Origin of the sequence: Zobellia galactanivorans (genome assembly GCF_000973105.1) — a bacterium.
GTDB lineage: Bacteria > Bacteroidota > Bacteroidia > Flavobacteriales > Flavobacteriaceae > Zobellia > Zobellia galactanivorans.
Genome location: NC_015844.1, coordinates 3130265 through 3187935, shown reverse-complemented (window position 1 = coordinate 3187935; position 57671 = coordinate 3130265). Strand labels below are relative to the sequence as shown.

Sequence of the window (57671 nt, the reverse complement as noted above, 5' to 3'; positions counted from 1 at the left end):
CGCCGCTATTTTGAGCGTGCAAAGATACTGCTATTTTTCTGCGGATAACACAAACTTATGTTATTTTTATCTTGTTGATTTCTAGCAAGTTCACCCCAAATAGGCTCAGAAGCTTTAGGCACTGCCCTTTTCAAGGTAAAAAGGGGGTGTAAAAAAGTGGAATGCCGATCAACGCCGTTTTCCAAACGCCCAACCCACACGTGCCGCCAAAAGCAATGCAAAACCACCGTCATCTTGAGTTTGTGAATAGCCCACACCACCTTCCAAACGGTAGAAGAAACCACGTCTATAGGTGCGTTGCAAACCATAGACCGGACCAACGCCCAAAACACTTTCCGACAACATCAAATTGCCGATCAGGGGATTTTTATCTTGATAGGCCAACAGTATGGCGATATAGTTTCCCGAATTGCCCGAGATATTTTTACCCTTATCCAACCGCCGGTCCATATTGTAATAATAGCGGAGCTGCCCCCTAAGAACCGGATAAATACCAAAGTCGGTATCACAACCACTACAGCCCCTCAGACCAAAGCCCGTAACAAACTCCATGGTAGCGGTTGTATTCCGGCCCAGTGCCTTTTCGTATAGAATGGCAGGCATAGGCAAACCCAATTGTACTTGATGGTCTTCAACATTATTTTGGTTCTGCGCATTCGTAAAAATTGTAAACGTAAAAAGAACGAGTAGGATTCCAGTGTTTTTCATAAGTTGACTCAGGTGTTAAGTACTCCTGAACAATCATCAAATATCAAGCCTAAAATTCATTTTTTTCTAAACAATTTGTAAGAAAAAAACAACTCGACTTATTCGCAATAAAAAACACATACTAACGCCCTACACACCATCGTTTTTCGCTAAGTATCCAACCGATACTCAAATTAGCCACCGGATAAATTCCATCTTCAAACTGCCCCGTGTAATAAGCCGCACCAACATCCACAGAAAAATTGAATCCTGAATTATAGCTGCGCTGTAAACCTGTTACCAAACCCGCATAACCGAAAGCGCCTTTTACCTCTTCACCACCAATTGTTCTAGAACCCGGAAAAAAAGCCGCAACGGCTGGAGCCACATAATTTGCTGAGTTACCATAAATCTGCCTTCTATTTTGTTGCCTTTTTTCAAAGTTATAGTAATACCGATACTGACCGGCAACGGCAGGAAAAAAACCTAATTCCTCGTAAACATTAGCTTTTAAAGGATCTAAACCTACTTGCATACCTACTTTTAAATCAAAAGTAGTATTGGTTCCTAGTGCCATTTCATACTCAAAACCAGGGTTTAATAGATTGACTTTCATTTGTCTCAATTCACAATTTTTGCCGAATTGGGCATTGGCTTGGCAAATGAGTAACAGCAGTAAAAACAAGGATAGGCATTGTTTAAGATACATGTAGATTTGGTTTTTATACAATCTTATGTAAAGACAACAGTTAGCCCCATAAAATAGTATCTTTGCTCAAAAATTTTCGACGAATGGACTTATCCTTAATTCCTCAAATAAAACATACTGATAGCAATAACTTTTTTTTACTTGCTGGCCCTTGTGCCATAGAAGGTGAAGATATGGCGCTGCGCATTGCAGAACATGTCGTAACAATTACCAGCGATTTAAAAATTCCATATGTATTTAAAGGCAGTTTCAAAAAAGCAAATAGAAGTAGGCTTGACTCTTTTACAGGTATTGGGGATGAAAAAGCTTTAAGGATATTAAGGAAAGTTTCTGAAACTTTTCAAGTACCTACGGTTACCGATATTCATACGGAACAAGATGCTGTTATGGCTGCTGAATACGTAGATGTATTACAAATTCCTGCTTTTTTAGCCCGACAAACGGATTTAGTAGTTGCTGCTGCGAATACAGGAAAAACCGTGAACATCAAAAAAGGACAATTCATGAGTCCGGAAAGCATGAAACACGCGGTTAATAAAGTTACCGAAACAGGTAACCAACAAGCTATTATTACCGATCGTGGCACCATGTTCGGCTATCAAGATATGATCGTTGATTTTAGAGGAGTACCCACCATGAAACAATTTGCTCCTGTTGTGCTGGATGTAACCCATTCGTTACAACAACCAAACCAATCTTCAGGAGTAACGGGCGGTAGACCTTCATTAATAGGTACCATGGCAAGAGCAGGAATTGCAGCTGGGGTAGATGGTCTTTTTATAGAAACACATTTTGATTGCGCTAATGCAAAAAGTGATGGTGCCAATATGCTAGATTTAGGGCTAATGAAAAAATTGTTGACCGATTTGACAGCTATTAGAAAAACGATAAACGGCTTGCAGTAGATCCAGTTGATCTAAACTACATTCTTGTATTGCTTGGGAGTCTTTCCGAAATGACGTTTAAAGGCCGCACTGAAATGGGTTGCGTTTTTATACCCTACCTCTTCGGCTACCTCATAGACCATAAGTTCGGTATTATCTAAAAGCATCTGTGCCTTTTCCATTTTTTTGGCCTGAACATAGACCGTGACCGAGGCTCCGAAAATCCGTTTAAAATCGGCTTTCAAGCTTTGCCCGTTCAACCCGAAGATCTTGCACAGTTCCTGTACCGAAAAGTTTTTGTGAAGGTTGTTTTCCAAATGTTGCTTCACCGCATATACTTTTTTAAGGGACTCCCCCACCCTTGGGGTTTCAGGAAGGGAGCGGAAGCGTGTGTAATTGTTGAACTGTTCGGCCAATAGTTCCAAAACCTTGGCTTTTAGAAAAAGCCTATCGGCTGGCCCCTTTATTTGATGTGACTCCAACACCTTTAAAGTCGCCTGTATACTGGGTGTAATGGGCACCATACGCACCTTGTCCCGAAACACCGTAAAGGCCTCATCCTTTAAAAACTCGTTATCCTCTAAAAACGATCGAGACAATAAAACCACTATTTCTTTATAATTCTTGTTTCCGGCAATACGCACAAAACCTTCAAAATTCTGAAAGCAGGTCATATAGCAATCATGACCTTCTTGGTAGAAATCTTCATGCCATGTGGGTTCCGAAAAGATCTTTTGTCCTTTTAACAAAAACGAAAGACGTATACCTTTCCCATTTTGCTTCGGGTAGCAGATCACATCTTTCATGAATTTACAACGCGCAATGACCACCGAAAAGTCCGGAAAGGTTTTACAACTTATCCGCCCCACACCAAATTCAGCCTTGATATAAGCCTTCCAAAGCCGAACACCACACAGCGTACAACCCTCTTTATCCCCCGTCAGATAAGCCGCCATCTTAGCCTCCGAATCGAGGTTTTTCGGCAAAATTTCACAGTTGGCAAATCGCGTCTTTTTTTCTCCATTTGGCGTCATTCCTTATACAATTTCACAACTTACATTTGCATCAAATTTATTTAGACTAAATTTAAATAGCAATATTTTATGAAAAAGATTTACATGCTCCAATTATTCCTCACCTTAACCTTTGGAGCATTTGCCCAAACCGGTTCCCTAGAAGGAACCCTTAGCGTGAGCGACGGAACCCCCTTGCCTTATGCCCATGTGACACTCGTGAAAACAAACTACGGCACTACATCTGACATCAACGGTCATTTTGTTCTAAAAGACATCCCTTCAGGAGGCTATACTTTAAAGATATCGGAACTAGGCTACCAAACCTTCAAAAAGAACATCACTATACAAGCGAACACGACGACCTCCTTGCCAAAAATCGTTTTGGAAGAATTGGTAGAGTCATTGGACGAGGTAGTTGTCAACGGTAATGGCAATAACAAATACATTAACCGCGAACCTTCCACTTCATTGCGATTGAAAACCGAACTCGCCAAACTACCTCAAAACATACAGGTCATTAACTCCGAGTTACTAAAAGATCAACAGGCCACCAATATTATGGAAGGCGTGATCAGAAATGTCAGCGGTGTGACCATGATCGAACACTGGGGGCATTTTGCCCGTGTCAATATGAGGGGGTTTCGTTTGCCCGCATTCAGGAACGGTATTAACGTCCAAGACACTTGGGGACCTTTATCGGAAGACATGAATACGGTAGACCGTATAGAATTTGTAAAAGGCCCTGCCGGTTTTATGATGTCGGCGGGCGAGCCTGGTGGATTTTACAATGTAGTCACCAAAAAGCCCACCGCCAGTAAAATTGCCGAGTTGTCATTTACTGCCGGAAGCTTCGACAACTATCGCGGAACGATAGACCTAGGAGGCAAACTGACCGACGACGAAAAATTATTGTTCCGTTTGAACGGCATGTACCAAACCTCCGATTCGCACCGAGGTAACGAAGATGCATCACGCTATGGTATTGCGCCCTCGTTAAGCTATCGCTTTTCCGACAAAACCATTATTACCACCGAATTGAACTTACAACAGGCGGAAAGCTTTATCGGCTCGTCTTACGTCTTTGCCCCTACCCCAGATGGTTATGCAAGCCTTGACCGTAACTTTAAATTTACCGACAACAATTATCCGGTAACCGATATTCAAGAAGTAACCTTCTTCACCAACCTCAGTCACAACCTATCGGACCATTGGACCATAGAAAGTCAATTTGCCTATTTGCGTTATGACCAGGAAGGCAATTCCTTTTGGCTAAGGGATATAGCGGAAAATGGTGACACCCACCGATATATTAGCCTTTGGGACGCCCTCTCTACCGGCAAATACTTTCAGGCCTACCTTTATGGCGATTTTAAAACAGGGGCCATAAACCACTCGGTTCTAGGGGGCTTCGATTACACCCAAAAACATTACCTAGCCGATTTTTACCAAGCTTTCGATATCGACACGGCTACACCTTTCAATATCTACAATCCGGTTTATGACAATACCCCATCGCCCAGTTTTGACCGCTCATTGGCCTTACAAAACAGAAATGGCGGGCAACCCTATATGTATGGGGCGATTACAAAGGCCTATTACGTCCAAGATGAAATCGGGTTTCTCGATAACCGAATTCGCCTGACCCTTGCCGGAAGATATACCCAACTGGCCACCGAAGGCAAAGACGAACAAGACCAAAAATTCACCCCTCGGGCCGGAATAAGCATCGACATTCTACCAACACTTGCCGCATACGGCCTTTACGACCAATCTTTTATCGGCCAAAGCGGCGTAAGCTTTTCAGGTGAAACCTTTGACCCCGTAGATGCCATTGATATTGAAGGGGGACTTAAAAAGTCGTTTTTTGACGGAAGGCTAAAAACTTCGCTAGGGGCCTACCAAATAACCAAACAAAATGTATTGGTCGGCGACCCGGAAAATCCCAATTTCTCCATTCAACTGGGCGAGATACAATCCAAGGGAATCGAATTTGACCTCCAAGGCCAAGTAAGCCCTGAACTGAACGTGGTGCTCAATTACGCCAATACCCATGTTGAGATAACGGAAGACACCAACGCCGAAAACATCGGTAAGAGAATGGCCGGCTATGCCAAGCATGTAACCAATGGCTGGTTGAACTACCAGTTCAATACCTCTTCTTCCTTAAAGGGTTTCGGTATTTCACTGGGTTACCAATACCAAGTTGACCGTTCGTCATGGTCATGGGGTGCGGACAACCAAACCGACTTGCCCGATTACTTCAGATTGGACGGGGCACTATCGTGGAAAAACAACAAATTGAAGGTTCAACTGAACATCAACAACCTATTGGATGAATATCTGTATTCCGGTTCTAACTATGGCACCTATCTATACTGGCAATCAGAACCCGGTATCAATGGACGCCTTACGGTAAGCTACAAGCTTTTTTGAGTTGAGTTAGTTTGTTTGCAGTGCCCTTGAACGTGATTTTCGTCAAGGGCACTTTATCCCTTTTTCTTGTAATCTTTAATCCCTATAAAAATGAAAAAAATCATCACCTTACTCGTATTGCTTTTATCGACCTCCCCTATCTTTTCGCACTATTTATGGATCGAAGCCGCACCACAGGGGCAATTGAACCAAGAGCACCAGATAAAAGTGCGCTTCGGGGAATACACCTATGGTGTTATTGAAAAAGTTCAGGGAGACGCTTTTAAGGGCGTAAGCAACTTTAGCTTATGGCTGATCGCTCCCGACGGTACCAAAACCACCCTGCCGATTTCCGCCAAAGACGACTTTTACGCGGCCAGTTTTACCCCTAACCAAAAAGGCACCTACACCTTGGCATTGGACAATAAGGATATGAAGGTATTGGACTTTACCCAGTACGATTTTGGCATATTCAAGCCACAATACCACGCCAAGGCCAAAGTTGTTGTGGACAAAAAACCCGCTGCAATTGCCAAAACCAATGTAGACGGTATTGAAATTATAGATGTCAGTCCTGATCCATATGGGGTTTCGAAGGAAGTCAGCCTTCAATTACTTTTCAAGGGCAAGCCTTTGGCCGAAAACGAAGTAAGCATCTTTGTCTCCGATCTATGGTCAAAAAAACTGAGCACGGACCAAGACGGAAAGATCTCATTTCAACTGCCATGGCCCACAAAATATACGGTCGAGGCCACCTATAACGAAACCGTACCCGGAACGTACAAGGGCCTTGATTACGAATTCATTTGGCATTGTGCCACCTATTGTATTCCCCTAAAAAAACAATAGCCAAAAACTATGATTACTTTATTGAGTCTACTCTTTTTCCTAGGTTTTTTTCAATTGTACGCCTCTTCCGAAAGGATGCCCCACAACCAACAAATGTTGGGAATCACATGGGTACAACAACACAAGTTGACCGCTAAGGCCGCAGGAAGTTCCCTTGTGGTTCTTTCCCTTCTTAGTACGGGTATCCAATACGGTTGGGGAGCAGGACTTTTACTTGGATCGATCATGTTGATGACCATTGGAAGCCTTACCATATGCATCACCCCCTTACGGGTCATCGGAAGATGGGGCCTGCTGGCCTTGTTTTCAATTTCATTCTGTCTAGAATTACTAATCTTTTAACCCGATGCCGGCAAACCCCAAATACCTCACTACATCCAAATGGCAGCGATTCGCCAAGATAAGCGCTGCCATTCTCGGGGGCTATCTTGTTTCCGTTCTATTCCATTTGGCCTTGGCCGCATGGCTAGACCGGGCCACCGTGCTTATTACCGCTAGCTATACCTTATTCCTGTTGTGGGCGGCCTTGATGATCTTGGGTTTTTTGGCCAAGAACGGCTGGAAGCTATGGGGATTATACCTCATCATTATTCTTATTTGCGGTGTTGCCATCTACATAGGGCAGTCGCTTTACCCCCTAACTACATAAAATTTATGGGCCAAAGAACTTACAACATTTTACTTCACACCCATACGGTGAGCGGCATAGTTATCAGTGTAGCGCTTTACGTCATTTTTTTTGCGGGGTCCTTTTCATTTTTCAGGGACGAGATTGCCAATTGGCAACGCGGCCATAAAGTAAGCATCAAAGACAAAATATCGGTACCGATCAGCCCCGTTCTCGACAGTCTGGCCTCCGAAAAACCTCTACAAGGCAGGGACATTGAATTTCGGCACTATTACAACGAACGCAAAATAAGTGTAAACCTAGGGGCTTCAAAAGACACCCTGTTGTCTGAGACCGAAAGGGCCAGGGCATTTTTTTATTTAGACACCCATGATCTGGGTACAACCGATTATATCGGTAACTATTCATTAGGTGAATTCTTGTACCGCCTGCATTTCTTTGCGCAAATCCCCTATCCTTTCGGGTATTACCTTTCAGGTTTTGTGGCTTTCTTTTTTCTCTTTGCTATCGTTACGGGCATAATCGTTCACTGGAAAAAAATCATTCCGAACTTTTATCTTTTCAGGCCATGGGCCAAGATGAAAACACTGTGGACCGACGCCCATACGGCCCTTGGTGTCATTGGCCTGCCCTTTCAACTGGTCTATGCGGTAACCGGGGCTTTTTTTATGTTGAAGCTCATAGTAGTGGCCCCCAGTGTACTCACCCTCTATAAGGGAGACCAAACAAAAATGTATGAGGAACTAGAATACGGCCATCCCGTATTTGAAGCCGACCATAAGCCCTTACGGCACATTCCGAATATTGACGGGCTCATAGCCGAAACCCAAGAGAAATGGAAGGATTTCATGGTCACCGAAGTACATATTTTCAACTATGGCGACACCAACATGCAGGTTTCGGTAAACGGGCAAATGGACTATAAGAGCAAACTAAACGGCGTCGGCCACATTATTTACAAAGCCCTCGACGGAAGTAGTACGGTAGTCAAAGATCCCACGGGCACCAGCTCGTATCTAGACGGGGTAAAGAACATGCTCTTCAGGCTTCATTTTGGCGACTATGCCGGCTATGGCCTAAGGGTGATTTCATTTATTTTAGGACTGGTTTCCTGTTTTGTGATCATCTCGGGAGTTTTAATATGGCTTACGGCCCGCGACAAAAAGAACCTTCCGGAAAAGAAAAGACATTTTAACGAAGGCGTGGTACGCTACTATTTGGCCATTTGCCTAAGTATGTATCCTATAACCGCCTTCACTTTTATTATGGTAAAGGCCTTTGATGCCGAAGGAAAAACAATGATCTATTACTGCTATTTCTTAGGATGGTTGCTTTTATCGGTTTATTTTATCTTAAGGAAAAACAACGGCCTCACCCATAGGTATTGTTTGTTATGGGGAAGCATTTTAGGATTCTTTGTTCCCATAACCAACGGTATGGTTTCGGGCAATTGGCCCTGGGTCGCCATGGCCGAGGGAAAACATGATATTCTACTGGTCGATTTACTATGGATTTTCCTATCGACTGCAGGGCTATGGGTCTATATGAAATCAAGACAAAAACCAAAAAAAGCCCATCTCAAAAAAGCGAAAACCAAAACCATTTCGGTAGGCTGATCACCTATAAAATTTAGCGTTGCGTACGGCGTATGCTTCCTTTAGGACTTCCGTAAGCACGGAATCGTTAACACTTTCCAATGAAGTATAGCGCAAGGACTTCATGACTTTGCGCCCCTCGGTAATCATAAGTTCTTGGTGAACGGTCAGGTGGGCCGCCTTCCAAAACCCCAGATCAATATAATTTTTGCTTTGGTTCAAATAACAAAAGGGACTTCCATTGATATAATAGAAGGGAATTTTATATTTGAACTTTAAATCGACATCGGGAACGGTTCGCTCAATGACCGATTGCAAATGCAACAAAATACCCCTAAAGGGTTCCGGCTGATCGAGGATGTAGTTTTCTGCAGGGTTCATGGGCTAAAATTCGTAGTATCAACAACAAATATAGTTCCCTCCCGTTCTATAACATAGACTAAATCCCTTTTTTATTCCATGATTCCCAGCGCTTTAAAAAACAATCTGTTCCACAAAAAACTCCTCTTACTGACGGCATTGGGTACGGCACTTTTAGCCCTAAGGGTATATTGGACCCAATCTATCGACTTTACCTTTTTGTTGTGGAACCTTTTTTTGGCCCTCGTTCCCCTTTTTTTATCGAAGCAATTCCTTTTCAATGTACAGGTACAAAAATCAAGGGCCTTACGTATTGTTATCTTGTTCCTATGGGTACTTTTTTTGCCCAACAGCCCCTATATCATTACCGACTTTGTGCATTTAGACTCTGCTAGGCCTACCTTTTGGCTCGACCTTTTGTTGTTTTTTGTTTTTTCGCTAAACGGATTGATATTAGGCGTGCTCTCTATGATGGATGTTTTCAGCTATCTAAGAAAAAGAAACCACCCCGTTCTGGCCAACGCCATCCTACTTTTTGTGAGCTTGCTGAGCGGGTATGGCATTTTTCTGGGCCGCTTTCTACGTTTTAACTCGTGGGACATTGTCACCAAGCCCTTGGTCTTGGCCGAAAGCCTTTTTAACTCCTTGTTCTTAGTCGATGCCTGGTTATGGATTTTTGGTTTCGGAAGTTTTATTTGGGTCTCGTTCTGGGCGCTTAAGCCGTTTTTACGGGGCCATGGCACCTTAACCGTAAGCAACCCGAAAGTTTAAGTTTACTTAATACTAGAGGTAATAGGTTCCGATTCTTGTTGTATAATTTAGCAACATAAATCCACACCATGAAAAAACGGGCCCTTGTAATCCTTCTGATTATATTTCAACAAAGCTATTCGCAAACACATTCGCACGCCGGGGCAAAACCTATGAGCTATCCGGATATCGAGGGTTACAAAACGCTAAAGACCGATTTGCACCAGCACACCGTTTTTTCGGATGGAAAGGTGTGGCCGACCATTCGCGTACAGGAGGCCCTAAGGGAAAACCTAGATGCCATATCACTGACCGAACACCTGGAATACCAACCCCATAAAGAAGATATTCCACACCCCGACCGGAACCGTTCTTACGCCCTGGCCTTGGCCGAAGCCAAATCACACAATCTATTGATTGTACACGGTTCCGAAATCACCCGTTCGGCTCCCGTGGGCCATAACAATGCGATATTTATAAAGGATGCCAACCAATTGAATGTAGACAAGGCCGAAAAAGCCTTTTCCGAAGCCAAAAAACAAGGAGCCTTTGTCTTTTGGAACCACCCTGCGTGGTACGCCCAAAGTCCTAAAGGCACCCCAATCTTAAGCGACTTTCAGGAAAAACGCATCAAGAAGGGCGAACTACATGGTATTGAGGTCATAAATACCGTAGATTATTCAGAGGAAGCCTTGACCTTGGCCTTGGAAAACGATCTGACCATTATGGGCACCAGTGATATTCACGGACTCATTGATTGGGACTATACCGAAAAAGGAAACCATAGGCCCATTACCTTGGTCTTTGCCGAAGACAAGACCATGGAAGGCCTAAAGGAAGCCCTATTCGCGGGTAGAACCGTTGCCGTTTACAACGACCTTATGGTGGGCAAGGCCGAATACCTAAAGCCTTTACTACAGAAAAGTATAGCGATCGGTAAAGCGGAATACCGTTCAAAATCGCAAGTACTGGAACTTCAGTTAAAAAACATCAGTAGCAGCGACCTGCTTTTTGAGAACCAAATGGAATACAGCTTTTATGACAGTTCGCCAGTGTTTGAAATACCGGCCGGTGAAACCAAGCGATTGTTGGTAAAAACCTTGGATACCAAGACCGAAATCGTTTTAAAGCTGAAGGCCTTGGGTTGTTTTACCGCACCGAGACAACAACCGATCATTGAGTGGAAGATCGTCATCGATTAGTCCTTTTTTACCATGGGCGCCATGCCGATTTGTGATTTTCGTAGAGACCGCAACGACAAAGGAAGACCTTTTAATTCTTGGATCAGTGCGACACGTAATCGGACAAATAGGCGTAACGCGCGGTAAGCTTTCCGTTTTTCGTCATTCTTGCCCGTTCTAAGACGCCATCTTTATCTCCATTGAAAAAGGCGGGAATCACGTTTTTTATAAATGCCTGCCCAAAGCCTTCGCTAGCATCTTGTGGAATTTCGCAGGGCAAGTTATCAACGGCCATAACCGCTATGGCCGATTCGTTTTTAAAGTCGGTTTCAGACTCCGAAACGGGATCGTAGCCATAGATGGGGTCCGCAATGGTCGAAGGTCTGATGGTGGTAGCCACGGGCCCATCGATATCGCAGCTTATATCGGCGACTACCCTTATTTTAAAATCACCTTTCTTGGCATCTTCACGGGTAAAAAGATAGGGTGCCCCCTGACCGTAAAAGTGTCCGGCAATAAAAAAATCGGAAACCCGTGCAAACCGGTAAAAGTTACTTTTGTATTCTTCGGGATGGGCAAAAAAGTCGGCCTTATTGCCCCGTACCCCATCTTTACGTTTGTTGTAATCGGAAGCATCTATCTGGCAATACACCGGTTCTTTAAAAGTTTCTTCCAGATATTGGGTAACGTTTACTTTTCTGATATTCATGGCATCGAGCATTTCCCGTGCGCCGTTGCCGACCCTGCCCCTACCCGTCAAGATGATCTTGATGTTGGGCAGCTGTATTTTATTCAGTTCTTGGATCAGTTCTTGCTGATTGGCCAAGTTTTCGGCCTTGGGCAGTTGATACAGGTCGTATTTGAGCCCGTATGTACGGAGTCCGTTATACGCCCCGACAATACCGGCATAGCGACCGAAGGCCACTAGGCGTTGTTCTTTGGCATTGATAATGACCTCATGGTCGTAGAGTTCTATGTTCTTTTCGAGTACGGCCCGAAGCAAGTCTTTATTGTAGGGCTGTTGTTTGATGGTATGGGAAAAGAAGAAGTATTTTTTATTGGGAATCAAATGGTTGATGGGTACTTCCTTTACGCCCAGAAGCACGTCGCATTCTTCCATTTTGGAAGCTACCTCGATGCCTTGGGCCCTATAATCGTCATCGGAAAAAATGCGGATAGGTGAAGGTTCTACGACAATTTGGGCTTTGGGGTGTTGGGCCAGGACTTTTTGGCAGGCCTGGGGCGATAGTACCACACGGCGATCGGGCGGATTTTTACGCTCTCGAATGATTCCGAACTTCATGATCATGGGCTTTTATAACTTATTGGTCAACTACGGTTTCAAATGTAACTTATGATTGAAGCCTATCAAAACTTTTTTTGGAATACTTTTTGGGGTATCTTTGCCGACCGTGGTGGTTTTTTCCCTAGTGGATTTTTTGCGTTAGGGATAGTAGCGGTTACCCCACAGGCCCTATTGGCTTTTGCGAATTGGGCCGAGGAGTAAAAGCGGATAGCCCGCCCCTTTTGAGCCGAAAGCGAAAAAGGGAAACGCCAAAGTAGTTCTTTGAAAAAATAATAGTAAATAAGGTCCCGACGCTCGTAATACTAGGTCGGGACGCAATTCGACTACGCAAATCGGAGATTTGCTGTCTCATTACGGGGCCGACTGGTTTTGACAGCGAGACCAATGGCATTGTAAGCATGTCGAGCGCTGGGGTACAGCTCGTTAATATCATACTTCACACTTTTAATTGGCGAAAATAATTACGCTCTTGCCGCTTAATCTGAATTATAGTAGGATTTAGCCTCGTTCCGACCAGGTCGGAAAGCGAGATGTCTCTGAACAGCCCTTGTTGGCGGCGGTTCATCTAGAGGCACCAGAAAAGTCAACATAAGGCCACTATTGCTTCGGTAGTGGCACCAAAACCTTAAGAAGCTAAGTGTATATTAGGCCGTTTCCGGTCAGGTATACATCGAAAACCAAGCGGAAACTAAACATGTAGAAAGCTCTGTTATTGCTTGTTTGGACGAGGGTTCGAATCCCTCCGGCTCCACACTTAAACCCTGTAAACCCTTTGTTTACGGGGTTTTTTATTTTGCGTTGACAGAATCGTTGACAATGCCATTCAATTTCAATAAGTTGTTTCTATTTTCGAAATTAGTATTTTTAGGGTAATTACTACTAAATAATGCTAAGATTATGAATTACCTCATTGTACAAATTGCGTTACTTTTCACTTTATCTCTTTGTCATGCTTATATATTTTCTAAACGAATAAGCTTTAGATTAGTTCCACTTTTTGCTTTTTACAATAACAATACTCAGTATACTCAAAATGCTCCTGTCCTCCATAAGCCGACTGATAACTTGCGCATTTTATTAACAGTAGTTTTTTTTCTATGCCCGTTATTTCTTTACAAATGCTTAATTAATAGTTCGATTGAAAATGTAGTCTTTACTTATTGCTCGACCACAGTAATAGTTATAATATCTACAATTGGCTTAATTATCAGTATTCGTAAACTCAGCACTAAGAGCTTTTTCCACAAATCAGAATGTATTCCAAATAAAATTAACGAGATAAAAATACAGAACGGGAAACCACATAAAAATCACTTAACATTACCTGAAGAAAATTTAAAACAAGATTTAATCAAAACAGATATTTCGAATAAGCGATTATCTAATAAGGTAAGAAAACCCAACCTTGAACTTTTTGAGAGCTTACTAATGAAATTGCCAAATTTTGAAAACTACATTCCAGAACACAGACAGTTCAAGTATTCTTCTCTTAAAACTCCAAAAGACACTATTCCATCCGAAAAACAAACGTGGTTTATTTTTATCGTATGTTTCTTTGAGGAAATAATTAAAACATCAAAATATTCTGCCAGGTTGAATGGATATTATTATGAATCAATCAATCGTCAATTCTTTCTAGATTCAAAACCAATTAAGCGCCAAAACTGGAATGATTTTAAAAAGGAATATATTCTGGACAACGGTATTGATGATTTAAAATCAACTGACTTTTACATTGAATTAAAGCAGTTTATGAAAAAAAACATTTAATTGTAAGCCATGTCAGGCATGTAAATATTACTTATTTGCAGTTTTGGGATATCGAATTCTAAAACATGTAAATATGAGCACCTACACAGATCCCTTTCTAAGTATTCACAATAAACTAGCTAAACTTACAGAACTAGTTTTGGAGATTAAAAATGCTCCTAAAGAAGATTATTCTACAAAGTACTACACCAGACAAGAAGCAGCGGACATATGTCGAAGCTCTGTTCAATCTATTGATAACTATATAAAGTATGGATGGATTGAAGCTGAAGATTTCGGACCTGCAAAAAAGTTGATTCATCACTTCCAGATTTTCAACGAGGACAACTCCATCAAACAATTTAAGTACAAAAGAAGAGCATAAATCAGTTGTTTTATGCTCAATTGAATATCAACTAAAGCATAGAAAACTGATTCTTAGCCAATAAAATATTTCATTTTAAGAGCATGGAATTACGAAATAAGCAGCTTAATCAAGCAAACTTTTTTACTAGAAGTCTTTTCAAGTTAGATAAAGAAATACATAAGGACATTGTTTATCTAATTCAAAGTAAAATAGATTTTTTTGGCAAACCCAAAAGTGTTATTAAAATTTCACTCAACGATTATATTGATGCAAAAAGCACTTCAAAAAACGACACATATTCATTTTCTGAATTTTACAAATTTACTAATGAAGTTAAAAATGTGGGAGGAGCTTTTTACAATAAGATTGAGAGGTCTTTTATCGCATTTAATATCGTGGACAATGTTCAAGTAGATCCTGACAGTCCTGATACGTTAAAGATAGAATTAGCTCGTTTTGGAAAAATCTTCTTCTATAAAGAAAAACTTATTCAGTACATCAATGAAATAACACCCGTAGGAAAAGTTCAAAAACAAAATGGATTTACGCAAATTGAAAACTCTGTATTCAAAATTCGGGGAGCAAGACGAAAAAAATTTTACGAAATACTATCACAATTTAAGAATACCGGATTTTGCATAATAGCCGTAATAGAGCTTAAAATGATTTTAGGATATATAGAAATCATAGACAAAGAATTGAAAACAACTCTAACCCCTGAAGACCAGCTCAAACTTATTTTTATCCCTGAAAAAAACTATGAGTTTAAAGACAAACAACCCAAGTTTAGCTATTTCGAAAGAGACTTCCTAAAGCCAGCAATTCAATGGATAAACTCAGAAAAATGTAAGGATATTAAAGAATTAAGAATAAATAGAAAATTTAAAAAAGGTAGAAGAATATCTCATATTGAATTTCGATTTAAACCTTTAAAGCATGAGCTCAACAAAGAAGAGCTAAGCTGCTTAGAGTTTTTCAAAGGACTTGGACTAGATGAAACTCAAGTCATTTATTTAATTAATAGAATTGGTTCAGGGGAGATGAAAAAAAGATGGATGGAAAACATCCAGAGAAGTACATTCGGCCAAAATCAAACCGCGAAATATTACGATAAAGTTAAACAGAGCGAAATAAAAAACATATCAGGTTTTTTATATAAGAATCTATTTAAGGAGCTAAATAAAATATCATGATTACAACTTTGGTAAAAACTGAAATACTTATTCATCACTCACTTATTAAGGATACAACCTCACCTATTAAGGATGTACCCTCACCTATTAAGGATATGCACTCACTTATTAAGGATGTACCCTCACCAATTAAGGATGCACCCTCACTTTTGATAAAAATCAGCAAAATTTTACCTCACTCATTAAGGATGTACCCTCACCTATTAAGGATACACCCTCCCCCTTCATTAAGGATGCACCCTCACTTTTCGTTAAGGACACACCCTCATACATTTATCTGTGAGCCCATTGACATAAAGGCTTCAGAGCATACTAAAATACTACTGTAAAAAAATGAAAATGGAAAAAAACAGAAGTTAAAACAGCAATAAATATTTGCTAGTCAAAAATAAAAGAAATGAATTGCCAAAAAGCTAAAAAAATAGACATGGTTTCATATTTAAAAAAACTTGGCTTTGAACCTCAAAAGACAAGGGGATATGACAAATGGTACATATCGCCATTTCGAGGAGAAAAAATTGCTTCGTTTAAAATTAATACTAATAAAAACTGCTGGTACGATTATGGTACAGGCTCCCGTGGCACAATAATTGATTTTTTGCAAAAATTTTACAGGTGTTCTATTTCCGAAGTTTTGCAAAAACTTTCAAGCGACACCTTCTCTTTTCACCAGCAACCAAGTTTTAAACACATATACGATACCAAAATAAATATTACTTCTGTAATTGATATTCAGCATTTAGGACTTATAGCTTATTTAAATCAAAGGAGAATACCTTTAAAAATTGCGAGAAAAATATGTAAAGAAGTACACTATTCAAATCATTCAAAAGAATATTTTTCAATAGGTGTTGAGAACATTTCCGGAGGATATGATCTGAGAAATAAATACTTCAAATCAGGTTCTTCACCTAAGGATATCTCATTGATTCAAAATGGACATAATTCTCTGGTGGTTACTGAGGGTATGTTTGATATGCTCTCTTTAATATCGCTAGATAGTTCAATATTACAAAAGGCGGACTTATTAATCCTAAATTCTTGTTCTTTCGCTAGCAAATTAAATGCTTATGCAGACAAGTACAACACCATAAATCTCTATTTAGACCAAGATGAAACAGGCCGTACAATCACTGAAAAATTCGTAACCAAAGAACTCAATTATCATGACTGTTCAAGTTTTTACCAAGGCTATAATGACTTGAACGAATGGTGGGTTGAGCAAAAATAAAAAAATGATTTTGAGTAAGAGTTCAAGATGTGTGTGCTGGGCCCACAATCTTGATTTTTCTCCCGATGGTCGCAAAATAAAAAAAGAACCAATGAAGAAAAAAGAAAGAGTTGTCACCAAGTTCAGAAGTACGATTTACGAGAAAAAGCTATTGAAAATAAGAGCTAAAAAATCGGGACTCTCCCTCAGTGAATTTTGTTTTAGAGCAGCATTTAATAAAGAAATTACTGCACGCCTTACAGATGAAGAAATTGAAGTCTACAAAATGCTTTCTACCTATAGCCGGAATTTCACTTTGATAGGTAATATGTACAGAAAACAAAATCCAAAATTGACTTCCGAGGTTTATGCATTGGCCAAAGAAATTAGAGAACACTTAAACAATTTCAAAAAATGATCGGTAAAGGAAAATCCATCTCACATACTAGTGCCTCTATGGCGTATGGATGGAACCAAGAAAAAAGCGCTATCGTAGTTTTAAAAGAATATCTAGCCGGCAATACCCCAGAAGAGCTAACCAGGGAATTTCACATCATTCAGGACATGAATGAAAATTGCAAAAAGAATACTCTCAGCTTTGTCTTAAGTCCAACCATAGAAGATGGCAAAAAATTAAAAAAGAAAAATCTCGGTGACATAGCAAAAAAGTTTCTAGCTCGAATGAATTTGAACAATCGTCAAGCAGTAGCTTTTGTTCATAAGGACAAAGCACACACCCATATTCATTTGTACGTAAATAGAATTGATTTTAAGGGTAAAGCCTATCCTGATGGATTTATAGGAAAACGAAGCATCGAAGCAGCTAGACAGGTTGCATTAGAAATGAATTTAAAAACCGCTCAAGAAATTCAAGTGGAAAAGCTTAATTCTCTCAAACAAATAAGAAGAGAAATACACAATTTAAGCGAACATGTACTAAGAAAAAACTCGCCTAAAACCCTTGATGATTATATAAAAAAGATGAAACTGAGAGGTATTGATGTAATTCCTAGTATCAACAAGAGTAATAAACTTCAAGGATTCAGATTCAAATATAAAAACATCAGCTTAAAAGGCAGTGAAATACATCGGTCCATGAGTGGTGGCAAAATTACCAATGCTATAGCGGGGAATGGCCATATACTGCAGAATGGAAGCAAGACGACTCTAATTTCAAACAAAGTGGTTGAATTAGGTGCAAATTTCATTGCAAATACTAAACAGCAATCCAATCAACAAATAACTAACAAAGGACTAAGTATATAACCATGGCAAAAATTGACGACATAGCGGAATTACTAGTAGAGGAATTAAGCGATTTCAAGCTACAACTGGAAAAAATGAAGCATCTCTCCCATGAACTTAAAATGACTCAGCTATCACCAGATATGACCGAAATGAGTTCAGTTTTGAATTCGTTTGTAAAGAGCCAAGACATAGTTCTTAGAGAACAACATACTAAAATTTCGCAATTAACTAAAAATCTGTCCAAGTCAAACCATTATCCAAGATGGTTACTAGTACTACTAAGTTCCGTATTACTATTCACCTTTTGTTTAGTGAGCTATTCAATTTACGAGATAAAGGTAAGCTCTGACGCTAACTTTAACTATTATGAAAAAGGTCAAAAAGAAGCAATGCATCACTTTAAAAATTTTTTTGAAGAGTATCCGGAGGCCAAGGATAAATACTTAAAATGGAACACAAATAGAAACTAGGTATGGCAAAAATTATACTAATTACCCATCAAAAAGGTGGAGTAGGTAAAAGCACCTTGACTTTTAATTTGGCACAAAATTTAAGTGAACATTCAAAGGTTGCTATTTTGGACATGGATGTTCAAGGAAGTTTGGCTCAAATTTCCAAAATGGTAGAGTGCTTTGAAATAACTACGAATCAAAATATCTTAACTGAAAACCAAGAATTGGATTTTGTTTTTGTTGACACCCCTCCGTATCTATCAAAACAACTAAAATCATTACTACAAGTAGCGGATTTAATTTTGATTCCAACTAAAGCCGGCATCCTGGATCTTTTAGCGATTGATAGCACTATCAGCCTAATAGCAGAGCAAGGAAAAAAAACTAATAGTATGATTGTCCTAAACATGATTAAGCCAAATACCACTCTTACCGACGATATTCTTAAAAGCCTATCGACGTTTCAGATAAAAATAGCCCAGACTAAAATTAGCGACCTAGTGGCATTCACTAGATCTACCTTATTACAGGGGGTTTTAGAAAACAATAAGGCACAAAAACAAATGGATAGCTTAACAAAAGAAGTTTTGACTTCACTTATATAAATCTATAATTATATAAATATAGAACTGTGTAATCATAATAAAACCATACTATGGCAAAATCAGAATTTGATAGTTTGATAGCCCAAGCAAGGGCTTCCCAACCTAAGAAAACCATTCAAAAAATTGTTCCTGAAAAAGTACAATCGAATAACGAAAAACAATTTTCCTTTTACATTGATAAGACCATTTTAAAACAATTAAAATCTAGAGCAATCGAAGATGACAAAAGCCTTAAAGCTATCATCAACGAAAGCATTCTTAATTACCTAAACAAATCGAGGTAGAATTTGGATTCCTTTATTTAAATTTGAACGATTAATAATAAACACTTTTATAAGGAACATATAAAATCATAAAATACAAAAGCGTTTAGCTTTTGATTTGGGACTAGAAAATCGCCAGTTTTAAGGACTACCAATATCAAAGCCAAGACGCCCACGTTCTGCGTGGGCTGTTCTTGTTTGGTAGTCTGGGTGTCTGGCGATACCTCTGGTTCCTTCAGGTTCAGTTCCACGCTTTTTTTATGGAAGAAAAATACCAGATAGAAGTAGTATTTGAAGATGATTTATCATCTGAAGAACTTGAAATCACTAACCGATACTGGCTGATAAAAGATGGTTTATTCCAAGAAAAACCCTCTGAAATCGCCAAAAACATGCCATTTTCAACCCTTAAAATTTCTAAAATAGGGCAAGAATGTGCCCATTTGCTTATTTCAGTTACATGCTCTTCTTGTAAAACAAGAAATGAACTAAAGACCAATTCGCAAACCCAAGCAAAACGATATTTAAACCCCTCATGGGAGTGTGATACTTGTGTAAAGAAAAAAGAAGAACTCGAAAAAAAACGACTGGAATTGATGGAGGTTAAACTTACGGAGACTAGAGCCAAAAAATTTGAACAGGCTCTCTCTGAACAATCTTGGAAAAACTTCAGTACAGAGGAATTGTTACTGATTCTTAAAATGCTTGAAGCTCCAACTATTAAACATTTAATTGCCGGGCTGAATAAACTAAATGACAAAAACAATTGGAGAATATTATACAAAGCTGACAACCATGGATTGATAGACCTACTTAGAGAAAAAGACAACTATATAATTGATTTTTATCATCCTGAAGGAATAAAAGAAAGAATTCAATCCTACTTGAGCTCATTAAGTATCCAAAATCCACCAAATCAATCCACTTCCCCGGCACACCCTGAAATGGGGTTTAGATTAGTGAAAAACAGAAACGTTAGGACACCAGATGATGCCCTTTTCTATAATGATGTTACTTTTGATAGGGATATTCTCATTAAAGCGAATACCGCCTATGCGTATAGTGTATGGCCCAGGGAAAATGGTGATGCTTGGATTTCCATCACCCCCTCGGATAATATTCTAAAGTCTAAAAACATAAACAGGCCCGATGGCCCGTTGCACGTTGGAGATATAACTAAAAAATGGAAATATTAGATATACTGCAGAAATCTTATATTTCTCAGCCGCGCATTTAGGCTATATTAAAATATTCAGGTCTACGACATGGTTTAAAAATATAGAATATGAATGTTATTTTGTATTAAAAATACTTTTACATAAACCTTAAATGTTATAATATAATATTACAATAAAGTGATATTTAAAAATATGTGATTGTTGATTTATAGTTATATTTAAACATGTGTTATTCAACCACATTAAGGAAAAAGGAAAAGGAAATTGAGAGGATGACTAGAAAAAGTTTTCAAGTTCCTTTTGAGTATAAGCCTTACTACCGTGCCAATGGTTTTACCCATCCAAATTTATATATTATCAAAATGGATGAGCCAGAAAACATTTATCCTGCTATGTGGGGCTTGATTCCTCAATTTGGGATGAAGGATATACCGGAATTCCAGAAAAAATACAATACGCTCAACGCTAAATCGGAAACCATATTAACATCCAATACCTATAAGCATTCCACAACCGATAAAAGATGTTTGATACTAGCAGATGGGTTTCATGAACCACATGAAGTAAATGGCAAATCATATCCTTACTTCTGCCATTACATGGATGATTCTTTATTTTACTTTGCTGGCCTGTATACCGAAATTGATAATGAGTTTTTAAGCTGTACCATCTTGACCATGCCGGCGAATGAACAGTTCGAACAAATACACAACAAAAAGAAAAGACAACCCTTAATTCTAGATACTGAATTTGAATCTGACTGGTTACGGCACGATCTTAATCCCAACGGGATAAAGGAATTGACCAAAGTAGGTTTTACAACGAAGGAGATAGAAGCTTATCCAGTATCTAGAGATTTATATAAAAGAGAGATAGACACTAATACCCCATTAGCTATAACTAAGGTTGATTACCAAGAACTAAACGAGCAAGGCAGCTTATTCTAGTAATTTTTCAATTTGTTAATAAAAAACGAACTCCCATATTCATTAAATTGGATATTTTCCATAGTTTTGGATTATGTCCAAAGTTGTTTTCCGTCATACAGATTTAAAGGTTATAAAGCTACTTCTAAAAGAATTGGGCAAAGAAAGGTATGATTGCGCCTTAAAAGATTCAGGACTATCACAGAGCAAACCCATTACGATGCATGGTTTCTTCATAGAATGGGATGAAGGTAATATAGATTTACATTATACATATCCAAGTGGAAGAAGCTTTAAGCTCATGACCGTTTTAGGTATGCAAAGAATACCTTTTGAGGGCTGGGAACTCGTTCGAAAATTATAGATATATGAAGTTATATAGGTAAGAAAAACTGATGGAAAGACTATTAAAATGCAGGCTGAAAGATTATAATTTTAATCTTATTAAAGTAGAATGTTATGATAGGTTTGACGGAGATAACTATATATGTCGAAAAATCTTATCTTTCTCAGCCGCACAAAATTCTCGTTAAGTCATTTTATTCCTTATCTCAAATCTTTGTTTGCTTCCATGCGTTAAGCTTTCCTCGCACTTCATAGTATTAGTTTTGGTAAGATTTGGGTTTAGATTCTAACCCATATTGAATAATTTATAGCTATTACCTTTTGTCTATCAAATACCCTCTGTATTTCTTTTTGCGGAGATAATATCGTTAATTGATTTCTGACTATCAGGGCCATTCCATCCACTATTGATTTTTTCCAATAGACCCTTTTTTAAACCTTCTCTGTGATGCGCATGAAGTTGAAGCGCATCTTGTATTATTTCATCTATATTTCTATAAGCTCCCGATAATATTAATTTTTCTATATACTCCTTGCCCTCCCCTTTTAATTCAATATTCATTTTTTAAATTTAAATGATGTATATCAATTTATCTTCAGATGACTACCTAAATATACAAACTCTATTGCGACTACGGATTTCTGTAATTATAGAATCATATAAATGTATAACTTGTGAGCAATCGGATAATATCACTCATGATGTATCATAATATATAAAGGTCAAAACTTAAACTAAATTAAAAGGCTAACTCTAGACATAAGATTATGTAATTGTATAATTATAGAATTGTATATTTATTCTCACAAAATAATATTCCCCCAAAGACGATACAAAATGAAGATTTAGTAATTCACTGCCAACCAATTTAATGAATACGAATTTCAGCTTTTTAAAACAACAATACCCAAACCTATTCGCAATTAGCGAACTTTCGGAGAAACTTATATACGTAGACCCTAGTTCCTCACTTTCAAAATCTAGGTTGTTTTCCGAAAAATTGAGCCAATTGGTCTGGGAATTTGAAGAACTTGGCGAATTTACAGGCACTCAAAATGATAGAATTTACAGGCTATCCAATGCCAATATTGCCCCTGATATTATTGCCAATATTCTTCATACCATTCGGAAATCGGGAAATAAAGCCAGTCATGATGGCACAGGTTCCTTTCAAGAAGCGCATTTTATCTTAAAGAAGTGTTTTCAATTGGCCAGATGGTTTTATGAGACTTATGAACAAGACTATATTGAAACAAGCTCATATACATTACCTAAAAAACAGGATACGGCATCGGATGAACTTTCTGAAAAATTGGAAAAACTCTCTAAAGAGTTAATTGATTATAAGAACAAAATTGCCGAACTCAATAAGAACAAGGAGGAGGTTACGGCACGTAAACAACGCAGTGATGCCCGTGCGAAAAACCTTGATCTTAGCGAAGAGGATACACGGTTGACCTTAATCGACCCAAAATTAGTAGAGGCGGGTTGGGAATGTGATACCTTAAACCTCAATTACAAAAAGAATAAAACGCTTCCCCAAAAAGGACGGAATATGGCTATTGCCGAATGGCCTTGTGATGGAAAATGGGCCGACTATGCTTTGTTTGTCGGTACTAAGCTCTACGGTATTGTAGAAGCCAAGAAATACGCAAGTGATATTTCTACCGATCTTAGGCAAACGGATATTTATGCGAAACGTATTACACCCGATGATAATTTTGAAACTTTAGGGGAATGGCAAGAGTATAAAGTGCCTTTTTTGTTCTCAACCAATGGTCGGGAGTACTTGGAACAAATAAAGACCAAGAGTGGTATTTGGTTCCTTGATGTTCGCAAAGAACGAAATAGGGCCTACCCTTTAAGAGGTTGGTTCTCCCCGAACGGATTAGTTGAGCTTTATGAGCGTAATATTGAGGCTGAGAACAAAAAGTTGGAACAAAGCGATTATGATTACCTGCAAGACAAGAATGGTCTAGGACTTCGCGACTACCAAATAGAAGCCATTAAGAGTGTTGAAGGAAACATTCGTAAAAACCATGAAGAGAACCGCTCATTAGTGGTTATGGCTACGGGTACTGGGAAGACGAGAACCGTTATAGGTCTTTCATATCGACTTATAAAAGCGAATAGATTTAAGCGCATTTTATTTTTAACGGATAGAAGGCTATTGGCCCAACAAGCTTTTGGTAATTATACCGATAATAAGATAGAAGGCATCAATACATTTTCTGAAGTGTACAAGGTAGATTATGTGAAGACCATTGTGCCGGATTCCGAAACACGTTTACATTTTGCGACCGTCCAAAGTATGGTCAAACGTTTGTTTTACGGAGAAAATGAAGGACTTTCAATAGATACGTACGATTGCATTATTGTTGATGAGGCCCACCGTGGTTATAATCTTGACAAGGAATTGGATGAGGAGGAATTGGAGTTCAAAAATCAAGATGATTACGTAAGTCAGTACAAAAAGGTCATTGAATATTTCAATGCTTATATTATCGGTCTTACTGCCACTCCGGCATTGCATACTACCGAAATATTTGGCAAACCTGTTTTTTCCTATTCGTATCGCCAGGCGGTAATCGATGGGTTTTTGGCCGATCATGAACCTCCGTACCGGATTAAAACACGTTTAAGCGAAGAAGGCATTCTTTGGAAAAAAGGTGAGCGCCCTAAAATCTTTAATCCGGAAACCAATAGCATAGAGGAACTGGCAGAGCTTGAAGACGACCTTTTGGTCGAAATCGAACAGTTTAACAAATTGGTAATTACACCTGAATTTAACAGAGTGGTAATACGCGAATTGGTTCAGCATTTGGACCCGGATAGCGAGGAGAAAACCTTGATTTTTGCCGTTCGAGATTCACATGCGGATATGATCGTGGAAATGCTTTTTGAAGAGTTTGAGAAAATCGGCCTTGATGTGCCTCAAAATGCTATTCAGAAAATAACAGGTAAAGCCTACGACCCGGAACAATTGACCAAGGAGTTCAAAAACGAGAAGTTTCCGAATATTGCCGTTACGGTAGATTTGTTGACAACAGGAATAGATGTGCCAAAAATTTGCAACTTGGTGTTTATGCGCCGTGTAGGCTCTCGAATCCTATACGAACAGATGATAGGTCGTGCTACTCGAAAATGCGATGAAATCGGCAAAGAGGATTTTAAAATATTCGATGCGGTTCGGGTACATGAAGCCTTGCAGGACTATACCCAAATGAAACCCGTGTCCAATCCGACCACTACCTTTACCCAGTTGGTCAACGAACTCGATGCCATTGACTCAGATGAGCGGATCAAAAGGCAAGGGGAACAGCTCGTTGCCAAACTTCAAAGGAAGCGCCGTAAAATTGAGGAAAACAGCCTTGAGGAATTTATTTATATGGCTGGGGGCAAAAAGCCTCAAGAAGTAATCAAGGCCATACAAGAAGCCAGTGCCCAAGAAGTAAAGGCTATTATAAAGGAATTTAAGGGACTTTGGAATTATTTGGACACCAAAGTCTACAAACCCAAGCACCAACTGCTTTCTGACCATGAAGACAGATACCTCGGTACGGAACGCGACTATGGCAATGCCAAAAAGCCGGAAGATTATATAGAGAACTTTAGAGAGTTCTTGATGGAGAACCAAAATAAAATAGCTGCCCTAAAGATAATCGTTTCCAAACCCAGTACCCTGGACAGAAAATCGCTCAAGGAATTACGGTTGCTGTTGGATCAAGAGGGTTTTAACGCCAAAACCTTGAATGCCGCATGGCACGATGCCAAAAACCAAGATATTGCGGCAGACATTATTGCCTATATTCGCACGCTTACCCTCGATGTTGACCTGATAGGTCATGAAGAAAGGGTAAACAAGGCCTTCGAAAAAGTAAGGGCCATGAAACCTTGGAACAAGATTCAGCAAAAGTGGTTAGACCGTTTTCAAAAGCAATTGCTGGCAGAAACGGTACTCACCAAAGAAGATTTGGACAAAGACCCTTTTAAGAGCGAAGGTGGTTACGACCGAATCAACAAACAATTTGAGCAACAATTAGACGATGTTCTAGAGACCATCAACGCTAATTTGTACGTTGCCTAACCCATAAAAAATAAAAGATTAGATGAGTGCAGATGAAATAGCCAATAAGCTTTGGAATCTTTGTAACGTTCTACGCGACGATGGGGTCACCTATCACCAGTACCTGAACGAGCTTACCTATATCCTCTTTTTGAAATTGAGCGAGGTCAAAGGTTTCGAAGAACATATTCCCGAGCAGTACCGCTGGCGTTCCTTTGTGGAGGAAACCGATAATGCTGAAGCCTTTCAACGCTACCGTAGTTTTTTGGCCGAAGTAAGTAATGAGACGACCAGTGCCGGCATCAAGGAAATTTATGCCAATGCCTCCACCAGTCTTAGAAAGCCTGTAAATTTCAACACCTTGGTTCAGGCCATAGATGATTTGGACTGGTATGAGGAAACGGACCGTGATGTTATGGGCGATATTTACGAAAGCCTATTGGAGAAGAATGCAGGGGAAAAGAAAAGCGGTGCAGGCCAGTATTTTACTCCCCGACCATTGATCAACGTAATGGTAGAACTCGTATCTCCCAAATTGGGAGAACGTTGGAACGACCCTGCAGCAGGAACTTTTGGCTTTATGATTTCTGCGGATGAATACTTGCGTACCAAACATGACAACTATTTTGACCTGGATGAAAAGCGCCGAAAATTTCAAGTAGAGAAAGCCTTTAGCGGGGTGGAATTGGTAGGTGATGCCCACCGCTTGGCCTTGATGAATGCAAGGTTACACGGTATGGAAAGCCAAATTATTTTAGGCGATACCTTGACCGAAATGGGCAAGGAGCTTAAAAATTTTGATGGGGTATTGGCCAACCCGCCTTTTGGCACCAAAAAGGGAGGCGAACGGCCTACCCGCGATGATTTTACCTACCCCACTAGTAACAAGCAACTTAATTTCTTACAACATATTTATAGAAGTTTAAAGAAAGATGGTAAAGCGAGGGCTGCAGTTGTGTTACCGGATAATGTATTGTTTGAAGATGGTGACGGGCAGAAGATTAGGCGAGATTTAATGGATAAATGTAACCTACATACCATTTTACGCTTGCCTACGGGTATTTTCTATGCGGCAGGGGTAAAAACCAACGTACTCTTTTTTACCCGGGGTACTACTGAAACCAAAAACACCAAAGGGGTGTGGTTTTTTGACATGCGGACCAATGTACCCAATTACGGAAAACGAACCCCATTTACCCGAGCAGCCTTTAATGAATTTATTGAAGCCTATACCGGAGGAATAAAACCGGAGAAGTTAGCCACCGATTTTGACGGAACCATTGATGAAACCGCCCGAAAAAAGGTGACGAACGAGCGCTGGCAGTACATAGACCGCAAGACCATTGCCAAAAAGAACGACTCCTTGGATTTAGGTTTGATTGCCGATGATAGTGTAAGCAATGGGGAAGATTTGGGAGAACCTATTGATATTGCCAAAGAGGCTTTAACTGAATTGAAAACCATTACTGAACAATTGCAGGAGATGATTAATGAATTAGGATCATGATAGAAAAAGAATTGCCAGAAAATTGGGTTTTATCAAATCTAGGTGAATTGTCAGTTTTAATAAGAGGTGTTTCTTATAAAAAAACGAATGCAAGTCAAGTTAAATCCGAAGAATTTAACACTCTGATTCTTAGAGGTGGAAATATACAAAACGGTTTTATTGTTAATGGAAAGGATGAAGTATATGTGAATAATAAATTGGTAAAAGAAAATCAATTCATTAAGAAATCTGATGTTGTTATCGTTGGTTCAACAGGTAGTAAAAAACTAATTGGAAAAGCAGGTATTGCCTTAAAAAATTATCATAATACAGCATTTGGCGCATTTTTAATGCTTGCAAGAGCCAATAAAAAAATTAATCAGAAGTATTTTGCCAATTTCTTTCTCTCAAAATTTTATAGAGATAGTATTAGGGAGCTAGCTGGTGGTGTAAATATCAATAATATACGTAAGGAATATATAACGCAAATGCAATTTCCGCTCCCTCCTCTAGCCGAACAAGACCGTATTGTCGCTAAAGTTGATGTTTTAATGGCCCAGATAGCCACCATGCAAAAAAGCTTGGAGCACATACCCCAACTTTTAAAAGATTTTCGGCAGCAGGTGTTGACGCAAGCGGTAACTGGAAAGTTGACGGAGGAATGGCGTAAGGGGAAGGAGTTGGAACCTGTAATTCTTAAAAATGAATCAATGCCAGTTGAATTAAGTGTGTTTTCGTATTCTGAAAATCTCAAAGGTTGGAAGATTACAGCTTTAGGAAATTATGCTTCAGTTGCAAGAGGTAAGTTTAGTGCACGTCCACGGAATGATCCAAAATATTTTAATGGTTCATATCCATTTTCCCAAATAGGCGATTTACCGCGAGAAGGAGGCTATTATGAAAAATATTCTAACACCTTAAATGAGAATGGTAAAAAAGTTAGTAAGTCGTTTCCCAGAAATACAGTTATGATTGCTATAGTTGGAGCAACCATTGGAAATACCGGGTTAAACAAAATAGAAATGTATTTTCCTGATAGCATGATTGGAATAAACTCTACAAATGAAATATCTAACCAATATATTGAATATCATTTAAGACTTAGTAAACATAGATTTAGAGAAATTGCAAAAGCCAGTGGAGGTCAGCCTAATATAAAAATACCGACAATAAAAACTTTAGAAATTGCAATACCTTCTCAAAGAGAACAAAAGGAAATCGTCCGACGTGTAGAAAGTCTTTTTGCCAAAGCAGATAAAATAGAAGAAAGATATAAAGCCTTAAAAACCAAAATTGATATGCTACCCCAAGCCATTTTGCATAAAGCCTTTAAAGGGGAACTTGTAGAGCAATTACCTACAGATGGTGATGCCAAAGATTTGTTGAGGGAGATTGAGGGGTTGAAGATGGTTAAAGCTAAATAAGATGGTAGGAACAATACTTAAGTACGAAGATTTTTTCAACGACCCTATTCCTACAGATAAATTTGAGCTAATCAAACATATTCCTCGGGTTGAACTTATTGCATCTTTCTCTTCCATTAACCATATTTTAAAAAAGCCTTTAGACTTAGATTTTAATTATTCATTTGAAAATCAAATTAAAATTATCACCACCCTTTATCATATTCATGAAGAACCACGTGGTATTGACTATTGTAGAGCTTTTATTGAAAAGTTTAAAGAGCATTTTGATGCTTATGGAGGAGGTGTAACTTTAAGCACAAGAACCAGTTGTCTCTATGCATTAAACGAAATTCTATTTTGCGATACGCTAGAATTTGAAAATAAGCCAGGAATTAAGTTTTACCCAGATGATTATTTAGCAATTTTTAAGTTTCTTTTACTTTGCAACCAAGAAATGTTAGCTTACAATGAGTCTTATGAAAATGAAATAACTTCGGACAAGCTAGGAAAAGAATTTTTTGAAGCTTTCATGTTTAAAGAAATTCCAAGTAATCAATATAGCTATGTTCAGAACCCAATCAACCTATTAGAGCGAGGAAGACAGTTATTTGAATATTTAAAGGGCACATATAAACTGGAATTAAAAGATTTTACTTCAGAGTATAAACTTAATTCACCCGAACATTTTCTTAGCATTGTAGCAAACCATTTTGTATTTAATTCTGGTTTAGATTTCATTCAAGCCTACCGAGTAAAAAAATCAGATAAACTAGCCATTGAAAGATTAAATGCGCTCAGTAAAAGAGGTCTGGGAAGAGCCAATACAGGCATTCAGAAGTTTGAATTTTTAGAAATTAAAAAATCTCCACTGTATTGCGTAGAAAGTGAGGAAACAAATATTTACATATTGCTAGACAACACCTTTTTGATAGAAAAATCATATGAATTGTTTTTTTGGGATTTTTATTTTGAGATGCTTAGTAAAAAAGGAATAAGCATTAAAAAATGGGGTGGTGATGTCGGCTTGTTTTTTGAAGAATACGCAAAAGGTATTTTTGAATATTGCTTTAAAGATCATAAGGATATAATACTTAAATCAACAAAACAATTATTAATAGATGGCACAGAATATGCTGATTATTATATTCGGAGAAAAAGAAATGTTGTTTTAGTTCAGGCAAAGCGGTCTTATGTTCCACAAGTTGACTACAAGGAAGTTTACTCTTTGAAGGATTTTAATGAATTAGATAAAGATGAATTTTACAAAAGGTTTGGGTTAAACCAAATCGTTGAAATGTCCATTAAAAAATTTGATGATTATGCCTCAATCATAGACCCAAGCTTGCCAACTAACAAATTATTTATATACCCTGTATTACTAATTAATGAGCCTATTATATCTTTTGCCGTGACAACTTATATTTTCAATAAAAAATTTGAACAAATGTTGGCAAGGAAAGGAATAGAGCAGGAAAATACCAAATGGAGAATTAATAGACTTGTTGTATTACATGTCAGTGAGTTAGAAAGATTACAAGAATCATTAAACAAAAGGAAAATAAAATTAGACCAATTCCTCCAAGGGTATTCGGATAGTACTAATGTTAACCTTACCCAAAATAAATATGCTCCATTTCTTACCCTAGATCAATATATTAAACGAAAGATAACAGCATCTGCAATTCCTGAATATTTGTTGAATAAAGAAGAAGGGATTTTTAAACAAATATTGGATTTTGGTAAATTATCTAATAATCTAAATTAGAGATGGACGTTATTATTTTCTTAAATAGTATTAAGACTGTATTCATTTAAAACCGAATGATCACGATAAAAACTAGAAATTATTTGGATTGGAAAACAGCAACCAGAATTAGTTAGTTAAGCTTTTTAATAATGGAAACCAGTTTAAATTTTAAATAGATTATTTATTGTATAAAGCGCTAACATTGAACATAGATAAAAATATAGAACAAAGTGATTTCTTCGCTTCTGACCTTTTTTTAAAATGGAGGGAAATGATTGAAAAAGCAGAAAATTCTATTTGGATTTTCACACCTTATTGAGCATACCCTAACGAGTATATCGAAAAGAATAAAAATAGCCCGCATTCTCTAGTTATGACCGGTACCTAAATATGGGAGGAAGTCAGAAAAAAGGGTCAGTTTATAGAGTCAAACCTTAGTTATTTTTAACTAACACAGTTTACGAGATAGTGTCTAGAAAAAAGAACTATCCATTAAGAACTATCTTGGAAGCTTTCTCAATAGATATTTTTTGTTTCTTTTGAAAGTCTCGATTAACAGTTTTCATAGTGTCAGAAACTTTTGCATTGAAACTTGCAACAGATTTTGTAGATAATACAGTATAATTCTTACCAGTACTAAAACTACTTTTTACGATATGTGATTTTCTTTGACTCAACTTAAATTGTTATTAAACCTGAAATAGGTTTTAAAACCTTTCGGCAAACATATGAATTTTTCCCCAATTTTAAAAATGCATTGATTTGGATAAGCTGTAAACAAAATTGCGTTCTTTTTTATTTCACTTGCTTCTGTCGCATCCAATACCACTAATCCATCAGCAATATTCTTGCCATAATTCTCTTTTGAATAAAGTTCCGATATCCAAATAAATTTCGGCATTTTAGTAGTTATAATATTATCTGCTATTTCATCCTCAATTTCCTTTAAGCTAGAAATATGCGCTTTAAAAGATCTACTTGATGTAAGAAAAAATCTAAAAACAAAGTCATTACCAAAATTATAACCGAAATTATGATCACTTATTATTTCTAGAGACAAGATTTTTGCAATTTCAGCTTCTAAATAAATTTTTCGATAAAGCGGAACTACCAAAGAATTTACCTTGCAGTCTTTCCATTCTGGGTATTCTTCTTCATCATAATGTTCTGTCGGATTATTTAATTTTATTTGTATATGGGGAGTAACGTTATCATCTTGAATTATATAATCTCTTTCCACGTCAGAGTAATCAATATAATTTAAATCTATTCCATTGAAATTCAATACACGTTTTTTTTGAGTACTAAATTCTATGTTCTCTTCTCTTTTGTAACCAATTGCAATAATTGCATGACCAATTATATCATTTTCTAAGGCTACTATAGTAGGTATTCCACTTTCTACATAAATAGAGAGGATATTCTCTATTTCATTTTCATAAGCTTCGCTTCTAGAATATATATAAGTACCAAAGCCAAACTCTTTCAATGCATAACTAATTTGGTCTACCGTTAATCCTGCAGAAGGTAACATCCTTTTTTTAGAATATTTTGCCAACGCTTCTATTATAGTTGAAATTGCAACTGGTCTATAATCAGGATATTTACTGCCAAAATATTCCATAATTGCCCAAATTGTAGTTTCAGCGCATTTAATTGATTCACCATCTTGAGAGCTGTGAGGAAAACCGTTTACCTCTAGTCTAATGCCATTAAGCAAAATATTAGATTTGTATTCACATATTTGATACCCATTTTCTGCAAAAGCATTCTTAGCAATTATAGATCTACCAAAGATATTTGGGATAGTTGGTCTCAAAATAGAATAACCTAAAAATTTTGATTGAAGCTCATCAAATAAATCATTATTTCTAAAATGATCAGGTGTTATTTCATCTTCAAAAAAGGATATTCTTATACAATCCTTCGAATAAACTCTATGCTTTGAAGCAAAATATGTATAATAACTATCTCTATAAAATTTATCAACATAAGGTGTTTCAATGACTACATATAACTCTTCCTTGAGCTCATCAAATAAACTATCAATAATATTCTCTATATCTATTAATTCCTCATCTTCTTCGAGCATAAATGTACTCTTCAAAATTTTCAATATAGCAACAGTAGCTTCTTCAATTGGTGTTATATGTATTTCAATAAAATTCATTTCGCTAAGATAATTATTTACTACACTATAGCTATTTATAAAATAAACAATGAATATTCATTATTAACTTTAAAAAAAATACTACGAGAACTTTTTATTCTCAAGTTTTATGATAGAATAAACTTTCAAGATCAGACTTGGTCATACTTTAATTAAAATAATTCAAAAGATTTAATACTACTCCTGCCCTTTCAGCGAATTTTTGCTGAATAAGATTCACTCGTTTTTTCTTTCCTTAATAAATTCAGCTAACCCTTTCATTATATGTAATTAGATATAATTTCACCGTAACACATGAAATTATATGTATTTGCGCATAGTATTAATAATCATCAAAAACCGAATTAATTGCATTTATTCGAGCTGTATTATCCACCTGATGATATTGATTAAATGACTTTATATCTGTGTGGCCGCTAATACTCATAATAGTTTTGTCTGCAATACCTTTGTTACGCATTATGGTAATGAAACTCCTTCTCGCAGTATGTGTAGAAATGCGCTCATAAAAAGGTTTTACAAACCTTTCTTGAACTACACCTTTAGTTCTTGAATATTCCACATCATGACTAAGTCCCATCTTTTGGATAACCTCCTTTATAGCATCATTCTGCTTTTGATTGGAAATTAAAGGGAGTCGATAATCATACTTTTTTAATATGTCAATCGCAATTTGCGACATAGGAATAAGACGAGTAGCCTTGGTAGTATTCTTCTCTTCTTTCAACATAATACAATTTGAAGCAGTAACAACCCTCTTGTTTATTAATTTTAACTCTCCATATCTCATACCTGTCAGACATTGAAAAACAAAGACATCTTTAACCTTCTCTAGATGAAAAGTACCTACTGGAGTTTTATATAATTCAATGATTTGATCAAGACTTAAAACTTCCTCTCTTGTCAATACCCTTTGCGGTTTCTTAAAAGAATTGAAAGTATTATTATAAGAATAATTATTTCTGTAGGACCATAGCATGAATGTTTTAAAAAGCCCTACATTTCTACTGAAAGTGTTCGTATAATGATTTTTATACTCGTAACAAAAATCCGTGAAATCCGTGAAAAAGGTTTTATTTATTTTACTGAATGTAAGCTTATAGTTATAAACTTGCTCAAATTCTTGAAGTAGATTTTTAATGTTCGCATAGCGTTTGATCGTAGACTTTTTCCACACTTTCAGCTTTGTTTTCTCATCTGTAAACTTATCATATACTTCAAAAAAAGAGCTAGCCGTATCTACTCTTTGAAAAATCTTATCAAAATGTTCCTTTAGCATGATACTATCAAAAGCTTCTTCACTTCTTTCCCATTGAGACGTGATCGTATCAAACTCGTCTTCAAAGTCTCTTAACCGCTTCAAAATTTTACCTAAACTTCTAGAGACATTCCTACCTGTTCTATAGGGCCATTTATTATCAAAATCCCAATGCTCCGGTAAAATTGATTTTTGCGTAGAGTACACAAACTTCTTTTTTTCCTGATTAAAGTAGCAGGAAAACATAATCAAGGTTTCGGTTTTGGACTTGGGTTTTCTGAGGTAAAAAGAATATTTCATAATTTTAAAAAAATTCAATTAATTAATGCGTTGACAAAATCGTTGACAAAAATGTTATATCTGTATACTAAAAAAAGTTATAAACAGACATAAAAAAAAGACCTAATCAACTGTTTTTTAGAAACATACACATTAAAATTGAATATCTAAAACTATAAGAAAGAATAGCCTCCGGCTCCACAAAATAAAGCCACCTTCTGGGTGGCTTTTTTTGTTCCGCCTACGGGATTCGAAGGCCAGCGCGCCTTCTCGCCCCTTCGCCAAAAAGGTCTACCTGACCTTTTTTAACGCTCGGCCGTCTCCGGCTCCACGACACTCAAGAAACCACGACCAAAGGCGTGGTTTTTTTAAAGCTTATAATTGACATTTAGCATAATCGTTCTTGGAAACAAACGCTTACTGTTTTCCACAAAGAAAACAGATGTATATCGATTGGAAATTTGTCTTGCACTGTTGCCCAAGTTGTAAAGTTCGATGCCAATTTCAAATGGTGAATCTTCCTTTCTGTAAAAAATCCTTGACTCTATTAGATTAAAATAAGATTGGTTCCGCTGGCTTCTATTATTGTAAAAGTTTTGGTAAATGGAAAAGTCAAACTTCCAATCTTTATAATCATATACAATTGAGAAATCGATATCCGTAGACCAAGTAATATTGGTGAAAGAAGGGTTTTTATATTCCAAGAAGGAGTTTCTGGTTTCAAATTCGATATTCGGGGCCTCCTCAAAATTCGTAGTGAATTCCAGATTGTTATTGATATTAAGGGAATTATTAAATTGTTGTAATCCATTAAATATAGATATACCGTTCCTTTGAAAAAAACTGTTTTCCAGGGATAACTTCCAATACCTACGGTTATATCTCGTGCGAATGGTTGCATCGTATGATACGAAATCTCCATTCAATTGAAAGGGCGAGACGTTAACGTTGATACCATCGGATGAAATGCTCTGGACAATAGGATCTTTATGCTTTCTATACCCCAATTTTGCATAAAAACTTATGCCATAGGTCTTGAATAGAGAAAGGGAAAAAAGTGCCCTTTCATTTACGGGTTGTTCCAAAATAGAATTTCCAAGCACAACCCTGTTGAAATCATCAATGACTCTTCCGCTCAAACGGGATTGAGCGTCGGGGTTCGTGGTAGACATATTGTAGGACAATTTTATACTCTTTTTTTCATCAAAGTTCCATTCAATCTTTCCTATCGGCAGGAATCTAGAGTCGCTAAAATTGCTTACAGATGAAAACTGCTTATCGGTCCAAGAAATATTCTGCAGAACCAAACCAACATCAAATATAAAATTACCTCCAACGTACAATTTGTGTGACAACGAATTGTTCAATTCCGTCAAAAGGTTGCTAAAATCATTTCGGAAACCATCCAAACTTACCGATTCATTTTCGCCAATTACCTGGAAGGCGCTATTTTCAATATTATTTCGATAAATCTTCCCGTTAAGGCCAAAGGTTAACATTCTTGTCCTTTTGGGCCTATAGTGATGCTTTAAATCGAAATCGAAATTTGTAGTTTTTGCGTTACCGATGTCCTTAACTCCAAAACGGTCTGTGCCCTCCAAAACAATCTGTGGAGAGAAAATATTTGTATCGCTACGCCATGAATCCAGCAAGGCTTCGTTATTATTTTCAACGCTGAAACTTGCTGTTGAGACATTATTGCCGGAAAACCATTTATCAGCGGATAGATTAAAAAGCACCTTATCATTCCTGAGTTCATTTAACGTACCAAACTCCCGTAGCTCATCGATAATTTCAGAAAAGTTTGTCCCATCTACATTCAATTGCGACCTGTTATATGAAATATCCGCTTTTACAACGGTATAAAGATCAGGGGTATATTTATATTTCACTTTCCCAAAAAAAATAGCGTTCCTGTCGTTACGCTCATTGGTCTTATTCTCGACTGCCAAGGATGGTTGATAGATAAAATTGTTGGAATCCTGCCTGAATGATTTATCAAGCATTCCCAAGCTAAATATTCTCAACTCACTTTTATCATCGGGATTGAATTGAAAGTTATAGCCGCCGAACAAATGCTTGTTCCTGAAATAATCTTCGTTCTGAAGGAATTTGGCAGTGGGAGAGTTTAAAATGCTCAAAATAGCTTCTGGACTTTTTTCTCCCTCAATGTTCAAATAGTCCGATAGCGTAAAAGATTTCGATTGGGTGTTGTTAATGTCCCCTATAAAATTATGTACGGTAGTTGGAGAATATTTAAATACGCTGGGGTGAAATCGATATCTTTCCTCATGGCCGACAGCAGCCTCAATGTCTCCAAAGAAAAATCTTTTTTCCCCCTCCTTCAGCACGATGTTCATGACCAAGTTATCTGAGCTTTCAAACTCTTTAAGGAAAGGGGTATCGTTATGGTTCTCGATCATTTGTACCTCCTCCACAACATCTGCGGGAATGTTTTGGGTCGCCATTTTTGGTTGTCCCGTAAAGAAGGTCTTGTTTTCTACCATTACGCCATCGACTTTCTTATCCTTGAAAAAAACGTCCCCATCCCTGTTCACGGAAATACCTGGAAGTTTTTTTAATACGGCCCCCAACTTCCTCTCCTTGCCATTTACAAAGGCATCTGTCAGAAAGGTCGTCGTATCCTTTTTGACCTCTATGGGCGGCGTATAATTTAATATCACCTCTTCAAGCTCTTCAGCAGATTCTTTAAGCGTAAATTCTTTAAATGTATTACTATTGGTAAAGTTGATAGATTCTTTTATAGGCTCAAAGCCTATAAAAGTAATATTCAAGTCATATTGAGTATTAGAAAGGACTTGAGCAGAAAACCTCCCATTTTCGTCGGTGGTCGTAAAAGACAGTGCCTTTAATTTATCGTTGGGATATAGAATAATATTAGCACCTTCAAGACCTTTTTCCTCTGCATCCAAAACTGCGCCGGAGAAAATCAGTTTTTCTTGCGCATAGCATTGCTGTTCGCCAAATAAGACTAAAAACAAGGTGATGGTTGAGAACAGGATATTCTTCGGGAACAATCTTCAAAGTTTTAATCTTCAGTGACTTTTCTGGCCCTTATTTGGAGAGTTCTCTTTTCATCTTCACTGATAAGTCTTCCCGGCTTCAAATCCTTTATAGGCTTTATCCCGCCCTTCGGGTTGAGGCGTATTTCTTTGGCTACGAATATCACATGGCTACGTTGAAGCTGCAATATCAGTCCTGGAAGTCCCCCATAGCCAGCTGGCCCATAGGGTACAGGTATTTCAGGTGTGTACCACGCCTCTATGGTAAATTTAATTTCCGTGTAATATTGAACGTAGTCCATTGTCGCTTTGTAACACGTATATCCGTCAATTTTTTTGGTTTCGTTGTGCAATTCCCACCCCTTCATGCGGTCATCATATGAGACAATGTAAAGGGAGTCTAATATTTTCTTATTGTGGAGCGCTTCATTTGTTTTAGGATTTTGATACCACTTAAAATTTGAGTGGGCGACCCCGGTTGCAATTTTTGCCATGAACTTATCGTGTGGAACATGAGGTAATCCTTCAAAAAAGGAAGTCTCTTTATTGTACCTGAGCAGGTATTCCATATCATTAATCTCCCGTGAGACCTTCATTTTAAAGTCCTTATCCTTCTTCACATGGGGCATATCAAAAAAAATGGATTTGTATACAATCTCGCCCTCCTGCGAGTAAAAAGTTTGCAGGGCAAAGAAAAATAAGATGAAAATAAGGGATTTAGTAGTTTTCATATTCAAGATTCGATTTAAATGATATTTGTTAAATACAAAAAGTGGAACAGTCAGCTTTCCAAACTGTTCCACTTTTAAATGATTAACCTACGCAATGCTCGTAGGCCATTTCGTATATTTCATCGATGTCACCACCCACTGACGCTTCTTGTTCCGCTGCTTGGCAAGCATAAGTGTGACAATCGGACGCTTCCTTTTCTTCTACCATATCGGTATTAGGAGCACTAGCAAAAGCAGGTGCCGCTACAAAAGCAAATGCAAATAAAAAAGCTACTTTTTTCGTAAGGTCCATTTCTGGAGAAAAGCGATTATATTTTTTGGTGAACCAATTCTCTTTGTACAAAAGGCTCATTTGGTCAGTACCCATAAGACCTATTTCTATTTTCGATTGGGGCCATGCATTTGAACACATAACAAATGCAAACAAGACGTGTATGAATGTTTTCAATCTCGTATAAACATTTTAAATATAGACAAAAATAAAAAATAAGTAAGAATTATCCCATAACGTATTAATGTTTTTTAAATACACGTAGTCTTTTTCTTTCCTTGACCACATTTTGGTCTAAAGCTATCTATGAACGGGAAGGGCAACCGACAATGCATTTATAGAGTGCTTATGGAGAAGCGTAAAGTATGAGAAAATCTATCTGACCCCACCAAGTGATGGACTCGATCTGTTCCTACTATTGGCGGAATACTTTGAATATTACAACAAGGAAAGAAGGCATGAATCATTAGCATATGATAGACCGATGGATGTCTTTAAAAAAGCAGCATAAATTAAGCTAGGTTTATAGAAAACCTGTCCTACTAATTGGGGAATGAACATTTAAAGTTTTCTTAACTTTTTCTCAAGTAAGACATCCGATTACCTAGACATAATTGAAAGAAATCTTCCTTTTAATCTCCTCCCGACAAACAGGTAAACATCGAAATTTGAATTTGATAGAGGTTCATTAAAAGCTCCAAATCAATACATGATTTTTCCGATGACCTGAACAAATCCGATGTAAACGGAATCATCGATAACGACCACTCCCAGGGCCTAAAGATGCCCTTTATCACTTCAATGGATTCTTTGAACAGCATCCGGGGACTAGAAATAAATACTTAAAATGGAATACCAACAAAGACTAGGAATGGCTAAAATTATATGTATTAGCCGTCAAAAGAGTGGTGTAGGCGCAAGCCATTTAACTTCTGAATAACTTGAAATTGTGAATCGATATGGGCTTGTAAAAGATGGTCTTTTCCTAAAAAAATATAAACAGGGCCGATGGACCTCTGCGTATTTGAATCATATCAAAACTAAAAAAATACATTTCTTAGCATATTTAAGACTATCTCATAACCTTGTCCACTTCCACATCAAAAAGTACCTTTGCCCTCGGCTATTCCTTTGTCCAGATTCGGTTACTGATATTCAGCTCGGTTATGAGGTTTTTTATTACGTTCAGGTCGTTATGGATATCTTCGATCGTATTGACTTGTATCTCATCTTCACCGATAATGATGTTTTCAAAGAAGTCTTTGCTCATGGGCGCTATCAAGTAGAGTTTTCCATCCTTTAAGGTCATCGACAAATCCCTTCCCAATCGTTTGTTGAGATTTTCTATAGCTTCTATAATCGAGGGACTTAAAACGTAGTATCCCATTTGGGTGTCTGATGCCTCTACGATATATTTCTTGTTTACAAACCTATTTTCAATACGCAGACGTTTCAATTTCTTTGAAAAATTGAACATTTTTCTGGAAGCGAATTTCTTCTTGGTTCGAATATGTACGGTCCCTTCAAAATTCTTATGGAAATCGGCATATAGGAAGAAGCCTTTGAAGTTCGTTTGAGTCCCGTAAAAAAAGGCTTTTTCGTCTACTTTAACATGGCCTCTGCCCTTTCCGAGGGATTGCTCATGGGAAACCGAATTCTTATCACTAAAATCTAAATCACCAATAGATCCAAAAAAGTCTAAAAAACCAATAATAAAGTCTAAATTAGTTCTGAATGCGATGGCAAATATGAGTCCGATAACAGCCCAACCACCTGGTTTTATACCTGTGGTCTTATAATAGAGCTCACAGAATTCAAATTCAACATTTTCGAGGTTTCCACTAAAATAGTCGTCCCCAAAAAACCAACGTTCCTTTAAGGACGAAAGCAGTGAGGGCGAAAAGAAGTCCGATTCTAAAATATGCGCCTCATCTACAATACCATCAAACCTGTAGTCAAGATCGCTGTATTTCTCTGTGATTATCTCTGGCAAGATATCGAGTTTAAAATCTCTTCTGAGTATTTCCGTATTCTTAAACCTGCCCAGTTGCTTTTTATAGGAACGAATCAGGTAAAAGAAAAAAAACCACCCGATACAACTCGACAAAAACGAGAATTTTGCCATGCCGTACAAAAAACCGGAACCTACATGAAAAATCAAGAGAATAATGAAAATCACAAATGAAACCAAAGCCACCACAAAGGCAAACAGCGAAAAAAGCCCTAAGAAAGAAGCTCCTACCAAGCGTAATTTAGAAGGGGGTTTGATGTTGACCGCTTTGGCCCTTACGGCATCAAAGTGTTCGGAATAAGTAGTCATGAAATTATAAAATAGTGTTTAGGTCGGGATTTCTCCTTTCTTCTTCGTTGGAGATAATGGATATATATTCTTCCTTAGAAAACCCGAACAATTTGGCCACAATGTTATTGGGAAAAACGGTGATGGAATCATTATAATTCAAAACCGCCCCGTTATAAGCTCTTTGCGAGGCCGAGATTTGCTCGGCATATTCGTTAATACTACGTTGGAGATGGATTACGGACTCGTTGGTTTTCAATTCGGGATAGTTTTCTACCGTAAGGTTAATGCCACCAAGTAAATGCGACAATTCTTGTTCGGCCTCCAACTGTTCATTTCTGTTTTTACTGTTTTGTATCGCCGCACGTAGTTCCGCTATTTTTTCGAATATTCCCTTCTCATGAGACATGTACTTTTTTAGAACAGCGACCAGATTCGGCAAGGCTTCAAATCTCTTTTTTAACTGAACGTCAATATTCTTTAACGCAAAATCGATCTGGTTTTTGTTTTTAACAATCTTGTTATAGGTGAAAATCATATCTCTTTTATAATAAATATATTAATACCCAAATAATGAAGCTGTTCACGATGCCGTACAATACCAAGGCCAACCTGAACGGAAACTTCAAGGTTATAAAAGTGGCATTTACGATCTTGGCCCCTATTCCATTCGTATCCCTCTCCCCGGTTTCTTTACCCGATTCCTCCTCATTGGCGATATCTTCATTCTCCAAAGCGGCCTGGGCCGACTTGCTCAAGAATATTTTCTTAAAAATAATATCGATCAACCAAGTAAAAGGCAGGGCAAACCATTTTATCCTTTTCGACAAAACCCCCTTTAAGGTCGGTCTGATCACATATAGCGCCACCCCTTTAAAAACATCGACAAAGGAATATTTTAAGGCTACATTGTTCGTTCGTTGTTCTTTTAGTTTGTTCGCATCGTCATACACGTGTAATGCCGTATCCAATGTAATCGCATATACTTTTTCGAGATCCGATTTTATAGTACTAAAAAGGCGTATTACCGAAAACAGGATCACACTGGGCATTGTAACGACCAATGCTATTACAAAAAACAAAAAACCGGTAAACCAGTGATAGGTACCATAAACCGTTAAAACAAACAACACGACCAACACCGTAAGCAATACACTACCTACTACCTTGGCTATATATAACGGAAAAAAGACAGCATCCGAAACGGTCTCTACAAGTTCGTCTACCTCATATTTACTATAATCTAGACGTAAATCTTCTATTTTTTCACTACTCACTTCAAGATTACCCATAACATTATATACATAAGAAAATCGATTCAACAATAAGATGATTTTTTCTACAAATAAAGTTGTAATAATCGACTCAATTCATCGTATATCTTAACGACAATTCTACTATCTGAGTATATCCATCATTGATTATTGCGGTTTACCCCTAATATCCAGTCCCAAAAAACGCCTTACAAAACAGGGTGATTTTAAAAAGGGTGCAATGGCCCCGATAGAGAAATGACCCTATAAATTTTGATGCAAAAAAAATTCAGTCCTCAAGATGAAGACATCTATGATCAACATAGGGGCCTATACACTTGGCCCGAATTTAAAAGTTGTAGCCAAATCACAGCGCTACTTGAAACATAAAAAACCAGATAAGCATCCACCCCCACTGGTTTTACGCCATTCTATACATAGAAAACAAGGAATTGGTGATTTCCACCTCACTAAAGGACCAAATTGATTAATATCATATTTTTAGTTCCATATGATGCTTAGTTTTGGGAAAATTAAGATAAATGTGATATGAGAGGTAGTTCAAATACATTGATTTATGTGATTGCCGGCATAATTATACTTCATTTTGTCGTGGGCTTTATTTGGCTTATTTATAAAATGAACAAAAAGAAAGAGGATTAAATTCGATGTTTTCGATTTCAACATAACACTTGGTTGTAGCCTTGTCTATAGATTAAAACAACTCGCCTTTTTTAAAGAGGTATTACAAAGGAAAAACTGAATTCGGCGAAAAACCCATTTTCAAAAACAAAAAGACCTTTCAAAATATTCTGAAAGGTCTTTTCTGTTTGTATCTAAATAGAAGGAACCCTTGCCTATGCTACATTGCAGGCTCCCTCCTTTTTCTAAAATAGACCTTGACTTGGAAACCCATCCAAATCAGCAATAGGCTAAGCCCGAACAATGGAAACAAGAACCCCATAAAGATCAGTGCGATAACAACACCATAGCCCGCATTAAAGTTTTTTGATACTTTGGGTACGCCCCAATGTCCCTTCCTTTTTCGCAGGCTATAGGAAACCAATGCCGAAATGCTCATAACCGCAAGTAAAAGTGCCACTAACAGCATCAGATACCAGTTCCACGCACCGAACTGGCCCTGATGGAATGCCATGACCCACATTCTACCCCTCATCAGCAGGCCTACGTCGGCCCAAGTCTGTTTCAATACCGGTTCGCCACTAAATTGATCGTAATGGTACTTGACCTGCTTTTCAAGGTCTCTATAATAGGTATTGGATATGCTATATACGCCCATTTCACTTTTCGGAAAACCAATGCTCACCGTACCGGGCAGTTCCAATGCCTTGGCGGTTTCAACCATATCGTCTAAGCTCACCTTCTTTGTACCCGTTTCGGATTTAAGTCCGATTCCCATCCAAGTATTGGGATAGCCGGTTTGGGTTACGTCTTGCACCCATTTAAAATTACTGCCTACGACATCCGTCCACGGGAAGGCCCCGGCAAGTACCAAAAGTAAGAGGCCTGAAACCCAAAAGCCACTAATTGCGTGAACATCCCTAAAAAAGATGCGTTTACCTTCCTTTACCCTCGGAATAAAAAACGCCTTCAGTCCTTGGTTTCGGAAGGGCCAAAACACATACACCCCAGTCAAGATCAGCACGACCAACCAACTTGCGACAAGCTCTACCACTTTGGTCCCGAAGCTCCCCATGAGCAGCTCACCATGCAATTTACGCACCTTATACATCAAGCCCTCATTGGCTTTTACGGTACCTGAAACCTTGGCCCTATAAGGGTCTACGAACAGGCTTGTTTTATGTGAAAACCGTCCTGAAACGAATTCCGTTGCCTGATCAGGGTTCATGGGAACTACCATGGCATTGGGCTTATTTTCCATACGCGCATTGGCCAACTCCCATTGTTTTTGATAGGAAATGGGTGTTCCTACAGCCGCTACGGTTGTAATGGGCTCTTGGATCGGTTTTTCATATTTATCCTTAAAAAGGTAGATGCCCCCCGTAAGGGATAGGACGACAATAAAGGGCAGGCTTATAAGTCCGGCAATGAAATGCCATCGCCATAACCATTGGTTCAACAATTTGTTCTTTTTCATCTTTGCTTTTATAAAAAATTCCGCCCGGCCCTTAAGGCCCGACGGAATAAGATTGGTTAAAATAAATACCTGACGCCCCCGTGAAAAGCTAGTGGATTCCCAATAGAATAGCTGTTTTCCCCACTGAAACTACTATAAGAAGCCCTAGCGGCATAAAGCTCGTCAAAGATGTTCAAGGCATGGGCCCATAGCTCGATATGCTTTAAACGATATACCGCACGAAGATTAAAAATGCTGTGGCCTTTGTAGGTAGAAGTTCCAAAGGTACCGTCTCCCATATCTACCTGTCCCTCAAAACTGGTATTGTAATCCCCCACCAATTCATGTTCGGCGGTAATACTCAAATTTTCCAAAGGGCGATAGGTAATACGGCTAAGCCCCAAAAGTCGTGGTGCACTTTCCCTATCGGTACCCGAATAGTCGATACCGCTATCGAAAAAGCTAATATAGCGGTGCCTTGCATAACTCCCGTTATGGGTCAACGACAGTTTCGGCGAGGGCGTATAGGTAACACCGTACTCAATGCCGTATGACCGGGTCTTACCAGCATTGGTATTGATGAATACATCGTCGTCGTCCCTAATGGTGATCAAGGTATTTTTTCCGTCGATCATATAAAGGGCCCCATCGAGCTTTATTTTTTGCGCGATATTGAAATAGCCCCCCAGTTCATAATTGTTGTAAATACTGGGTTTTATATCCACCAATTCGTTCCGGTTACGGTAAAGGGTAGAAACCTGCGGCGGGGTAAAACCCTGGGAATAATTGGTGTATATTCCGGATAGGGCGTTAAAATTATAGTTGAACCCAAGTTTTGGGGTCAGGTTGCCATAAGTATCCGTCGACCTTTGGTCACCCAAGCCCTCCATACGGTTTCTATAGACATATTGAAAACGGTCGAAACGTAAGGCAGCCGTCATTTTCAATTTCTCGATAACGGAAATCTCATACTGGGCAAAACCGGCGTAGTTAAGAATATCGGCATTGTAATTGAGAATATAGCTACCGCTTTGAAGGCTAAAATCGATATTTCTCCCTGTTTCGGTATCTACGACTACCCTTGTGTTTTCGGCAATATAATCTTGAGGGGAAAAGTCGACCGTAGCGCCGAATACCAATTGGGAATCTTTAAAGTCAAAATCCAGTTTATGCTGCACCAATCCCATATAACTGTTATAGCGATTGCTATTTACCTCGCCGGACCCTTCGCCGGTCAATTGTCCATCTTCCCTGAACTGCCTAATCCGGTATGACGGATTTTGGTCCATCTGGTTCTTTCTAAAGACCAGGTTAAAAGAGGTCTTGTTGCGGTCGTTCCATCGGGTTTCCAAGGTACTACGGACGCGAAATGCAAGAGCATCGCGATCGGCAAAAGTCTGGTCGCTCTCAAAATTACCCCCGGTATAATCGGCTTCGCTCAAGGAGCCGGTCATATCGGAACGGTAATCGACCAAATCGATAACATTGGTCCATTCAGACCTGACCGATAGATCGTAGACCGTTTTAAAGGTAAGTGCAAATTTTTCGTAGTCGCTGAATTCTATAGGTCCGTTCTTGCGTTGGACAAAGTGTGTGCCCAGGTACAGGCCTAAACGGTCACTCGGTGAATCTGAAATCTCCAATTCGTAGCGCGAAAGCCCTAGATCGTTATGTTGCAGGCCCACGCTACCCGTAAGGTCTTCGGTGGGTCTTTTGGTTATGAAGTTAAAACTACCGCCTATGGCCTCACTACCATATATGCTCGATGCCGGACCCTTTAGCACCTCAACGCGCCCATAGGATATATCGTTCATTTCCAACAAGGCATTGTGGTTAAAAACAGAGGTGGGACGTATCTGCAGTCCATCCTCCAAGTACAAAAAGAGGGCCTTTGTAGACAGGGGCGACCGTACGGCCATCATATGTTGTTCATTACTCGCTACGCGGGAGGTCATCATAAAGACTCCCGACACTTGGTTGACCACCTGGTCGATACCAAAGGCCTTGGTTTCCGCAAGGTCCTTGCTATCGATAACCGAAATTGCCGCAGGCACCTCTGAACGTTTTTGGCTTTCCCTATTTCCGGTTACTACCACCTCGGTCAGGTTGGTCGTATTTTCCCGAAGAAGAGTTTGGTTGAAACCTTGCTTCAAGGTTTTTTGGGTTGTTAAAAAGCCCACATAACTAATGGACACCTGTGGATTGTCCAAGGCAATTTCATAAATGCCTTCGGCATCCGTCATGACTCCTATTGTAGTATCGGAAAGCGATACTATGGTCGCCCCCTCCAGGGGAACCCCGTTTTCGTCGGTAACCTGCCCCCGGTAAACGGTTTGGGCATTACCCGACAGCCCCGCCAATGCAATGACGAGGACAAAAAGTATATTTTTCATCTATAGTAGTGTTAAAAGTTCGGCACGGCCATATGCTCTTAAAGAACATACAAAGGCCTATTCGCGATGGAAATCGCAAATGCCAAGATTAGTTTCAAAAGCTATTTTTAGACGGTGAAGGTGGGGGGATGAAAATCGGAGAAACTATACAGATAACAGTAATTATCCGCTCGAAACAAAGGTGTCACGGAACGGTCTTTAAAAATCGTCTTTAAGGGAACAACTACAATATTCACAAAACCGATAGGATATTCACTTAGATTGATCTGCGGCAGGTTTTCCTGCTTTTCGCTTTCCTGCGCCTTGATCATCTGCATTAGGTAACACTTTCCGTTACACTCCAATTCGGGTTTATCGGTGTTGATACAAAGGAATTCGGCGATATAATCTTGATTGACAACAAATTCAAGGATAGGAAAGACCGGTCGCACCATGGCAACAAGGTAGAGCAGTGTCAAAAAAAGTGGGGCCAGACGCGTCATTCTCTTTTCAAAGGCCCAAAAATAGCTAAATAAGCTATTCAGAAAAAAGGTTTATTATCATTAGTTTTAAGAAATTGGAGGTGTTTGGGCTATTTTATGTTATTGCCCTTTATCCCTTTTCATTAGAACCAATGTGGGCAGATATGCATCTTCTCCTACCACACCAGGCCTTGGCACCAAAGTGCGTGACCCCTCTACAATACCGACCTCACGCTTATTTGAGCTTATTTCAATATCAAAGTCCCTTAACATCCTTTGCAGTTTTTTAACCACCTCCGGATTTTCATCCGCAACATCTAACGACTCCGCCAAATCTTCCTTTAGATTATACAATTCCCCATTCGTCAACAACTTCCAGTCACCCGACCTGACTGCCGACAAATTTCCCTTTTGTTGATAAAAGAACCGGTCATGGGGTGTTTTTGCACCTACCCTTCCTGCGAGAAGAGGCCATATATCTTTTCCATCAATAACCCGGTCATTGGGCAGGTCTATTTTCGCCAGCCCTGCAAACGTGGGCAACAGGTCGATGGTACCCGTTAATTCATCGCATTCACTTTCAGAAGGTATACGGCCCGGCCACCAAGCAATGGTAGGCACCCTATGCCCCCCTTCGTAAACCGAAGCCTTCCTTCCCCTTAAAGGGCCTGCAGAAAGGCCTCCAGCCGGTCCGTTGTCACTGGTAAAAAGCACTAAGGTACTTTTATCCAACTTCAAATCTTTCAGTGTTTCTAAAATTTGGCCAACATTCCAATCTATTTCTTCTATCTGTCCTTCCTCGGCAGTTTTAGCATTCGCCATAAATTCGGGGCTAGCCATTCGCGGAGCATGCACAAATGCTTGGGGTATGTAACAAAAGAATGGCTTTTCCTTATTTCTCTTTATGAAGCTAATGGCCTCTTCGGTAAATCGGCTACAAAGTTTGGCCTGTCCTGCCATATCCTCAACTAGGTATTCGATCGTATTTCCCCTCATTACGGGTAGATCAGGAAATTTCCAATTCTTGTTCCCTATCCACATATCACTAGAATAAGGTATTCCGTAGAATTCATCGAAACCTTGGTCCAAGGGCAAAAACCCCGGTTGGTCGCCCAAATGCCATTTCCCAAAGCATCCGGTGACATAATTCTTTGTTTTGAGCAACTCGGCAATCGTAATCTCTTTGGGGTTCAAGCCATGCGGGTCACCAGGGAAGAGCACAATATGATCAGAGCCCCAGTTTAGACCAACACGCTGAGGATAACACCCGGTCATCAAAGAGGCCCGCGAAGGAGTACAAACGGGCGAAGCCACGTAAAAGCTTGTAAGTTTCATTCCTTCCTTGGCCATTTTCACAAGGTTTGGCGTATAGTTCGTAGTCGAACCAAAAGGTGTTATATCGCCATACCCCATATCATCGATAAAAATGACTACTATATTAGGAACTTTTCGGTCTTGTGATCGGACAATAAAAGTTACAAACGATACCGCCAGGGCCAAAATCAAATTGGAATAATTCATATTTATTTGCTTCTAATCTTATTATCGGTATTCTCCCAAACTATTACCAAGCGATGTCAGGGCAAAAAATGGTTCCAAAGTCCCTTTACCTTATCTGGTCTGGACACAAAATCGAATGTTTTTGGACAGTTTTCAAACTGGGTGTAGATAGGAGTATTTTGTATCAGGCCGAAGTCTGCATATTTTTCAGGTGATTTCTCCATCAGTTTTTGCCTTTTATAACGGGTATTATACTGCCAATCCAACTTACCCGACTTCAATATGGGGTACCATGCCAAGCCCTGATGCTCCCGTACTTGGTCATATTCAAAACCATAATCGCGGTCGCACCAAGCACCAAAGGACAAGGCCTCATTAGGGTCGGCACTGATAGTGGCATGCGCCCAGCCAGGGGGAACGATTACGACCTCCCCTGCCATGGCGTGTACGGCATAACACCTTCCGGGATTATCATTTGCCGTTTCCTGCATATAGATAACCGCCTTGCCCGACCAGATTTCATAAACTTCCGGAGTAGACCACCCTTGGGCAAAGGTCGATTGTTGATGTATATGCCCTTGGCTTCTTATAGGCTCATCACCCAAGTTACCCGCGGCATAGATTACGGCCCCGTACAATAAGTGTCTATTTTGCAATAATTCCCGGTGTTCATTCTTTCCGACGTCCATGGCAATGGCATAAACAATTTCAGGACCGTGGCACTTGGGATCCCTCAGACTAGGGCGTATACTGTTCAACGAACGGTGCTCTACCTTAGGTCCGAAACAGTTCTTGCCATATTCAAACCCTAAAGGTTCAAAATGGGGTACAATACCAAAGCCAGGGTCTAGTTTTTCCATTATCGACTTCTTACATATGCCTTAAGCGTGGCGACCTCTAAACCTTCGCTTTCGCCATACGGCCGTATCGTATATTCTTCCACTGAGGCCGGCACAATAAAGGTTTCCGCATAGTGTACCGCAAATGGTTCAAATAAATGATCAGGACTCTCCACTAAGACTTCCCGACCTTCAACCAAACTCAGTACATTTACCGTTCCTCCGGTACTATGCTTCACTTTAGAAGAGAACCAATGTCTCCTAGTTTCTATAAACTGTGATTTGTGTAAGCCTGTTCGTTCTTCGCGCCACCCTTCCCCTTCTTCCATCGGTTCCACTTGATCTATTAAATTTCCCTTTACCCATTGGGTTGTTCGGTTCCATTCAATATTTTTCTCACCATGAGCCAGGTTTATCGGTCTTGGCTTTCCATCCATTCCCAAACGGCCCCAATCCCATAATTTAAAAGTGAAAATATACGGTGTAGCACTGATTTCCAACACCATGGAGTTTTTTCCGGAACAATGTACCGTTCCGGCCGGAATGGAAATATGGTCGTGCTTTTTTACCGGAAAGGTAGCCACATATTTTTCTGCATCGAAGGTTTGGTTTTCTTCTTGGGCCCTTTTAAGGTCACCGATAAGTTCTTGGGGAGCAACCCCTTCTTTCACCCCTAAATAAATAAGGGCGTTCTCGCCCACATCGAGCATATAATAGCTCTCGTCTTGGGTATAGTCCATATTAAAATGCTCCTTGATATAAGAAGTTGAAGGGTGTACCTGAAAGCTTAGGTTACCACCTTGCATGGTATCTAAAAGGTCAAACCGAATGGGAAACTCTGGGCCAAAACGTTCATAGACCTTCTTCCCCAAGACCTTTTCAGGTGCATAGAGCACAAGGTTGATGGAAGGCATTTCTATGAGGGTATCGTTTATTTTCAGCAATAGGCTGTTTTCTTCGGGAACACAATTGAAACACCAAGCATAATTAGGTTTGTCCTTATCCAAATCAAACACTTTCTTCATCCACTGACCTCCCCAGGGACCGGGATCAAAGAAAGGCACGACACTAAAGGGCCTCTTAAGGGCGGCTTCCATTCCTTCGATCATGGTTTCCCCGGAAACCATTTTAGGCTGGTTCTTGGTATGGGTATCCAATACGAAATCGATTTTACCGAATAGATCGGCTTTAAGGGAATCACAGATACGCCAATCGACAAAATATCCTTGCTTGTACAAGCGCATAAAATCCGTTTCACGATTGGCCAAGCCGATATTATCGACCTCTTTTCGCCTCATACGGGTTTGAATCTCCCAACGGGCCATATCTGCGTAGACGAGGCCATCATGGTTTTCTACCAACAAGGAAGCCCCAATACCTATCACCAAGACCGTTCCATTGGAAATTCGATCAATGGCCCTCCTTAAATTTTCGGTCTTACCCCTATCGAAGTAACTATTTAGCCCGAGTTCCGTAATTCTCCCGAATATGCGGTCATCGGTAACATCGGCAAATACCATTTTTGAGATTTCCGCTTCGGTTTTAAAGGCTTCGGAAGATCTTATGATCCTTACGGGACCGAGATGTTTCTCGAGACCGTTCAATATTTCCAGCTCATCTACACCATGATAGCACTCCACCGCCAATACCTTTTTATTTCGGGGGACATTATCAAGTACCGATTTTATTTCAGTGCCTATTTGCTTCCAACCGACATAGCAGTTTTGGTTTCCTGTTATAGGTACGAAAGGAGTCTTATTAAAATTACTTTTCATCATTTAAATTCAGTTTTTTCTCCATATCCTCTAAACTTATGCCTTTTGTTTCAGGCATTACAAACACTACCCAAAGCAATTGCAATAGCATTGACACCCAATAGAATGTAAATATCTTTCCACCCGATTCTTCGGCGAACATGGGAAAGGTCCACGAAATCAAGGCGGCCATAATCCACAAGGTGGAACTCGCCAACGAAACTCCCTTGCCCCTCACCTTGTTCGGAAATATTTCACTTATGAACACCCAAATAACCGTTCCCTGTCCGAAAGCATGTGCCGCGACAAACAGGAACAAGCTCCACATAATAATACTGCCACCCGTAGCGGCCGATGTCATGGCCGACGCCAAATCGGAACCATCGCGCAGGCCCTGTTGCAGCTCATGGACCAATCGAAATTCAGAATCATAGCTATAGAATGTAAAAGCGATGAGCCCAAGACTGACCAAATATCCTATAGACCCGAACAACATTAGTTTTTTACGGCCAAAGCGGTCAATAATGGAAATGGCAAACATAGTCACCGCCAAATTGACCAGGCCTACCCCAACGGACCCCAAAAGGGCGGCACTTTCGCCAAAACCGGACATTCCGAAAATCCTTGGCGCGAAATACATTACCGCATTGATTCCCGACAGTTGGTTAAAGGCCGCTATTGATATGGCCAAGAAAAGCGGTTTATAATACCTTCGTTTAAAAATCGTTTCCCCTTTGTTCCGCTCGTCGGTTTTTAAAGTATTTTGAATTTCGGCCACTTCATCTTCAATACTACCGGAATCGGTTCCTACTTGCGACAATACTTTTTTGGCCTCGTCTACATATCCTTTTACCAACAACCACCTCGGACTGCGAGGTATGGTGAACAAAAACAAAAAGAACAAAAGGGCCGGAAGAGCCTCTACGCCGAACATCCAGCGCCAGGTAACCGCCCCTAGTTCAAATCCGGCAATAAGATAATTGGAAACAAAGGCCAATAGAATGCCCAAAACGATATTGAATTGGGTTATGGCCACCAAGCGCCCCCGAAACTTTGCCGGTGATATTTCCGCAATGTACATGGGTGAGATGACCGATGCCCCTCCGACACCAACACCCCCGACGAACCTAAAAAGAACAAAGGAAGACAAGTCATAGGCCAGCGCACTACCGATAGCCGAGATAAAATATAAAACCCCGATGATCATCAGCAGTTTCCGCCGTCCGTAGGTATCTGCCAATTTCCCGAAGCGCATCGCCCCGACAATGGTCCCTATTAAGGCCGAGGCTATGGCCAATCCGTGCCAAAAATTTACGGTACCAAATACTTGGCTGAGCTTTTGGTACTCTCCATCGAACAATACCCTGAGCGACTGTTCGGTACCCGATATTACAGCGGTATCAAAACCGAACAACAATCCGCCCAAGGCAGCGACCAAAGTGCATTTTACAAGATATTTCCGCATTCTAGGCTGGAGTATAGTTTCATTCATATTCATCAGAGGTAGTGACCAAGGAATAACACCCTAACAATGCTGCCGTATCAAAATGTTGGGCCTTGCATATTTCAGGATACTCCCCAATCGTCCATAATTGTTTTTTAATATAGGCGTCCAATCTCGGAATGATGTAATCACCTGCCTTTATGACCGAACCGGCCATGATAATTTTTTGGGGATTGTAGGCGTAGATAAGGTTTACCAAAGAGGCCCCCCAATACATGATGCTCCGCTCTAAAATTTTAGTGGCGACACTATCGTTTAAGGCGTGGTCTTCAAACAATGCCGCATAATCTATTTTTTCCCTTTTCGCCAATAGACTGGTATGGAATCCCTCGGTTTTTCTAGCGATTCCTGGCAGTGCCCATGTACCGGTTTCGCTTTCGACACAACCATTTCCCGGGCAAATGCATTTGCTTCCCATAGGGTTGACCACCATATGACCCGCTAAAATTCCAGCGGTAAAATTTCGCCCCCTTAGCGGTTGGCCACCGAGCACGACCGAACTTCCGTAACCAGTTCCTAAAATCACATAGACCAAGTCTTGCACTCCCTTTCCGGCACCATAGTTCCACTCTCCCATACAGCCAAGGTTTCCATCAACTTCCAGTCTAATTTGCAAGCCGAATTTTTCCCTCGCCCATTGTTCAAAATCAATTTCGACAGCATCTTCATATTTATTATTGGCACAAGACAGTACCGTATTCTTTTTTGAATCAACCAACATCGGGAGCGCCATACCAAAACCGGCAAGATCAAGAAAGCTCAACGAATTGTTCTCCACGAGCTGTTTCGCCATTTGTTCCATCAAAGGCAGATAGGCCCTCATCCCCTTTATAGGCTCAGCCTTAATAGTTACAGAATCCATGACATGACCTTTTACGACAAGCGCCAAGGTAATATGAGACCCCCCAACGTCGGCCGCTAAGACTACCGTTTCTTTAAGCATATTTTAATTTTTAAAAACTATGGAATCGCCATTCGATCCACGCAAGGAACCGAATCGATTCTTAGCGAATAAAAAACACGAATAGAAACCCGTGTTTCGCGAACTAACTAACTCAACTAAGCTGCCAAGATGGCTTTTGAACCATCACCGGCATCTATTTTTAAAGGAAGCAGGTAGACGTATACCAACAAGCTTAGCCATCATACCCCTAATTGTTTTATCTATCAATATTTATATTCATCGAAGCGTTCCGAATTTTTAGGATCGATGGGCCTATAATAGTTATTACTACTAGTACCGGTCTGGGCTACGGCATTCCCTCCTTTACCATGGGTAATGATATTATCGGTAATTACGCAATTTTTCGAATCGTTAAGCCGTACTACGGTCTGGGTCAAAATAGTATGCACTACATTGTTCGAAAAGAGCAGTTGATCTGCGTTATCAAATTGTATAAACGAAAGACCATTGTTCTTTTCATCAATAGTCTTGGTCCGTTTTCGGCTATCAAGGTATTGGGAAATGGTGTTTCCCGTTATGGCCAGGTTACTGGATTTTTTTATATGACAAAAAGCCCCATAAGCGGCGGCACCGGTCGATATCTTCCAATTGTACAAGGTGTTACCGACTATGGTAGAGTTTTCAATATTATCGATTTCGAAACACTTGCTTACATAGGCAAAAGTATTGTTATGGAAGGAAGAAAAGCTAGGGTTTCCCAATACCATTGCCGTCTCAAGGTCGGCAAACAGATTATCCCCGACCATCATTCCTTGCCCGTTTTTATGAAGCCTTATGGCATAGGTCAACTGTCCGAACCAATTTTTATCGATATAGGTCACATCGCTCCCTGCTACATCAAGCCCGACATATAGATCTGTAAAATAACAGCCGGTCACCCTCAATAGCTCGCACTTGGCATGTCCCTTGCCCTTGGGCGGACTTGGCAAGACAATGGCCCGCTGCCCCTCTGCCTCGACATCCTTGTACCGGTCTTTTGACGGGTACCAATGTAGCCCTCTAAAATTCGGCTCATCACCCCTGAAGCGGCTATAGCCATCAGCCGTATTTACCCCGGTGTTGTTGTAACCAACAAAGGTGAGGTTTTCAATTTCAACCTTTAAATTGCGATTATCCCATGGGGTTTCGCCGGAAGGAAAAGCCTTGCTCCTTCCGGCATAATCAAATGTAATACAGTTGGGGCCCGTGTCTTTTCCAAACCTAAAAATACTACCGCTTTCAATATTGGCGCCATGAATATCTATTCCCCCATGACCGTGCCCGATCATCTTAACACTTGCGATTTTCAGTTTTACCGGGCCGTTTAAATAATAGACCCCTGGTATGAACGAAAAGGTAGCTGACACATCCTTTATTGCCGAAATCTCATCGAAAATAGCTTGCAGGGCCCTTGAAACATCAACGGTTCCGGTATTGTTCAGGTGATAACTTTTCTTACCCGCATTCGTAATCACTTCTACCGTAGCCATTTTTGATTCGGAAACCCTTATATCCATAGGGTCTTGATATCCCTTTTGGGCACTGACCGTCGATAAAAACAAAATTAACAATGACGATAAAATTAGGGTTCTAGCTGGTTTTTTCATTCTTATGGTTTTTCAAGTATGCAAAAGCGATACCTCAATTATTTCTTTAAAGTAACCAAAAAGGAAACATTCTTTCTTTATTTTATAAACAAGACCTTTAATTATCGGCATCGAGCAAAAGTGTTTCCCGGTTCGGATAGGGGTACAACAAGGATATATTTTGATAGGCATTGGTAGGAACATAACTTTTCAGCGCTTTTTCCTCCACGCCATGTGCCGTCATAGTTTCTTCCGCCTTATCCGTTCTTAAAAGGTCGAACCATCTGTGGTTTTCAAATGCAAGCTCGACCCTTCTTTCTTGGGCTACAGCTTCCCTAAAACTATCTTGATCGGTTAATTCCGCAGATGTCAAATCAGCCAAACCTGCTCTTTGCCTGACCCGGTTCAATAGGTCGAACGCTTCTCCATCGGCCACATAGCCCTGTTCGTTTAGTGCTTCCGATAACATCAGAAGGACATCGGCATATCTGTAGATCGGCATATTGTCATCCATCCAGAACCGAAACGGCCCGGGGTTATTGAACTTTTTCACATAGGGTATATCCATTCCCGTTTGCGGGTTATTCCAGAATCCGATAGAAGCATCCTTTCTAAGGTCTTCGGCCTCGTAGGCCCCGATCATATCATTGGTGGGGGTATTGTGACCGGAATCGGAACCGTTTCCTGCGGCAAACCCAATGATTTCTTCACCCGCTCCCGAATGCTGGGGTACAAAACGGTACATAAAACCACTGGCAAAATCTTCAGATCCCAAGCCTACGGAATATTGAACTTCAAAAATAGATTCAGCACTGTTTTTATTGGCAGCATTCCAAAGTTCCCCATAGTCGGGTAAAAGCGTATAGCCCGTAACGCCATTTAAGGCGGTTATTGCTGCCTCAAAGTTCTTCAAGGTCATCTGCACCTCACCTAAAAGGGTCAAGGCCGCACCTTTTGTAGCACGCCCAATGTCATTGCCGGTATAGGAATCGGGAAGTAAGGCCGCCGCCTTGGTAGCATCGTCAACAATTACCGAATAAACCTCGGAGACACCGACCCTTTCCGCTGTAGCGAAGGCTTGCTCCGTATTGTTTACGGGTTCTAAAACCAGCGGTATGTCACCAAAAACCCTAACCAAATGAAAGTAATACAGGGCCCGGAGAAAATAGGCCTGACCTTCCAATTGGTTTTTTATATAATCGTTCAACACCTCGGTCGTGGCTATATTCGAAAGCAATAAGTTCGCTCGCCCTATACCATCGTAAGACATTCTAAAAATTGTTGGGGGAAAAGTGTTTAATTCGGTAACCCGAAACTCGTCGATCTCAAATTTAGAAACACCCGAGCCATCCAAATTTTCATAAGAGGTATTGTCTGAACGCTGTTCGGCCAACAACCAAAAATTTCCGCCTTTGTACAAATCCCTAAGGGGCACATAAGTTCCGTTCAATGCGGCTACGAACTGTCCCTCATTTTTAAAGAAAGAAGTTGAGCCTAATGAGGTTTCGGGCGCCACATCCAAGAAATCTTCGCTACACCCTAACAAGAAACAAGTTAAGAGCATATATATATAATTACATTTTTTCATGATTACAGAATTTATAGTTTAAAATTTAACCCGATGGTAAAGATTTGTGGCAATGGATATCCACCATAATTGATTCCTTGTTGCAAAGAGCTAGTCTCCCCAAATCCTGCGGTTTCAGGATGACCGTTCTTGTATTTGGTAAATACAAAGGGATTTTGTGCACTGAAGTAGAGTCTAAAATTCTTTAGGTATTCCGTATTGAGCGTATACCCCAATGTAATATTCCTAATAGACACATACGAAGCATCTTGCACAAAGAGCGAGCTGATATCTTGATTGGTAAAATCGTAAGGACTCGTTACCCTACCATAATTGGTTTCGAAGGAAGCATTTGAAGGCCTGTACCGAGTGGCGACGTCTTTTTCCAAATTCCAAAATCCGACGGACAATTGGGTATGTCTTCTGTAAACATCAATTACTTCACCACCTTGTGACCCTGCCAATTGAAATGAGAAATCAAAATCACCGTAGTTGAACGTATTGGTCATGGCCCAATTATAGTCCGCGTGCGGACTACCCACAACGGTGAAATCGGAAGAATTGATGGCACCGTCACCATTGACATCTTCAAACCTTGGCGTACCAATGGTGCTATTGGGCGCACTGGCCTCATCGAGTTGGGCCTGGTTTTCATAGAGCCCTAAAAAGTTATAGGCATAGAACAAGCCTAGAGGCTGCCCTGTCTTGGTAATCGTCTTATGGGGCCACCCTATGATAATTTCAGATTTATTGCCCAAGTCGAGCACTTCATTCTTATTGAACGAAATATTGAAATCTGAATTCCACCGTAATTTACCGGTTAAGATCCGTCCCGTAAGGGTAAGTTCCAAACCTTTGTTCCTTACCTTTCCGATATTTTCCTGGATACTGGAGAAGCCCGAGCTGGCAGGAATATCAATACCCTGAAGCATATCTTCGGTATCGATTACGTAGATTTCCGGACTTATAAAAAATCGTCCTTTCAAGAGCTCTAGGTCTATTCCCGCATTGAACTGTTTGGAGCTTTCCCAGCCCAGATCTACATTGGCCAAACTTGACTGTCGTTTCCCTGGGGCCAAAACGCCTCCAAACACATAGTCGTCGGTTATAACGGAAGAAATGG

The 57671-nt window shown here is 39.5% G+C and carries 51 protein-coding genes, 1 other RNA gene and 1 pseudogene (1 of these 53 cut by a window edge); 27 read left to right on the top strand and 26 right to left on the bottom strand.

The genetic code is table 11. The annotated features are described in order from the left end of the window. Nucleotides 1–168: 168 nt before the first annotated feature. Nucleotides 169–708, bottom strand: coding sequence for a hypothetical protein (locus tag ZOBGAL_RS12905; RefSeq protein ID WP_013994072.1), 540 nt, complete (start codon nt 706–708; stop codon nt 169–171). Nucleotides 709–829: 121 nt separating this feature from the next. Next, nucleotides 830–1396: a DUF3575 domain-containing protein gene (locus ZOBGAL_RS12900; RefSeq protein ID WP_013994071.1), complete on the bottom strand. Its 567-nt coding sequence runs from the start codon at nt 1394–1396 to the stop codon at nt 830–832. Between the two features lie 83 nt (nt 1397–1479). Between ZOBGAL_RS12900 and kdsA the strand changes: the two genes are divergently transcribed. Next, nucleotides 1480–2301, top strand: a complete 822-nt coding sequence (gene kdsA, locus ZOBGAL_RS12895) for a 3-deoxy-8-phosphooctulonate synthase (protein ID WP_013994070.1) — start codon at nt 1480–1482, stop codon at nt 2299–2301. A gap of 11 nt (nt 2302–2312) precedes the next feature. Here the strand turns inward: kdsA and ZOBGAL_RS12890 are convergent, their stop codons facing one another. After that, nucleotides 2313–3314: a helix-turn-helix domain-containing protein gene (locus ZOBGAL_RS12890; RefSeq protein WP_013994069.1), complete on the bottom strand. Its 1002-nt coding sequence runs from the start codon at nt 3312–3314 to the stop codon at nt 2313–2315. 69 nt (nt 3315–3383) lie between these two features. On the opposite strand from ZOBGAL_RS12890, the gene ZOBGAL_RS12885 reads away from it, so the two are divergent. The 5 genes from ZOBGAL_RS12885 to ZOBGAL_RS12865 all read left to right on the top strand — a co-directional run bounded on the left by ZOBGAL_RS12885 (nt 3384) and on the right by ZOBGAL_RS12865 (nt 8801). Next, on the top strand, nt 3384–5729 hold the full coding sequence (locus ZOBGAL_RS12885; protein ID WP_013994068.1) for a TonB-dependent receptor: 2346 nt from the start codon (nt 3384–3386) through the stop codon (nt 5727–5729). Nucleotides 5730–5819: 90 nt separating this feature from the next. Then, on the top strand, nt 5820–6557 hold the full coding sequence (locus ZOBGAL_RS12880) for a DUF4198 domain-containing protein (protein ID WP_013994067.1): 738 nt from the start codon (nt 5820–5822) through the stop codon (nt 6555–6557). A 9-nt stretch (nt 6558–6566) separates the two neighbouring features. Then, entirely contained in the window at nt 6567–6899 is a 333-nt protein-coding gene (locus tag ZOBGAL_RS12875) for a hypothetical protein (RefSeq protein ID WP_013994066.1), read from the top strand. A gap of 4 nt (nt 6900–6903) precedes the next feature. Beyond that, entirely contained in the window at nt 6904–7206 is a 303-nt protein-coding gene (locus tag ZOBGAL_RS12870) for a hypothetical protein (RefSeq protein ID WP_013994065.1), read from the top strand. A gap of 5 nt (nt 7207–7211) precedes the next feature. Next, nucleotides 7212–8801: a PepSY-associated TM helix domain-containing protein gene (locus ZOBGAL_RS12865; RefSeq protein ID WP_013994064.1), complete on the top strand. Its 1590-nt coding sequence runs from the start codon at nt 7212–7214 to the stop codon at nt 8799–8801. Here ZOBGAL_RS12865 and ZOBGAL_RS12860 read toward each other — a convergent pair whose 3' ends face one another. Next, entirely contained in the window at nt 8802–9161 is a 360-nt protein-coding gene (locus ZOBGAL_RS12860) for a DUF1801 domain-containing protein (protein WP_013994063.1), read from the bottom strand. A 78-nt stretch (nt 9162–9239) separates the two neighbouring features. On the opposite strand from ZOBGAL_RS12860, the gene ZOBGAL_RS12855 reads away from it, so the two are divergent. After that, a complete protein-coding gene (locus tag ZOBGAL_RS12855) occupies nt 9240–9911 on the top strand; it encodes a DUF1361 domain-containing protein (RefSeq protein ID WP_013994062.1) in 672 nt (223 codons plus the stop codon). 68 nt (nt 9912–9979) lie between these two features. Beyond that, nucleotides 9980–11092, top strand: a complete 1113-nt coding sequence (locus ZOBGAL_RS12850) for an Sb-PDE family phosphodiesterase (RefSeq protein WP_013994061.1) — start codon at nt 9980–9982, stop codon at nt 11090–11092. Between the two features lie 82 nt (nt 11093–11174). Here ZOBGAL_RS12850 and ZOBGAL_RS12845 read toward each other — a convergent pair whose 3' ends face one another. Beyond that, nucleotides 11175–12374 carry an NAD(P)-dependent oxidoreductase gene (locus ZOBGAL_RS12845; RefSeq protein WP_046287921.1) on the bottom strand — a complete coding sequence of 400 codons (1200 nt, stop codon included), beginning with the start codon at nt 12372–12374 and terminating at the stop codon, nt 11175–11177. Between the two features lie 51 nt (nt 12375–12425). Here ZOBGAL_RS12845 and ZOBGAL_RS23575 point away from each other — a divergent pair, with 51 nt between their 5' ends. The 14 genes from ZOBGAL_RS23575 to ZOBGAL_RS12780 all read left to right on the top strand — a co-directional run bounded on the left by ZOBGAL_RS23575 (nt 12426) and on the right by ZOBGAL_RS12780 (nt 21932). Then, nucleotides 12426–12578, top strand: a complete 153-nt coding sequence (locus ZOBGAL_RS23575) for a hypothetical protein (protein WP_013994059.1) — start codon at nt 12426–12428, stop codon at nt 12576–12578. 154 nt (nt 12579–12732) lie between these two features. Further along, nucleotides 12733–13131: a transfer-messenger RNA gene (gene ssrA, locus ZOBGAL_RS23075) on the top strand. 143 nt (nt 13132–13274) lie between these two features. After that, nucleotides 13275–14147 carry a hypothetical protein gene (locus ZOBGAL_RS12840; RefSeq protein ID WP_013994058.1) on the top strand — a complete coding sequence of 291 codons (873 nt, stop codon included), beginning with the start codon at nt 13275–13277 and terminating at the stop codon, nt 14145–14147. Between the two features lie 73 nt (nt 14148–14220). Beyond that, entirely contained in the window at nt 14221–14511 is a 291-nt protein-coding gene (locus ZOBGAL_RS12835; RefSeq protein ID WP_013994057.1) for a hypothetical protein, read from the top strand. Between the two features lie 83 nt (nt 14512–14594). After that, nucleotides 14595–15686: a replication initiation protein gene (locus tag ZOBGAL_RS12830; RefSeq protein WP_013994056.1), complete on the top strand. Its 1092-nt coding sequence runs from the start codon at nt 14595–14597 to the stop codon at nt 15684–15686. A 397-nt stretch (nt 15687–16083) separates the two neighbouring features. Next, entirely contained in the window at nt 16084–16917 is an 834-nt protein-coding gene (locus tag ZOBGAL_RS12825) for a toprim domain-containing protein (RefSeq protein ID WP_013994054.1), read from the top strand. Between the two features lie 91 nt (nt 16918–17008). Then, nucleotides 17009–17314, top strand: coding sequence for a mobilization protein MbpA (gene mbpA / locus ZOBGAL_RS12820; protein WP_046287920.1), 306 nt, complete (start codon nt 17009–17011; stop codon nt 17312–17314). Then, nucleotides 17311–18162, top strand: a complete 852-nt coding sequence (locus ZOBGAL_RS12815) for a relaxase/mobilization nuclease domain-containing protein (RefSeq protein WP_013994052.1) — start codon at nt 17311–17313, stop codon at nt 18160–18162. The genes mbpA and ZOBGAL_RS12815 overlap by 4 nt, the downstream gene beginning before the upstream one ends. A gap of 2 nt (nt 18163–18164) precedes the next feature. Then, nucleotides 18165–18614 (top strand): DUF6730 family protein, encoded by a 450-nt coding sequence (locus ZOBGAL_RS12810; RefSeq protein WP_013994051.1) that lies wholly within the window; start codon nt 18165–18167, stop codon nt 18612–18614. A 2-nt stretch (nt 18615–18616) separates the two neighbouring features. Continuing rightward, nucleotides 18617–19201, top strand: coding sequence for a ParA family protein (locus ZOBGAL_RS12805; protein WP_013994050.1), 585 nt, complete (start codon nt 18617–18619; stop codon nt 19199–19201). 50 nt (nt 19202–19251) lie between these two features. Further along, nucleotides 19252–19485, top strand: coding sequence for a hypothetical protein (locus ZOBGAL_RS12800; protein WP_013994049.1), 234 nt, complete (start codon nt 19252–19254; stop codon nt 19483–19485). Between the two features lie 239 nt (nt 19486–19724). Further along, a complete protein-coding gene (locus tag ZOBGAL_RS12790; protein ID WP_013994048.1) occupies nt 19725–20660 on the top strand; it encodes a hypothetical protein in 936 nt (311 codons plus the stop codon). 206 nt (nt 20661–20866) lie between these two features. Beyond that, nucleotides 20867–21589, top strand: a complete 723-nt coding sequence (locus tag ZOBGAL_RS12785) for an SOS response-associated peptidase (RefSeq protein WP_013994047.1) — start codon at nt 20867–20869, stop codon at nt 21587–21589. A gap of 73 nt (nt 21590–21662) precedes the next feature. Continuing rightward, nucleotides 21663–21932 (top strand): hypothetical protein, encoded by a 270-nt coding sequence (locus ZOBGAL_RS12780; protein WP_013994046.1) that lies wholly within the window; start codon nt 21663–21665, stop codon nt 21930–21932. A gap of 309 nt (nt 21933–22241) precedes the next feature. On the opposite strand, the gene ZOBGAL_RS12775 is transcribed toward ZOBGAL_RS12780, so the two are convergent. Further along, the gene (locus tag ZOBGAL_RS12775) at nt 22242–22475 is read right to left on the bottom strand and encodes a ribbon-helix-helix domain-containing protein (protein WP_013994045.1); all 234 of its coding nucleotides are present in this window, start codon (nt 22473–22475) and stop codon (nt 22242–22244) included. A gap of 310 nt (nt 22476–22785) precedes the next feature. On the opposite strand from ZOBGAL_RS12775, the gene hsdR reads away from it, so the two are divergent. From hsdR to ZOBGAL_RS12755, 4 genes are read left to right on the top strand one after another with little or no spacing between them, the layout of a single operon-like run. Next, the gene (gene hsdR / locus ZOBGAL_RS12770) at nt 22786–26001 is read left to right on the top strand and encodes a type I restriction-modification system endonuclease (RefSeq protein WP_013994044.1); all 3216 of its coding nucleotides are present in this window, start codon (nt 22786–22788) and stop codon (nt 25999–26001) included. 22 nt (nt 26002–26023) lie between these two features. Then, entirely contained in the window at nt 26024–27487 is a 1464-nt protein-coding gene (locus ZOBGAL_RS12765) for a class I SAM-dependent DNA methyltransferase (RefSeq protein ID WP_013994043.1), read from the top strand. Next, a complete protein-coding gene (locus tag ZOBGAL_RS12760) occupies nt 27484–28890 on the top strand; it encodes a restriction endonuclease subunit S (protein WP_013994042.1) in 1407 nt (468 codons plus the stop codon). Before ZOBGAL_RS12765 ends, ZOBGAL_RS12760 begins: the two co-directional genes overlap by 4 nt. Nucleotide 28891: 1 nt before the next feature. Then, entirely contained in the window at nt 28892–30637 is a 1746-nt protein-coding gene (locus ZOBGAL_RS12755; RefSeq protein ID WP_013994041.1) for a hypothetical protein, read from the top strand. Between the two features lie 655 nt (nt 30638–31292). On the opposite strand, the gene ZOBGAL_RS12745 is transcribed toward ZOBGAL_RS12755, so the two are convergent. From ZOBGAL_RS12745 to ZOBGAL_RS12725, 5 genes are all read right to left on the bottom strand, one after another. Beyond that, nucleotides 31293–32789, bottom strand: coding sequence for a hypothetical protein (locus ZOBGAL_RS12745; protein ID WP_013994039.1), 1497 nt, complete (start codon nt 32787–32789; stop codon nt 31293–31295). Nucleotides 32790–33111: 322 nt separating this feature from the next. Then, entirely contained in the window at nt 33112–34347 is a 1236-nt protein-coding gene (locus ZOBGAL_RS12740; protein WP_013994038.1) for a tyrosine-type recombinase/integrase, read from the bottom strand. A gap of 347 nt (nt 34348–34694) precedes the next feature. After that, nucleotides 34695–37364: a carboxypeptidase-like regulatory domain-containing protein gene (locus tag ZOBGAL_RS22715; RefSeq protein ID WP_013994037.1), complete on the bottom strand. Its 2670-nt coding sequence runs from the start codon at nt 37362–37364 to the stop codon at nt 34695–34697. A gap of 11 nt (nt 37365–37375) precedes the next feature. Beyond that, on the bottom strand, nt 37376–38080 hold the full coding sequence (locus ZOBGAL_RS22710; RefSeq protein ID WP_013994036.1) for a GLPGLI family protein: 705 nt from the start codon (nt 38078–38080) through the stop codon (nt 37376–37378). An 82-nt stretch (nt 38081–38162) separates the two neighbouring features. Continuing rightward, complete coding sequence (locus tag ZOBGAL_RS12725) at nt 38163–38528, bottom strand: hypothetical protein (RefSeq protein WP_148560708.1); 366 nt, start codon at nt 38526–38528, stop codon at nt 38163–38165. Nucleotides 38529–38676: 148 nt separating this feature from the next. On the opposite strand from ZOBGAL_RS12725, the pseudogene ZOBGAL_RS24040 reads away from it, so the two are divergent. Next, nucleotides 38677–38862 (top strand): annotated as a pseudogene (locus tag ZOBGAL_RS24040) (integrase core domain-containing protein); the annotation flags it as partial. Nucleotides 38863–38983: 121 nt separating this feature from the next. Here the strand turns inward: ZOBGAL_RS24040 and ZOBGAL_RS12720 are convergent. From ZOBGAL_RS12720 to ZOBGAL_RS12645, 15 genes are all read right to left on the bottom strand, one after another. Next, the gene (locus ZOBGAL_RS12720; RefSeq protein WP_013994033.1) at nt 38984–39172 is read right to left on the bottom strand and encodes a hypothetical protein; all 189 of its coding nucleotides are present in this window, start codon (nt 39170–39172) and stop codon (nt 38984–38986) included. 302 nt (nt 39173–39474) lie between these two features. Further along, complete coding sequence (locus ZOBGAL_RS12715; RefSeq protein ID WP_013994032.1) at nt 39475–40671, bottom strand: DUF3137 domain-containing protein; 1197 nt, start codon at nt 40669–40671, stop codon at nt 39475–39477. A 4-nt stretch (nt 40672–40675) separates the two neighbouring features. After that, nucleotides 40676–41188: a LemA family protein gene (locus tag ZOBGAL_RS12710; protein ID WP_013994031.1), complete on the bottom strand. Its 513-nt coding sequence runs from the start codon at nt 41186–41188 to the stop codon at nt 40676–40678. A 7-nt stretch (nt 41189–41195) separates the two neighbouring features. Beyond that, nucleotides 41196–41942, bottom strand: a complete 747-nt coding sequence (locus ZOBGAL_RS12705; RefSeq protein ID WP_013994030.1) for a hypothetical protein — start codon at nt 41940–41942, stop codon at nt 41196–41198. Nucleotides 41943–42765: 823 nt separating this feature from the next. Continuing rightward, nucleotides 42766–44022: a PepSY-associated TM helix domain-containing protein gene (locus ZOBGAL_RS12695; RefSeq protein ID WP_013994028.1), complete on the bottom strand. Its 1257-nt coding sequence runs from the start codon at nt 44020–44022 to the stop codon at nt 42766–42768. A 56-nt stretch (nt 44023–44078) separates the two neighbouring features. Further along, nucleotides 44079–46394, bottom strand: a complete 2316-nt coding sequence (locus tag ZOBGAL_RS12690) for a TonB-dependent receptor (protein WP_013994027.1) — start codon at nt 46392–46394, stop codon at nt 44079–44081. Between the two features lie 107 nt (nt 46395–46501). Further along, on the bottom strand, nt 46502–46876 hold the full coding sequence (locus tag ZOBGAL_RS12685) for a hypothetical protein (protein WP_052725547.1): 375 nt from the start codon (nt 46874–46876) through the stop codon (nt 46502–46504). A 99-nt stretch (nt 46877–46975) separates the two neighbouring features. Beyond that, complete coding sequence (locus tag ZOBGAL_RS12680; protein ID WP_013994025.1) at nt 46976–48376, bottom strand: sulfatase family protein; 1401 nt, start codon at nt 48374–48376, stop codon at nt 46976–46978. A 56-nt stretch (nt 48377–48432) separates the two neighbouring features. Further along, nucleotides 48433–49215, bottom strand: coding sequence for a glucose-6-phosphate isomerase family protein (locus tag ZOBGAL_RS12675; RefSeq protein WP_013994024.1), 783 nt, complete (start codon nt 49213–49215; stop codon nt 48433–48435). After that, nucleotides 49215–50972 carry a class I mannose-6-phosphate isomerase gene (locus tag ZOBGAL_RS12670; protein WP_013994023.1) on the bottom strand — a complete coding sequence of 586 codons (1758 nt, stop codon included), beginning with the start codon at nt 50970–50972 and terminating at the stop codon, nt 49215–49217. Before ZOBGAL_RS12670 ends, ZOBGAL_RS12675 begins: the two co-directional genes overlap by 1 nt. Then, on the bottom strand, nt 50959–52413 hold the full coding sequence (locus ZOBGAL_RS12665) for a sugar porter family MFS transporter (protein WP_046287915.1): 1455 nt from the start codon (nt 52411–52413) through the stop codon (nt 50959–50961). The genes ZOBGAL_RS12670 and ZOBGAL_RS12665 overlap by 14 nt, the downstream gene beginning before the upstream one ends. A gap of 19 nt (nt 52414–52432) precedes the next feature. Continuing rightward, nucleotides 52433–53395 carry an ROK family protein gene (locus ZOBGAL_RS12660; RefSeq protein WP_013994021.1) on the bottom strand — a complete coding sequence of 321 codons (963 nt, stop codon included), beginning with the start codon at nt 53393–53395 and terminating at the stop codon, nt 52433–52435. Nucleotides 53396–53619: 224 nt separating this feature from the next. Next, complete coding sequence (locus ZOBGAL_RS12655) at nt 53620–55002, bottom strand: right-handed parallel beta-helix repeat-containing protein (protein WP_013994020.1); 1383 nt, start codon at nt 55000–55002, stop codon at nt 53620–53622. 97 nt (nt 55003–55099) lie between these two features. After that, complete coding sequence (locus ZOBGAL_RS12650; protein WP_013994019.1) at nt 55100–56569, bottom strand: RagB/SusD family nutrient uptake outer membrane protein; 1470 nt, start codon at nt 56567–56569, stop codon at nt 55100–55102. A gap of 11 nt (nt 56570–56580) precedes the next feature. Then, a protein-coding gene (locus tag ZOBGAL_RS12645; protein ID WP_013994018.1) for a SusC/RagA family TonB-linked outer membrane protein crosses the window boundary here: on the bottom strand, nt 56581–57671 show its 3' end. Its footprint extends 1987 nt past the window's final position; the window shows 1091 of its 3078 coding nt (coding positions 1988–3078); the start codon falls outside the window, past its right edge — the gene reads right to left on this strand; it ends in the stop codon at nt 56581–56583.

Bases quoted from the DNA above. Each gene is read 5' to 3' on its own strand.
- ZOBGAL_RS12905 (WP_013994072.1), bottom strand. From the start codon at position 708: ATGAAAAACACTGGAATCCTACTCGTTCTTTTTACGTTTACAATTTTT.
- ZOBGAL_RS12900 (WP_013994071.1), bottom strand. From the start codon at position 1,396: ATGTATCTTAAACAATGCCTATCCTTGTTTTTACTGCTGTTACTCATT.
- kdsA (WP_013994070.1), top strand. From the start codon at position 1,480: ATGGACTTATCCTTAATTCCTCAAATAAAACATACTGATAGCAATAAC.
- ZOBGAL_RS12890 (WP_013994069.1), bottom strand. From the start codon at position 3,314: ATGACGCCAAATGGAGAAAAAAAGACGCGATTTGCCAACTGTGAAATT.
- ZOBGAL_RS12885 (WP_013994068.1), top strand. From the start codon at position 3,384: ATGAAAAAGATTTACATGCTCCAATTATTCCTCACCTTAACCTTTGGA.
- ZOBGAL_RS12880 (WP_013994067.1), top strand. From the start codon at position 5,820: ATGAAAAAAATCATCACCTTACTCGTATTGCTTTTATCGACCTCCCCT.
- ZOBGAL_RS12875 (WP_013994066.1), top strand. From the start codon at position 6,567: ATGATTACTTTATTGAGTCTACTCTTTTTCCTAGGTTTTTTTCAATTG.
- ZOBGAL_RS12870 (WP_013994065.1), top strand. From the start codon at position 6,904: ATGCCGGCAAACCCCAAATACCTCACTACATCCAAATGGCAGCGATTC.
- ZOBGAL_RS12865 (WP_013994064.1), top strand. From the start codon at position 7,212: ATGGGCCAAAGAACTTACAACATTTTACTTCACACCCATACGGTGAGC.
- ZOBGAL_RS12860 (WP_013994063.1), bottom strand. From the start codon at position 9,161: ATGAACCCTGCAGAAAACTACATCCTCGATCAGCCGGAACCCTTTAGG.
- ZOBGAL_RS12855 (WP_013994062.1), top strand. From the start codon at position 9,240: ATGATTCCCAGCGCTTTAAAAAACAATCTGTTCCACAAAAAACTCCTC.
- ZOBGAL_RS12850 (WP_013994061.1), top strand. From the start codon at position 9,980: ATGAAAAAACGGGCCCTTGTAATCCTTCTGATTATATTTCAACAAAGC.
- ZOBGAL_RS12845 (WP_046287921.1), bottom strand. From the start codon at position 12,374: ATGAAGTTCGGAATCATTCGAGAGCGTAAAAATCCGCCCGATCGCCGT.
- ZOBGAL_RS23575 (WP_013994059.1), top strand. From the start codon at position 12,426: ATGATTGAAGCCTATCAAAACTTTTTTTGGAATACTTTTTGGGGTATC.
- ZOBGAL_RS12840 (WP_013994058.1), top strand. From the start codon at position 13,275: ATGAATTACCTCATTGTACAAATTGCGTTACTTTTCACTTTATCTCTT.
- ZOBGAL_RS12835 (WP_013994057.1), top strand. From the start codon at position 14,221: ATGAGCACCTACACAGATCCCTTTCTAAGTATTCACAATAAACTAGCT.
- ZOBGAL_RS12830 (WP_013994056.1), top strand. From the start codon at position 14,595: ATGGAATTACGAAATAAGCAGCTTAATCAAGCAAACTTTTTTACTAGA.
- ZOBGAL_RS12825 (WP_013994054.1), top strand. From the start codon at position 16,084: ATGAATTGCCAAAAAGCTAAAAAAATAGACATGGTTTCATATTTAAAA.
- mbpA (WP_046287920.1), top strand. From the start codon at position 17,009: ATGAAGAAAAAAGAAAGAGTTGTCACCAAGTTCAGAAGTACGATTTAC.
- ZOBGAL_RS12815 (WP_013994052.1), top strand. From the start codon at position 17,311: ATGATCGGTAAAGGAAAATCCATCTCACATACTAGTGCCTCTATGGCG.
- ZOBGAL_RS12810 (WP_013994051.1), top strand. From the start codon at position 18,165: ATGGCAAAAATTGACGACATAGCGGAATTACTAGTAGAGGAATTAAGC.
- ZOBGAL_RS12805 (WP_013994050.1), top strand. From the start codon at position 18,617: ATGGCAAAAATTATACTAATTACCCATCAAAAAGGTGGAGTAGGTAAA.
- ZOBGAL_RS12800 (WP_013994049.1), top strand. From the start codon at position 19,252: ATGGCAAAATCAGAATTTGATAGTTTGATAGCCCAAGCAAGGGCTTCC.
- ZOBGAL_RS12790 (WP_013994048.1), top strand. From the start codon at position 19,725: ATGGAAGAAAAATACCAGATAGAAGTAGTATTTGAAGATGATTTATCA.
- ZOBGAL_RS12785 (WP_013994047.1), top strand. From the start codon at position 20,867: ATGTGTTATTCAACCACATTAAGGAAAAAGGAAAAGGAAATTGAGAGG.
- ZOBGAL_RS12780 (WP_013994046.1), top strand. From the start codon at position 21,663: ATGTCCAAAGTTGTTTTCCGTCATACAGATTTAAAGGTTATAAAGCTA.
- ZOBGAL_RS12775 (WP_013994045.1), bottom strand. From the start codon at position 22,475: ATGAATATTGAATTAAAAGGGGAGGGCAAGGAGTATATAGAAAAATTA.
- hsdR (WP_013994044.1), top strand. From the start codon at position 22,786: ATGAATACGAATTTCAGCTTTTTAAAACAACAATACCCAAACCTATTC.
- ZOBGAL_RS12765 (WP_013994043.1), top strand. From the start codon at position 26,024: ATGAGTGCAGATGAAATAGCCAATAAGCTTTGGAATCTTTGTAACGTT.
- ZOBGAL_RS12760 (WP_013994042.1), top strand. From the start codon at position 27,484: ATGATAGAAAAAGAATTGCCAGAAAATTGGGTTTTATCAAATCTAGGT.
- ZOBGAL_RS12755 (WP_013994041.1), top strand. From the start codon at position 28,892: ATGGTAGGAACAATACTTAAGTACGAAGATTTTTTCAACGACCCTATT.
- ZOBGAL_RS12745 (WP_013994039.1), bottom strand. From the start codon at position 32,789: ATGAATTTTATTGAAATACATATAACACCAATTGAAGAAGCTACTGTT.
- ZOBGAL_RS12740 (WP_013994038.1), bottom strand. From the start codon at position 34,347: ATGAAATATTCTTTTTACCTCAGAAAACCCAAGTCCAAAACCGAAACC.
- ZOBGAL_RS22710 (WP_013994036.1), bottom strand. From the start codon at position 38,080: ATGAAAACTACTAAATCCCTTATTTTCATCTTATTTTTCTTTGCCCTG.
- ZOBGAL_RS12720 (WP_013994033.1), bottom strand. From the start codon at position 39,172: ATGCTGTTCAAAGAATCCATTGAAGTGATAAAGGGCATCTTTAGGCCC.
- ZOBGAL_RS12715 (WP_013994032.1), bottom strand. From the start codon at position 40,671: ATGACTACTTATTCCGAACACTTTGATGCCGTAAGGGCCAAAGCGGTC.
- ZOBGAL_RS12710 (WP_013994031.1), bottom strand. From the start codon at position 41,188: ATGATTTTCACCTATAACAAGATTGTTAAAAACAAAAACCAGATCGAT.
- ZOBGAL_RS12705 (WP_013994030.1), bottom strand. From the start codon at position 41,942: ATGGGTAATCTTGAAGTGAGTAGTGAAAAAATAGAAGATTTACGTCTA.
- ZOBGAL_RS12695 (WP_013994028.1), bottom strand. From the start codon at position 44,022: ATGAAAAAGAACAAATTGTTGAACCAATGGTTATGGCGATGGCATTTC.
- ZOBGAL_RS12690 (WP_013994027.1), bottom strand. From the start codon at position 46,394: ATGAAAAATATACTTTTTGTCCTCGTCATTGCATTGGCGGGGCTGTCG.
- ZOBGAL_RS12685 (WP_052725547.1), bottom strand. From the start codon at position 46,876: ATGACGCGTCTGGCCCCACTTTTTTTGACACTGCTCTACCTTGTTGCC.
- ZOBGAL_RS12680 (WP_013994025.1), bottom strand. From the start codon at position 48,376: ATGAATTATTCCAATTTGATTTTGGCCCTGGCGGTATCGTTTGTAACT.
- ZOBGAL_RS12675 (WP_013994024.1), bottom strand. From the start codon at position 49,215: ATGGAAAAACTAGACCCTGGCTTTGGTATTGTACCCCATTTTGAACCT.
- ZOBGAL_RS12670 (WP_013994023.1), bottom strand. From the start codon at position 50,972: ATGATGAAAAGTAATTTTAATAAGACTCCTTTCGTACCTATAACAGGA.
- ZOBGAL_RS12665 (WP_046287915.1), bottom strand. From the start codon at position 52,413: ATGCGGAAATATCTTGTAAAATGCACTTTGGTCGCTGCCTTGGGCGGA.
- ZOBGAL_RS12660 (WP_013994021.1), bottom strand. From the start codon at position 53,395: ATGCTTAAAGAAACGGTAGTCTTAGCGGCCGACGTTGGGGGGTCTCAT.
- ZOBGAL_RS12655 (WP_013994020.1), bottom strand. From the start codon at position 55,002: ATGAAAAAACCAGCTAGAACCCTAATTTTATCGTCATTGTTAATTTTG.
- ZOBGAL_RS12650 (WP_013994019.1), bottom strand. From the start codon at position 56,569: ATGAAAAAATGTAATTATATATATATGCTCTTAACTTGTTTCTTGTTA.